Origin of the sequence: Achromobacter sp. Root565, from assembly GCF_001427425.1 — a bacterium.
Classification (GTDB): domain Bacteria; phylum Pseudomonadota; class Gammaproteobacteria; order Burkholderiales; family Burkholderiaceae_B; genus Achromobacter; species Achromobacter spanius_D.
The window spans coordinates 565250-621452 of sequence record NZ_LMGO01000005.1 but is presented as its reverse complement, the minus strand read 5'-3'; the positions used below and the strand labels follow the sequence as shown (position 1 = coordinate 621452).

Below are 56203 nucleotides of genomic sequence, written 5' to 3'. Positions count from 1 at the left end.
AGTGGCGTGCCCGACTTTTCAATTCGATGCGGTAACCGGCGGGAAAGCCCGCGCGCAACGCATTCGCGATGAAATCGAGCGCCTGGATATAGGCTGCCGCCGATTCCTGCCGGATGGTGACGGACACCGTGGCAAGTACGTCGTTGGCGGCGCAGTCCACGTGTTCGTGTGTCAGGCGCGTGCATGCTGGCGCAAGCGCTCCGCTGCCGGTGACCAGCATCGCTGCGGCACGCGCGCTGCCCACGTCGCGCGCCAGCTCCAGAAAGGTCAAGCCAAGCGGCCGCGCATAGCCGGGTTCAAAGCGCAGGATCAGCGTTGCCGCGTAGAGCAGCAGGTCGATGCCGCGGTCGCCGGGATCCAGCGTTGCGCCGGGCTTGAGCGTGTAGGTGTTCTGGCGGAAGGCGTTCTGTGCCACGTCGAAATAGCGCGGCAGATATTGCTCTTCGGACCAGCGCCGTAGCGCATGGATGATGGCGCCGCGCTGCTCCGCCAGCGATTCCTGGCCCGCGTTCAGCGCCAGCACGCGCGCAAAGACGGCGATCAGCCAGGGGTAATCGAACTCGGGAAACAGGCGTTCGTTCAGAAGATGGCTGCACAGCAGGCTGATGTGCAGGCGGCCGGTAGGCTGGCTGCCGTTCAGCACTTCGTGGTCCACGTATTGCGCCACGCGCTCGCGCAGGCCTTGCTGCTTGGCCTCGTCGGTGTGGTCCACCAGTGTCAGGCGCAGCCGGCCTTCGGTGGTCGGGAATTGCGCACGAAAGCGGAAATGGTGGTCCAGGTGCGGTTTGCCGGCAAGCCGGGCGATGCGTTCAAGCACGGCCTCGCGCAGCACGGGCGCCAGCGATTGGTGGATGGCTTCGGGACTGAGCGGGCCGTTGCGGCCTTCGGCGCGCAGGCCGTCCTCGTCGTCGGGCTCCCAGCTGGGCATGACGTCGAACATGATGCGCGAGGGCTCGTACTCCAGCAGGATTTCGCTGTGAATGCCGGCCTGCAGCGGCGTGCGGGCCACGATCGCGTCGATGTCATCGCGCGCTTTCAGCTTGTCGAACCAGCCATGAATGGCGGCAAGCGTTTCATCCTGGATCTGCTGGGCGGTCTTGTGATGCAGGCCAATGGCGCGGGAGTCGTGGGACATCGTGATTCGTGAGGGTTGCAACAGTTGCGCCGAATGCTACACGATGGGGCGCCAGGCCAGCGTCAGTGCCGCGACGCGAAATCGCCGATGGCGGCCGCGGGCGACAGCGCGAATGACGCCTTCATGTCGCGCACTTCCTCGACTGGCGTGCGGCCGAAGAAGCGCTTGAATTCGCGGCTGAACTGCGACGCGCTTTCGTAGCCGACGCGGGCCGAGGCCGACGCGGCCGTCAGCCCGTCGCGGATCATCATGAGCCTGGCGTGATGCAGCCGCGTGGACTTGATGTACTGGATGGGCGAGGTCTGCGTCACCGCCTTGAAATTGACGTGAAACGCCGGGACGCTCATGCCGGCCTCTTGCGCCAGATGCGTGACGTCCAGCGGCTGGGAATAGTCCGTATGGATGCGGCGCAGCGCACGCGCGACGCGGCCGAAGCGTCCCGGGTGCGCCAGCGCGGCGCGCAGCGCGCCGCCTTGCTCGCCGCTCAGGACGCGAAAGCAGATCTCGCGCACCAGCGCCGGGCCGAGGATCTCGGCATCGAGTGGATGGCACAACGCACGCAAGAGGCGCACGGTGGCGTCGGCCAGCTCAACGGACAGCGGGGTCGAAGCGATGCCGAGCGGCGCGTCGCCGTTTTGGGTGTCTGCGCCGGTGCCTGCGGCGGCTTCGGAGCCATCGCCTGAGCGGTTGTCGATCGCCACCACCAGATCGGCCACGGTGGCCAGATCCATCCGTATCGACACCGCGAGCATGGGTTCTTCCTTGCTTGCCTGCGTTTCCGTGGAAAAGGGCAGGGGCACGGACAGCACCAGAAAGTGCTGCGCGTCGTAGACGTAGGTTTCGTCGCCCAGAAAGCCGAGCTTGCGGCCCTGGCAGACGATCACGATGCCGGGCTCGTAAAGCACCGGCGTGCGGCCAAGCGGCCGGTCAGAGCGCATGAAGCGCACGCCGTCCAGCGCGGACAGGCTGTAGCCCTCGTTGGGCGCCAGGCGGTCGATGAGCGCAATCATTTCGCGCGACAGCGGATTGGACGGCAGCGTCATGGGGCATCCGTGGTTCGGTTCCGGTGGGGGACATTCTACCGGCGTCAACCGGGGCGGAACAGGGTGCGCGATAGGAATGGGCAAGGGTGCGATAGACGCAGGTATTCGCGCGCGGCGCCGCAATCCTTAGCATTTCAGTCACGTAAACGACTTGGAGAAACAACCATGACTTCGACTCAGAACCGGCAATCCAAAGTGGTGCTGATCACCGGCGCCAGCAGCGGCATCGGCGAGGCCTCGGCGCGGCTTCTGGCCGCGCAGGGCCACCGTGTGTATGTGGGGGCGCGCCGCACGGACCGGCTGGAAACACTGGTGCAAGAGATTCGGGCAAACGGCGGCACGGCAGCGTTTCGCGCGCTGGACGTCACTTCGGCCGAGGACATGCGGGACTTCGTACGCGGCGCCGAGGCGGCCTACGGGCAGGTGGACGTGATCGTCAACAACGCGGGCGTGATGCCGCTGTCGCCGCTGAATTCGCTGAAGGTGGACGAGTGGGATCGGATGATCGACGTGAACATCCGCGGCGTGCTGCACGGCATCGCCGCCGTGTTGCCGGGCATGGAGCGCCAGGGACACGGACAGGTGATCAACGTGTCTTCCATCGGCGGACTCGCCGTGTCGCCGACGGCGGCGGTGTACTGCGCGACCAAGTTCGCGGTCCGTGCGATCTCGGATGGCTTGCGCCAGGAGACCGACAAGATTCGCGTGACCGTGTTGTGCCCCGGCGTCGTCGAATCGGAACTGGCCGACACCATCACCGACGACACCGCGCGCGTGGCGATGCAGTCGTTCCGCCGCGTGGCCCTGCACCCGGACGCCATTGCCCGCGCCATTGCCTACGCCATCGAACAGCCTGACGACGTGGACGTCAGCGAAGTGGTGGTGCGCCCGACGGCCAGTCCGTATTGAACGATCAATCCAAAGGAATCACTCATGACTGCGACAACTTCTAAAGACCAACCCTTTTCCGGCCAGACCGCCATTGTGACCGGCGCCGCCAGCGGCATCGGCCTGGCCACCACGGAACTCCTGCACGCGCAGGGCGCCCGCGTCGTGGCGGTGGACCGGGATGACGCTGTGTGCGCGCTGGCGCGGCCCGGCGTCGAGCCCCTGGTGGCCGACATCTCGCGGGAAGACAGCGCCGAGCTTGCAGTCAAGACCGCGATGGACCGCTTCGGCAGGCTGGACATCCTGGTGAACAACGCGGGCGTCATCATCAACAAGCCGGTGATCGACATGACGCTGGACGACTGGAACGGCATCCTTGCCGTAAACGCCACCGGCGCCTTCCTGTTTTCGCGCGAAGCGATGCGCGTCATGGCGCCGGCGGGCCGCGGCGCGATCGTCAACATCGGTTCGTATGCGTGCTACCAGGCCTTTCCGACCATTGCGGCCTATGCCGCGTCGAAGGGCGCGCTGGCGCAGTTGACCCGCGCCCTGTCGCTGGAGGCCATCGAGCACGGCATCCGCGTGAACGCCGTGGGATCGGGCGACGTGGTCACCAACATCACCAACCACATCCATGCGGACGGTCCCGGCTTCCTGGCCGAGCATGGCAAGAACGCGCCGATCCGGCGGGCGGCCGAACCGCGCGAGATTGCGGAGGTCATTGCGTTTCTGGCGTCGGAGAAAGCCAGCTACATCGTGGGCGCGGTGGTGATGGCCGACGGCGGCATGAGCGTGGCGCTGCGCTAGGCGCGGCACCAGTTCGGTCAGCGTGGCGGAAAGATCGCCGCGCGCCACAGGTCCAGGAAGTGGCGCTTTTTCAGCGGGTCCAGGTACACCAGCAGGCCGACGCCCAATGCCACGGGTCGCACGCCGGCCGCTGGCACGACCGATGCGCTGACCGGCCGCATGCCGGACTCGCGCGCCAGCGCATCCTGCCCCCGCGCCGACAGCAGATAGTCCAGGAACAGCGCGCCCAGGTCGCCGCGCGGCGCCTGTTTCGGAATGATGGCCGAGCGCGACAGCATCAGCGTGTAGTCCTGCGGGTAGATGATGGCGAGCGGCGCGCCGTTGTCGATGCGGTGCCGGGTATAGGACTCCAGCAGGTTGTAGGCCAGCGTCACGTCGCCGCTTTCCAGCTTGTCCAGCGCGTGTTCGGTGGACTCGTGGATGGACACGCCGTTGCGGCCGAAGGCGCCAAGCAGCGCGCCCGCCATGCTGTCCAGCCGCGTGTCCTGCGTGGCCGCCAGATAGCCGATGCCGCTGCCCTGCACGTCGTAGGTGGAGATGCGGCCGGCGAGGGGCTGGTCGGGCGCCTGCAGCAGCGACAGCAGTTCGCGGCGGGTGTGCGGCACGCGCGCGGCATCGAGCTTGTGCGTGTTGTAGACCATCACGATGGGGTCGGTGCCGATGCTGAAGACCTCATCGCGCCAGTTCGCCCAGCCGGGCAGTGCGCGCGTCTGCGGCGATATGTGCACGCGCGCATAGCCGTCGTTGACCAGTTTGGTCTGCAGGTCCATGGCGCTGCTGATGACGATGTCGGGGCCCGACGGAACGCCAGGTGCCTTCGCGGCGCGGGTCACGGTGTCGCTATAGAGTTCCTGCGTCGACAGCTCGGTGTATTCCAGCCGCACGGACGGATTGAGCCTGCTGAAGTCCTCCAGCACGCCGCGAAACACCTGCACGCTGTTGGACGCGTGCACGATCAGCACGTTGCTGCTGTCGGCGGGACCCAGCGTGAGGCCGCTGCTGCTCACTTCGGCAGCGTGGCTGACCGGTGCCAGCGTCAGCGCGGCGATCACGGTCAGGCCGCGCAGAAAGGACAGGGCGTCACGCATGATCGGCACGGGTGGGCAAGGGAGTGGCGGGCAGGGTGATGACGGCATCCAGGCCGCCGCCCACGCGGTTGCTCAGGCTGAGCGTGCCGCCGTGAATGTCGACGACGCGCTTGATGATGGACAGGCCCAGCCCGGCGCCGGGCGAGCGGGGATCGGGGCCGCGCGCAAACCGTTCGAAGGCCGTGTTGGCCAGCGCCGGCGGAATTCCCGGCCCCTGGTCGGACACCGTGACACGCCAGCCGCCGTCGTGCGGATCCAGCCGCACGTCGATGTGGCCGTCGTCGTTGGCGCCGTGGCGCAAGGCGTTGTCGATGAGGTTCTTGAAGGCTTCGCGCAGCATCAGGTTGTCGCCCAGCACGCGCGGCGGCTTGCTGCTGTTGGCGGATGGCAGATGCAGGCGGACATCAGGCTGCGGGTCGGCCTGCGGGACGGTGTCGTACACGGCCTGGCTCAGCAGTTCGGCCACGTCGACGGGCTGGAACTGCCGGACATTGCTTCGGTGGATGACGCTGGCGTCGCTAAGAAGCTGATTGACCAGCCGCGACAGCTTTTCGGCATTGCGCAGCACGGCCAGAAGGCTGCGCCGCTGCTCGGCCGGATCGTCCTCGTCCAGCGCGACTTCCATCTGCGCATGCAGCGCGGCCAGCGGGGTGCGCAACTGGTGCGCGGCCTCGGCGATGAACAGGCGCAGCGTGTCCAGGTTTTCCGATAGCCGGCCCATGAAGCCGTCCAGCGAGTGAACCAGCATGTCCAGTTCCTCGGGCACCGGCGCGGCGATGGGATGCAGGTCCGACGCGGTGCGGCCAGCCAGCTCGCGCTCGACCCGCTGGATGGGCGACAGCGACCGCTGCAATCCCCAATAGGCCAGCGCCAGCGCTGCCGCCGTAAAGCCGATGAGCGCCAGCGTGCCTTGCCACAGGATGCGCTCGGCCAGCGCGTTGCGCGCCTCGCGTGTCTGGGCGACCTGGATGATCGCGGTTTCGGTCTCTTGCGGGCCCGCCACCTTGCGTTCCATCCACGCGATGCGCACCGGTTCGCCCTGGTACTCGGCGGCGTAGAGTTGCGGCGTGCTGGCGTCGGCATTGCCGCGCGCGGGTGGCGCGGGCAGGTCGCCGTATCCGGAGATCAGCGCGCCGCGCGCCGAGGCCACCCGGTAGAACACACGGTCGCGCGGCGCCTGTTCCAGCAGTGCAAGCGCCGCATAGGGCATGTCCATCTGCCACTCGCCCTGCACGAGCTGCAGGCTGTCGGCCATGGACAGCACGGAAGCGCGCAGCAGTTGGTCGTAAGTGGTGTCGGCGGTCTGGTGCGCATAGCCGCGCACCAGCAGGTAGATCGCGCCCAGCCCGACTGCGAACAGCGCGCCGAGCACGGTCAGCAGCCGGCGGCGCACGGAAATACGGCGGGGCTGCTCGGAACGCGGCCGGTTCATGGCGCTGCGAGCCGCTACGGATGCGGCGGGGCCGCGGGCTCGCCGTCCGCGCCTTCCGCTGCCGTCAGCAGGTAGCCGGTGCCGCGCTGCGTCTCGATGCGAAGGGGCGAGCCTTCCAGCTTGCGGCGTAGCCGGGCGATGTAGACCTCGATGGCGTTGGGCGCGGCGTCGTCGTCAAACGCAAACAGCTTGTTCGCGATTTCCGACTTGCTGACGGCGCGGTTCATGCCGGCCAGCAGGATCTCCAGCAGGCTGAACTCGCGCTTGGGCAGGTCGATGCGCCGGCCGGCCAGCGTCACCTGCCGCGCCGCACTGTCGATGACCAGTTCACCAAAGCGCAGGGTGCCCGTGGCCTGCGGGCTGGGCCGGCGCAGCAGCGCGCGGCACCGGGCTTCCAGCTCGCGGAAATCGAAGGGCTTGGCCAGATAGTCGTCGGCGCCGGTATCCAGCGCGTGCACGCGGTCCTCGATGTCGATGCGCGCGGTCAGCGCCAGGACGGGCGTCTTGCTGCCGCGGTCGCGCAGCCGGTGCAGGATGTCGAACCCCGACATACGGGGCAGGCCGATGTCCAGGATGACGAGATCGAAGGTCTCGTATTGCAGGACACCATCGGCGTTCAGGCCATCGTTCTGGCTGTCGACCGCGTGGCCGAGACGACGCAGCCGGCGCACGAGTGCGTCGGACAAATCCTCATCGTCTTCGATTACCAGGATGCGCATAGCGCCGATTGTCGCATGAGGGGGAGCCCCCACGCCGCGCGCGCTTCGCACGCTAGCTGCCCCCGAGGGGGCGCTTTTCCCTTGGGGCGGCCCGGCGGGAAAAGGAGTTCCCAAGCGACGAATGTGTCTCCGCGGCCAACAAAAACGACAGGTTCCAGACAGCTTTTCTTCCTAGTCTTGCGCTCCTGCTTCCCCAGCCGGAGGCGGGCACACATAACAACGACTAGCTGGAGATAACCCTCATGCTTCTGACCCTGCTTGGCTTCGGCATGGTGATCACGTTCATGACGCTGATCATGACCAAGCGCCTGTCGCCGCTTGTCGCCCTCATCCTTGTCCCCATTATTTTTGCGCTGCTCGGCGGGTTTGGCGCGGGCATCGACAAGATGATGCTGGACGGCATCCGCAAGATCGCGCCGACCGGCGTGATGCTGATGTTCGCCATCCTGTACTTCGGCGTGATGATCGATGCGGGCCTGTTCGACCCCATCGTCGGCCGCATCCTGCGCGCGGTGAAGGGCGATCCGCTGAAGATCGTGGTGGGCACGACGGTGCTGGCGCTGGTGATCTCGCTGGACGGCGACGGCTCCACCACCTACATGATCGTCGTGGCGTCGATGCTGCCGCTGTACCGTCGCCTGAAGATGAATGCGCTGTCCATGACCTGCCTGGCGATGCTGGCGAGCGGCGTTATGAACCTGACGCCGTGGGGCGGACCGACGGCGCGCGCGGCCAGCGCCCTGCACGTGGACGCGGGCGACATCTTTGTGCCGCTGGTGCCGGTGATGGGCGTGTCCATCGTTGCGATCCTTATCCTGGCGTTCTTCCTGGGCCTGCGCGAGCGCCGCCGCCTGGGCGTGCTGGCGCTGCCGGAAGGCGCGTCGCTGCATGCCGGCTACGACGAGGACGGTCCGAAGAATCTGCCCGAGATCGAGGTCGACCACGACCTGCGCCGTCCCAAGCTGCTGTGGGTGAATGCGGGCCTGACGTTGGCGCTGATGGTGAGCCTGGTGCTGGGCGTGCTGCCGCTGCCCGTGCTGTTCATGATCGCGTTCGCGATTGCGCTGATCATCAACTACCCGAATCTGGCCGAGCAGCGCCGCCGCGTGGCGCAGCATGCGGGCAACGTGCTGTCGGTGGTGTCGCTGATCTTCGCGGCGGGCATCTTCACCGGCATCCTGTCGGGCACCGGCATGGTCGAAGCCATGTCGCGCAGTCTGCTCGCCGTCATTCCCGACGCGCTGGGACCGTATCTGGCGGGTATCACCGCGCTGGTCAGCCTGCCGTTCACGTTCTTCATGTCGAACGACGCCTTCTACTTCGGCGTGCTGCCCATCCTGAGCGAAGCCGCGCAAGGTTACGGGATCACGCCCGTCGAGATGGCGCGCGCCTCGCTGATCGGCCAGCCCGTCCACCTGCTCAGCCCGCTTGTGCCGTCCACCTACCTGCTCGTCGGCCTGGCCGGCGTGGAGTTCGGCGACCACCAGCGCTATGCGCTCAAGTGGGCCACGATGGTCTGCATGGTGATGCTGGTCGCCGCCCTGGCGTTCGGCCTGTTCCCCCTGGTCGGCGCGGCCGCCTGATTCCCCGCGGCGCCTGCCGCACGACTTTGAAAGGAAGAACCATGGCTTTGCGCATCGCCTACGTCACCAGCGGCATGGGCCATACCGGCACCGCGATCTGCCAGGCGCTGCATCGCGCCGGCCATCGCGTAGTCGCCGGCTGCGGTCCGCGCTCGTCCCGCAAGGACCACTGGCTGAAGGAACAGAAGTCGCTCGGCTACGACTTCATCGCCTCGGAAGGCGACGCCACGGACTGGTCGTCGACCGAGGCCGCCTTCGCCAAGGTCCGGCGCGAGGTCGGCGAGATCGACGTGCTGGTCAACAATGCGGGCTCCATGCTGGACATGCGCTTTCGGCAGATGAGTCACGCCGACTGGTCGGCCGTCCTGCGCAGCAACCTGGATACGCTCTTCAACAGCACCAAGCAGGTCGTCGACAGCATGGCGGACCGGGGCTGGGGGCGGATCATCAACATCGGGTCGGTCGCGGCCGAGAAAGGCCAGATCGGCCAGATCAACTTCGCGACCGCCAAGGGCGCGGTCATCGGCTTCACGCGCTCGCTTGCGCAGGAAGTCGCGGCGCGCGGCGTGACGGTGAACCTGGTGTCGCCGGGCTTCATCGCCGACGATACCGTCCGCGCCTTCCCGCCCGCGCTGCTGGACCGCATCGTCGAAAGCGTGCCGGTCGGCAGGCTGGGCACCGCGCAGGACCTGGCCGGGCTGTGCGTGTGGCTGGCGTCTGACGAGGCCGCGTTTGTCACCGGCGCCAACTACGCCATCAACGGCGGCGTGTACATGAGCTGATGCAGGGGCGTCAGACGGCGCGGCTTTTCAGGAAGTCGGCGATGGAGGTCGCGGTGCGCTTGCTGTCGGCCAGCCATTCCACGCGCCATTCGGTGATGCGCTCGTCGGTGTAGTGTTCAAAGACGCCTGGCGTGGGCTCGTTGATGGACTCCAACTGTCGCACCAATACCAGCGGTTGTTCCGCACCCGGCGTGTCTTGCGAAAAGGCCGCGGCGTCTTCAAAGGTGTCAAAGGCGTAGTAGTAATCGTCGCCGTCGTGCAGGTCCTCACCGCCCGCATGCGGGTGCACCCACACGCGATATTCCAGGACGTCGTCGTAGAAATAGCCGCCGCCCGACTTGGTCATGGCGGGGTATTCGCCCACCTGATCGGGATCGATGGCGACGGGGTGAGCGGATGAAATGCCGGGTGTCATGATGCTGCGGGCTCCGATTGATCTGCCTGGGGCAGGTAAGCAGGGCCGACACCTTATCGCAGTTTCGACCGCTGCGCCGTTGTCAGCGAAACACCGACCAGGCCAGCGTCGCCGAAAACACGCCCAGCACGATTGAGGCGCCGCGCTGCATCTTTGCCGGATCGATCCACTTCATCCGTTCACCGCCCAGCGTCGCGCCGAACAGCACCCAGGCCAGACCAATGGGCACCAGCAACACTGCAAAGACGCCCATCGCCGTCAGATACGCCGGGACGCTCTGGAAGGCCAGGGCGGGAAAGATGGCGCTGGCGAACAGGATGCCCTTCGGGTTGAGCAGCGTGGCGACGAACAGCGTGCGCATGCCGATCAGCTGCTGGGCCGCCGAGGGCACGGCGGTGGCAGCGCGCCACATGCGCCACGCGAGCCAGGCGATATACAGGCTGCTGGACGCCCGCACCACGGCCGGCAACCACGGCACCACCTGCGCGGCTTCGCCCAGGAATCGGCCCCACACCGTGATCGACACCAGATAGCCCGCCAGTTCGGCCAGGGTCAGGCGCGCGGACTTGCGAAAGCCTTGGCGCAGGCCGGCGGCGGCCAGCAGCGTATTGGTCGGACCCGGCATGGCCAGGATGACTGCGACGCCTGCGACAAACAGACTGGCGGTCGTGACGGTGAACATGGTGCATGGGATCGATGGCGGGAAGGGCCGTCTTGTAGCACGGCCCCGTTACCGCATGCAATCGCAGCCCTGCGTCAGGGCGCGGCCAAAGGCGGCCGGTCAGGTGCACTGCCAAAGATGCCCGCTGACGCGGCAGGCCGCGCACCAGAAGCTGTAGTTGCAGCCGCCGCTACCCCACAGCCATTCGCCGCCGTCTTCTTGCGGCAGGCCCGAGTCCAGCTGCATGGCCAGGGGCATGTCCTCGCCGCAATCGGGACACGCCGGATAGGTGGCGGATTGCACCCAGCTCGGTGCGCCGCCGACCCGGCTGAGGTTCTGGCGGCCATTGGATTCGCCCCAGTCCTGCCAATGCCAGCGCGCCGGCGCCTTGAACAGCGTCACGTCGGCCGCCAGTAGCGGAGTCGCGACGAAGTCCGGCGACAAAGGGGCATCGCGCTCCTGGCTGGGATGCGTCCGCGGCACGCCGTCCTCGCCGTGGCAAAAGAAGAGGGCGCCGTCGGTTTCCCAACCCTGGCACGACAGGCAGGTGGCGAATTCAATCGCGCTATTGCCATCGATGCCGGCCGCGGCGGGATCTTGAATGGCGAGCAGCCGGTGCAGGGGGCCGTGGCACAGGCCGCATTGGCTCGCCAACGTGCCGCCCATGCGCGCCTGCAAGCCGCCCGTTGATTCGGCGTTCCAGGTCGGGTGCGCGCGATGCACCTCGCGCCGCCACGCCGGTTGTTGCGCCAGCATCGATTTTCGTTGCGCGGCGTTAAAGCCGATGTGCAGCGGCTGTTCGCCGTGCAGGGCGCGCAGGCCGCCTTCGTGTTCCGTATAGCCCGCCTGCTGCAACCACGCTGCGGCATCGGAGTGGCCGGCCTCGGGGAACAGGCGGCGCCAGGCCGCGTACACCGCCTGCGGTCGGCGCGAACGCAGCAATGCGACGGCGCGCGCGCGGCCTGGACTGCCTTCGGACAGGTCGTCGTCCAGCCGGTGCAGCCAGTCGTACAGCGTGGCGTCGTCAAGGGCGCGCCATGCGTGGTCGGCCGCGTATTCCGGACCGCCGTCGTCGTCTTGCACGGCGGTGAGCAGCCGCTCCCATTCCGGGGCAAAGGCTTCGGGATGCTGCACCGCTGCGGAGTCCAGGATCCCCCGCGCCAGTTCGGAATCCGCGCCGCGCCGCCAGACGTCGCGAACCGTGGCTACGTAGGCCTCGTCGTCCATCAGGTCCAGCGCAGCGTCGATGAAGGTGGCGTGGTTCGGCGGCCTGTGGAGCGCCTGCAGAACCAGATCGGCCAGCGCCGCCGGCGCATCCCGCCGCAATTGCAGCGTCTGCGCCATGGGGTCGTTGTTCTTCCAGCCCAGGCGTTCGTAAGCGTCAAGGATCTCGGTGGCGGTTTTCATCGGCCCGTCCAGAATTGATCGAGCCGGGAGGATATCCGATGGCGTCGCTTGCCGCGGACCGGTGACGTGGGCGGGGGACGGTCCGCGCCGGGGCCGCGCTAGCGTGCCAGCTTCGTCGATACGTCCGTATGCGTGCCACGGTCCAGATCCGCGCCAAGCGACCTGTCCCATGCAGGCAGCGTCTGCAGTTCCTCGCTGACTTCACCCGCTTCGATGCGACGCGCAATGTCGTCCAGCAATTGCGTGCGCGTGGCGAATCCCCGGCCCTGCAGGTCTCGTGCAAACAGCCGGTAACGCAGATTGGGTTCAGCGCCCTTCATCACGCCCAGATTCAGGATCTGGCCTTGCTCGTTGCGCAGCAGCAGATGGCCGGGGCGGGCATAGATACGGTAAATGCGCCAAGGCGACGAAATCGCGGTGTGACGGGGATGTGTGACGCACCCGGGGTCGCTACTACCGCCGGACGGCAGTGGCGTCGAAGGAAGGCGTTTGATGCACGCGTTGGCGAATCGGGCAATGGATCTTCTGATGGCGCTCACGCAGCGCCTGCCGTCATCGCGGAAAAATCAATCGGGCAGGGGACTGGCGGCAGGGGCTGGCGCTGAATGACCACGGGTTGTTCCTCATATGGCGATACGGCGAGGCGACGCGCGTTCAAGCACCACGCGCCCAGCATACGCGCTTTAGGCGGCCGGCTTACGCGCTGAGGTGATTTGGTTACGCATTAAGCACAAAGCGCGTTGACTTCCCCCCGCAGGCCGCCCATAGTGGTCTAGAAGCTTTTCGAGCATCGTGATTTTCGTCCGGTCTTGCACCCTCCGAGGGGCGCCTAATTGTTCGCGATCCTTTCCTTGACTGGCCTCATTTCGCGGGCCCGCCCGCATTTAAAGGAAAGCGTCATGGAAACCGGAATTGTGAAGTGGTTCAACGATGCCAAGGGGTTTGGCTTCATCATGCCCGAGGACGGTGGCAAGGACATCTTTGCGCACTTTTCGGAGATCGTCAGCGACGGCCATAAAGTGCTTCTTGAAAATCAGCGTGTCAGCTATGTGACCGCGCAAGGCGCCAAGGGCCCTCACGCGACGCAGATTCGCGCATTGTGATCGGCGGCCGCACGGCCTATCGGTCAGATACTGGAGGTCCCATGTTTCATAACAATATGGTTTACAAGGGCTACCGGCTTACCGCGAGTGTGTCCCGGGTTGCAATCGGGAACGCGCGCCGACCGGCTTTTACCGCAACGGTCGCCGTGGAATTGGCGGGCGATCAGGACCGGCTCGGCGAGCCGCATGCCGTGCCGCTGTTCGACTCCGGCGGGTGTGTTGCCACGCCCGGCATGGCAGTCGACGCCGCGATCACGCATGGCCGTTTGATGGTGGATGCGCATTCCCGGGCAGTGTGACGGCGCTGTGCGAGCCGCGGGGTAGCGCGAATCGCTGCCCATGCACGGTGCAAAAACCAGACAGGGCCGTCCTCGTTACGGGGGCGGCCCATTTTCATGTTGGGCAGCGCGGGTTCAGTGTGGCGATGGCGGGTAAAGACGTCTGAAAGGGCTTTCCGATCAGCACGCCCGCTGCCGTACAACATTACGGTAAGCCGCCTCAGGCCTTCAAGCCCAAGCGCCGCGCCAGCTTGTGCAGGTTGCTCGGATCCACATCCAGCGCTCGCGCAGCCACCGCCCAATTGCCCTGGTTGGCGTCAAGCGCCCGCCGGATGACCTGACGCTGGCAGGCGTCGACCGCGTCGCGCAGCGACTGCACCGGCACGCTTGCATCGGGGACGTCGGCGGCATCGTCTTCCAGCGACGCCGGCATATCGCCGTCGGACAGGTCCAGCAGCTTGGCGCCCAGCGTGACGATCTCGTTGCGGGTGGCGCCGTGGCTGACCGCCTTGATGGCCGCGCGGCTGAGGACGTGTTCCAGTTCGCGCACGTTGCCCGGCCAGCGATAGCGCCGCATCATTTCCTCGGCCTCGGGTGATAGCCGCAGGCTGCGCAGGCCGAGCCGCGCACGGTTCAGTTCCAGGTAGCGGCCGGCCAGCAGCAGGATGTCGTTGCCGCGGTCGCGCAGGGGCGGGATGGGAATCGGGTAGACCGATAGCCGGTGATAGAGGTCGGCGCGGAAGTCGCCCGCACGCACCAGATCGCGCAGGCTGCGGTTGGTGGCCGCCACGATGCGCACGTCCACCGTGCGCGGGCGGTCGTCGCCCAGCCGCTGGATCTCGCCGTTCTGCAAAGTGCGCAGCAGCTTGGCCTGCACCAGCAGCGGCAGTTCGCCGACTTCGTCCAGGAACAGGGTGCCGCCATTGGCGGCTTCGAAGCGGCCGGGGCGGTCGGCAACGGCGCCGGAGAACGCGCCCTTCGCGTGGCCGAACAACTCGCTTTCAGCCAGCGATTCGGGCAGCGCGGCACAGTTCACGTGCACCAGCGGCCGGTCGCGGCGGCGCGACAACCCGTGCACGCGATGCGCGAACAGCTCCTTGCCCACGCCGGTCTCGCCCAGCAGCAGGATGGGCAGCTCCGAATCGGCCACGACGTCGATCTCGTGCAGCAGCCGGGCGATGGAGTCGCTCTGGCCCAGGATCTCGCTGCTGGCGGGGGCGGCGCTGTCCGCCGGCGCCTGCCCGCGCGCCACACGCAGGGCGCGAATCTCGGCCTCCAGGCGAGTGGTGCGCAGCGCGGCTTCGAGCAGCACGATGTAGTCGCGCAGGTCGGCTTGCGCCTCCATGTCGAACGTGCCGACCTCCAGCGCGTCCAGCGTCAGCACGCCCCAGGTCTTGCCCTCGATGTGCAGGCTGGTGCCCATGCAGTCGTGCACCGGCAGCGGTTCGCCCGCCATGCCATTGATGAGTCCGTCGTAGGGATCGGGCAGGGTGCTGTCGTGATGAAAGCAGGTGACGCCGCGCCGGCCCAGGATGGCCGCCAGCCGCGGGTGCTGCTGCACGGCGAAGCGGCGGCCCAGCGCATCCTGGGTCAGACCGTCTACCGCGATGGGGCGAAGGTGGTCTTCTTCAAGCTGCAAGAGCGCGACAGCGCCGCAGCGGAAATGGGTGCGAAGACTGGAGACCAGGCGCTGAAGACGGATGGCGGGCGGCAGGTCGGCGACCAGGTCCGCAAGCAGGAGATTTTGCATGGGTGAATTCTACCGTTGCAAGGTGAATAGAACCCTCCTGTTAAATGGTGATATTTACCCGTTAAATCGCATGTGGTTGATATATCGCAAGTTTTTCCTGGCACGGTTTTCGCAAGTAGGGAAGCACCGTCATGATCAATGGAGAGACGCGATGAGCATGGTTGAGCAATCCCTGGGCCAGTTGGCCCGCAGCATTCCCGGCGCCACGCAGGTGTTTCACGAGTTCGAACTGGACTTCTGCTGTGGCGGCAAAAAGAGCCTGGCCGAGGCGGCCGCCCAGCGTTCGCTGGACCCCGCCCAGATCGAGGCCCGCCTGGTGGCCCTGGCGCAGAATCCCTCGCAGGAAATTGACTGGGGGCTGGCGTCCCCGGCCGAACTGGTCGAGCACATCCTGGCGCGCTATCACGAGGTGCACCGCCAGCAGTTTCCAGAACTCATCCGCCTGGCGCTGAAGGTCGAACAGGTGCATGCCGACAGCCCGGACTGCCCGACGGGCCTGGCCGACCACCTGCGCACCATGCAGCAGGAACTGGAAAGCCACATGCAGAAAGAAGAACAGGTGCTGTTCCCCATGCTGGCCCGCGGTCACGGCGCCATGGCGACCATGCCGATCATGGTGATGCGCATGGAACACGACGACCACGGCGTCGCGCTCGAACGCCTGATGGCCCTGACCAACAACGTGACGCTGCCGCGCGCCGCCTGCAATACCTGGCGCGCGCTATACCTGGGCATTCGCCAGTTCAAGGAAGACCTGATGGCGCACATCCACCTGGAGAACAACATCCTCTTTGAAAACGCAGGCGCGCGCGCCTCGGCCTGACGGGCACGCGCGGCAAGGAAGGGCGGGGCCTGCCGGCCCCGCGGCATCAGCAGGGAAGAGGTCCGTATGAATATCGACAAATTCAAGCAGCAGCACGTGGATATCCTGGAAGGCATCGCGTCGTTGCGCAAGCTGGCCCTGGCGGGCGTGGCGCGCAACGCCGCCGAGATCGCCCGGGGCATCGTGGCCATGAGCGCCACAATCAAGCTGCATCTGGCGGTCGAAGACCGCGCGCTGTACCCGGCCGTGGCGCGCAGCGCCGACGCCGAACTGGCGCGCAAGGGGCGGGAGTTCCAGGAAGAGATGGACGCTATCGCCGCCGCCTACGAAGGCTTTGCCAAGCGCTGGAACAACGCCCGCAGCCTTGAGCTGGACGAGCGCGGTTTCCGGAACGACGCCAATACCGTGCTGCGCCGCGTCCACGAACGCATGCAGCGCGAAAACCACGATCTTTATCCGCGCATCGAAGCCATGTAGCGCGGGGCGGCCTTAGCGGTCTTCGGGCGCAATGCCCGCAAGCGCGCGCCGCAAGGCCGCATGCGCGTCCCGGTCCACCGGCCGATGCTTGCGTTCGGCGCTGGCGGGATACTTGCCCAGGAAGTTGCCGCCCTTGCGGTCCATGGCCGGGCGCACCGGCCGGGGCGCGAAGCCGCCGCCGCAGTTCGGGCAGACGTTGCCCAGCACGTCTTCCACGCAATCGGCGCAGAAGGTGCACTCAAAGCTGCATATCCGGGCCAGCGGGGACGCCGGCGGCAGGGCGGTGTCGCAGTGTTCGCAGGTGGGGCGCAAGGCAAGCATGGAAGGCTCCAACATCGGGAAGAGACCGGTGCGTCAGCGTACCCGTTTCGCCGCCTGCCGCGCCAGCCCCGAACCGGACACAAAAGGAATGAAAAGCGCCATCTCCGTTGCAGGTAACCGGCGTCCGCCGCCTGTACACTCGGAACACCTTACAGGGCGACAGGGGTACTTGATGGCCGGAAGCAGTTTCTTCGCGTTGTTCGACGATATCGCCACCATCCTGGATGACGTTTCCGTCATGACGAAGGTGGCGGCCAAGAAGACGGCGGGCGTGCTGGGCGACGACCTGGCGCTTAATGCCCAGCAGGTCAGCGGTGTGCCGGTCAACCGCGAGCTTCCCGTGGTCTGGGCAGTGGCCAAGGGCTCCTTCATCAACAAGCTGATCCTGGTGCCCGCTGCGCTGCTCATCAGCGCGTTCGCGCCCTGGGCCATCACGCCGCTCCTGATGCTGGGCGGCGCGTTCCTCTGCTACGAGGGCGTCGAAAAGCTGGCGCACAAGTACCTGTCGCATGGCGAATCCCCCGAAGGCCACCATGCGGCGCGCGCCGAGGCGCTGCAGAACCAGTCGGTCGACATGGTGGCGTTCGAAAAGACCAAGATCAAGGGCGCGGTGCGCACCGACTTCATCCTGTCGGCGGAAATCATCGTCATCAGCCTGGGCGCGGTGGCGGGCGCCGATTTCACGCGGCAGGTCGCGGTGCTTTCCATCATTGCCATCGGAATGACGGTGGGCGTCTACGGCCTGGTTGCCGGCATCGTCAAGCTGGATGATCTGGGTTTGTACCTGAGCCAGAAATCCTCGCGCGCGATGGCCTGGCTGGGTGAGCGCATCGTGGCCGCGGCGCCTTATCTGATGAAGACGTTGTCGGTGGTGGGCACGGCCGCGATGTTCATGGTCGGCGGCGCCATCCTGACCCACGGCATCCCGCCGGTGCATGCGGCCGTCGAACACGCCGCCGCCGCGGTCGGCGGGGGCGGCGTCGTTCACGCGCTGGTGTCCACGCTGCTCAATGCCTTGTTCGGCATCGTCGCCGGCGCGGTGGTGCTGGGCGCAGTGAGCGGCATCAAGCGCCTGTTCAAGAAGGGCTGACGCTCCGCTACTGCTGCGGCGCGGCGCTGGCCGGCGAGCCCATTGCCTGGAACAACGCCGCCGTTTCCGTCATGCGGGCGTTGGCGTATTCCAGTTCGCGCAGGCGCGCTGCCACGTAATGCTGTTCGGATGCGTACTGGGTGTACGGCGCCAGCGCGCCCAGCCGCACGCGGCTGGCCGTGTTCCGGTAGGACTGCTCCGCCGCGCGGCGTGAGCCTTCCGCCGAGGCCAGCGCCTGCCCGCCGGCATCCAGCCGTGACAGCGTGTCGGCCACGTCGCGGAACGCGGTCAGCACGGTCTGCTTGTACTGCAACACGGCGGCCTCGTAACGCTCCTTGGCGGCGCTGCGCTCGGCAAGCAACTGCCCGCCGTGGAAGATCGGCTGCGTCAGCGACGCGCCGATGGCCCAGATGGAGCCGGCGCCCGACAAGGCATCTGCCCACGCAAACCCGCCCTTGCCCATGGAGGCCGTCAGCGACAGGCTCGGAAATAGCTGCGCGGTCGCCAGGCCCACGTCGGCCGCGGCCGCCACCAGCGCCGCCTCGGCAACCTGGACGTCCGGCCGGGAAGCCAGGAGTTCCGACGGCACCACCACCGGCACCGCCTCGGGCACGGCGATCGTGCTGAAGGCCAGATCCGGCGGCGCCTGATCGGGACTGCGGCCCAGCAGCACGGCCAGCGCGTGACGCGTCGCATGCCACCGCGCGCGCAGCCCGGGCAGGGAGGCCTCCAGCGTGGCGGCATCCTGGTCCGCATCCAGCGCGTCGTTCTGCGACGCCGCGCCCAGTTCGTACCGGCGCTGCGTATCGCGCGCGACCTGTCGCAACAGCACCACCTGCTTTTCCGTCAGCGCCACCTGTTCGGCCAGCGAGGCCGAGGTGATCGCACCCGTGACGATGTTGGCTGCCAGCGAACGCCGCGCGGCTTCGAGCTGGTAGGCCTGCTGTTCGACCTGCGCCGCGAGCGACGTGTTGGCAAAGCGCGCCGCGCCGAAGAGGTCCAGGTTGTAGCTGGCCTGCACCTGACCCGTGAAGACATTGAAGAGCGCGGTGGGCTGCGGCAGGTTGGGCATCGTCAGCGCACGGTTGCGCGTGGCGCTGACGCCTGCATCCACCGTGGGCAGCAGCGACGAATTGACCTGTCCGCGCAATTGCTCGCGCGCGCCGGCCAGATTGCGTTCGGCCGCGGCCAGGTCCGGGCTGTTGGCCAGGCCTTCTTCGACCAGCGTATTCAGCGCGTCGGACTGGTAACGCGTCCACCATTGCGGCACCGGGTGCGCGCCGCGCTCGAAGCGCTGCGCCACGCCTTGCGCGGCGGCGCCGGCAGCAGGTGCGGCCTCGACGCCGTACTGCGCGGGTTCGGCCACCGCGGGCGGCCTGCTGTCGGGCGCGAAGGCGCAGGCGCCCAGCGCCAGCACCAGCGCAAGCGCGGCAAATCGCAGGCATGCGGAAGGGATGGGATGTCGCATCGTCAGGCTCCTCGTTCCACCGTGTCGCCCGCGTTGGCGCCGGGCGGCACGCCTTCGGGTTCGTCGCGTTCGTTGTGCTTCACGCGGAACCATGCCGCGTACAGGGCCGGCAGGAAGAACAGCGTCAGCACCGTGGCGCTGGTGATGCCGCCCATCAGGGCCGTCGCCATGGGACCAAAGAAGTTGCTGCGCAACAGCGGAATCAGCGCCAGCACGGCGGCAGCGGCCGTCAGCGTGATCGGCCGGAAACGCCGGACCGTGGCGCCGACGATGGCGTCCACGCGCTTGTGGCCCGCGCTGATGTCCTGTTCGATCTGGTCCACCAGGATGACCGAGTTGCGCATGATGATGCCGAACATCGCGATCACCCCCAGCATCGCGACAAAACCGAAGGGCTTGCCGAACAGCAGCAGGGCGGCGACCACGCCGATCAGCCCCAGGGGCGCGGTCAGCACCACCATCAGCACGCGGGCGAAGCTTTGCAGCTGCACCATCAGCAGCGTCAGCACGGCCACCGCCATCAGCGGCATCTGCGCATTGATGGACGTCTGGCCCTTGGCGCTTTCCTCTACTGGTCCGCCCACTTCGATGCGGAAACCGACCGGCAGCTCGGCGCGCAGCGTGTTCAGCTTCTTGTCGATGGCGCGCGTGACGTCGATGCCTTGCGCGCCGCCAACCACGTCGGCCTGGACGGTGATCGTGGGCTGGCGGTCGCGTTCCCAGATGACGCCGTACTCCAGGTCGTACTTCACCTGGCCGATGCTGCCCAGCGGCACGGGACCGTTCGCCGTCGGCATCGCCAGCGTGGCGAGCCGGGCGGGGTCGACCCGCTCTTCTCGCGGGGCGCGCAGGCTGACGTTGATGAGCTTGTCGCGCTCGCGGTATTGCGTCACGGTGTAGCCCGACAGCGTCATTGCCAGGAAGTCGGAGATGTCGCTGGAGCTGATGCCCAGCTCGCGCGCCTTCTGCTGGTCGACTTCGAAGCGCACGGAGCGCTCTGAAGGCTCGTCCCAGTCGAACTGCACGTTGGCCGAGCGCTTGTCGGCGCGCACTTCGGCTGCCACCTTCTCGGCCACCGCGCGGACGTCCGGGATCTTGTCGCCGCTGACGCGGAATTGCACCTGATAGCCCACCGGCGGTCCGTTCTCCAGCCGCGACAGGCGGCTGCGGATGGCGGGGAAGTCGCTGCGCAGCATCGGCTCCATCCACTGCGCAAGCTTTTCGCGATCTTCCACCGAATGGGTTGTGATCACGAGCTGCGCGAAGTTGGGCGTGGCCAGCTGTTGATCCAGCGGCAGGTAGAAGCGCGGGGCGCCCGTGCCGACGAAGCTGACCGAATGTGCGATCTCGGGCCGGCCCTCGATCGCCTTTTCCAGGCGCTCGACCTGGCGCAGCGTCGCGGCAAAGGATGCGCCTTCCTGCAGGCGCACGTCGACCAGCAGTTCGCTGCGGTCGGAGCTGGGGAAGAACTGCTGCGGCACGAACTTGAAGCCCGCCATGGCCACGGCAAACACCACCACGGTGCCTGCCAGCACCAGGAAGCGCCGGTCCACGCACCACGCCACCCAGCCGCGCAGGCGCCGGTAGAAGCGGGTGTTGTAGATGTCGTGCTCGTGGTCGTGCGGCAGATGCGCCTCGCGCTTGCGCTCGGGCAAGAGGCGATAGCCCAGCAATGGAATCAGCACCACGGCCGCGAACCACGAGGTGATCAGTGCGATGGCGGACACCTGGAAAATGGAGCGCGTGTATTCGCCCGTGCTCGACTTGGCCAGCGCAATGGGCAGAAAGCCCGCCACGGTGACCAGGGTGCCGGTCAGCATCGGAAACGCCGTGCTGGTGTAGGCGAACGCGGCGGCGCGCGTCCGGTTCCAGCCTTGTTCCAGCTTCACCGACATCATCTCGACCGCAATAATGGCGTCGTCCACCAGCAGGCCCAGCGCCAGCACCAGCGTGCCAAGCGACACCTTGTGCAGGCCGATGCCGAACATCTCCATGAACAGCGCCGTGATGGCCAGCACCACGGGGATGGAGATCACCACCACCATCCCGGTGCGCAGGCCCAGGGACACCAGACTGACGGCCAGTACGATCGCCACGGCTTCCGCGACGGAGCGCAGGAAGTCGTCGACCGAATGCGATACGGCCGTGGGCATGCTGGAGACTTCCTTCAGCGTGAGGCCCGCGGGCAGTTGCGCCTGCAATTCCTTGAACTTCGCGTCCAGCGATTTGCCCAGGCGCACCACGTCCTGGTTCGGCTGCATGGTGATGCCGATGCCCAGCACGGTTTCCCCGCTGAACCGCATCTGCTGCGCGGGCGGATCGTCGTAACCGCGATGAATGGTGGCGATGTCGCCCAGCCGGATCGACTTGTCGTTCACGCGGATCAGCGTGTCCGCCAGCGCCCGGTTGTTGGGAAACTGCCCCGAAGGCCGCACGAAGATGCGGTCGTCGGCGGTGGTGAGCGTGCCCGCGCCCTGCACGGCGTTCTGGCTGTTGATCGCCTGCGCGATCTGTTGAGGCGAGACGCCCAGCCGGGTGAGCTGCGTGTTCGTGATCTCGATATAGATGTGTTCGGGCTGGTCCCCGAAGTAATCCACCTTGGCCACGCCTGGCACGCGCAGCAGCACCGTGCGCAGTTTGTCCGCGTAGTCGTGCAGTTGCGCCGGCGAGAAGCCGTCGCCCTGCAGGGTGTAGATGTTGGTGTAGACGTCGCCGAACTCGTCATTGAAGAACGGGCCCTGCACGCCTTGCGGCAGCGTGGCCCGCATGTCGCCCACCTTCTTGCGCACCTGATACCACTGGTCGGCCACCGTATTGGCGGGCGCCGAATCCTTCATCGTGTAGAAGATCAAGGATTCGCCGGGGCGCGAGTAGCTGCGCAGGAAGTCCGTGTTGGCGGTTTCCTGGAGCTTCTTGGCGATGCGGTCGGTGACCTGTTCCTGGACCTGCTGCGCGGTGGCGCCAGGCCACAGGGTCTGGATGACCATGACGCGGAAGGTGAAGGGCGGATCCTCGGACTGCGCCAGCCGCGAATACGACAGCACGCCAAACAGCGTGACGAGCGTGATGATGAAGATCACCAGTGGCTGATGCCGCAACGCCCAGGCCGACAGGTTGAACCTGCCTTCCTCGTGGCGATGGGCGTCTTGACCGGCGTTCTGGCCAGCGACTTTGCCGCCTTCCTCGCCCACTTCCTGACCGGGGGCGCTCATGACGCGAAGTCCTCGGGATGCAGCGGCGGCACCGGGCGCACTTTCTCGCCCGCCGACACCGTGTGCACGCCTTGCCACACCACGCGCTCGCCAGGCTGCAGGCCTTGCGACAGCGTGACGGTGCGCGCGTCGTAGCGCAGCACCTGCACCCGGCGCAGCTCCAGCGTGTCGGCGTCGGGTTTGACGATCCACACCGCCGGCTCTCGGCCTTCATGGAACAGGGCAGTGGCCGGCACGGTAAAGGTGGTCTGCCCGTTGGCCGACCGGTTGTCGAAGCTGATGTTGGCGGTCATGCCCAGCCGGACCTCGGGCGAGGGCGATTCCAGCGTGAGCTTGGCGCGGTAGGTGCGGCTTTGCGGGTCGGCGGCCGGCGCAATCTCGCGCAGCACCGCCGTGAAGGTCTGGCCGGGCAACGGGCCGAGCGTGACGCTGGCGCGCTGGCCGATCGCCAATCCCGCCAGCACGCTTTCAGGTACGTCGCACAGCGCGTCGATGTCGCCCGACCAGGCAAGCTGGTAGACGGGCGTGCCCGCCGCTACGTTCTGGCCGGTGTCGGCCTGTTCGGCCGTGATGACCCCCGCGTGGTCGGCCGTGAGGGTGGTGTAGTTGAGCTGGTCGGCCGCGAGCGCCGACTGCTGCGCGGCCTGGTCCCGCTGCGCAAGCGCGGAGGCATAGGCGTTGCGGGTTTGTTCAAGCTGCGTCGCGGCAATCAGGTTTTCACGTGCCTGGGCGCGGTCGCGCTCCAGTTGCTGGCGGGCGTAGTCAAACTGGTGCTGCGCCGCGGACAGCGCCGCGCGCGCGGCGGCCGCGTTCTTGGCCGCGTCGGCCGGATCCAGCTTGGCGAGGACCTGGCCGGGCGCAACGGTGTCGCCCAGCCGCACTTTGCGCTCGATGATCTTGCCGCCCACGCGGAACGACAGCGGCGTGCTGTAGCGCGCCTGCACCTCGCCGGGCAACGTCCAGGCGGGCAGGGCTTCGTCCGCCTGCGCGGGCATGGCGACCACGGACCGCGGCGCGGCGGGGGGCGCCTCGTCGCGGCCGCAACCGGCCACGGCGGCAGCCAGCGCAAGCACGGCAGACATCGCCATCAGGCGTGTCCGGCGGCGGGGCAGGGAAATGGGAAGAAGCGGCGCTGCATCCGCAGCGGCGTGGCGCGCGGTGGAACGCGCGGCCGGGCCAGGACAATTCACGAAACACCTCGCGGCGCGGAAAAGGGCAGAAAAGGGCGAGTCGAACTCGATACGGACTGGATTCTAATACAGTCATGTATCTGGATTCAATGTTGAATCTGAAACTAGCGCCGATGCTAAACTCCGGCCATGTCAAAAGTCCGCCTAACCCGAGAGCAGAGCCGTGACCAGACGCGTCAGCGCCTGCTCGACGCCGCGCAGTCGATTTTTCTGTCCAAGGGTTTCGTGGCGGCCAGCGTCGAAGACATCGTCGAACAGGCGGGCTACACGCGCGGCGCGTTCTATTCCAATTTCGGCAGCAAGTCCGAACTCTTCCTGCAGTTGCTCAAGCGCGACCATGAAAACGTCATGGCCGACATGCGCGCCATCTTCGAAGCCGGCGAGACCCGGCAGCAGATGGAAGCGCGCGTGCTCGAGTACTACAGCACGCACTATCGCGAGAACGACTGTTTCCTGCTGTGGATGGAAGGCAAGCTGCAGGCCGCGCGCGATCCGGACTTCCGCGTGGGGTTCATCGCCTGTCTGCGCGAGCTGCGCGCCGCCACCACCGAATACATCCGCCAGTTCTCGGCCCACGTCGGCACGCCGTTGCCGCTGCCGGCCGAGCAGCTTGCGCTGGGCCTGCTGGCGCTGTCGGACGGCATGCAGTTCAGCTATGCCTTCGATCCGCAGGCCGTCACGCCCGAGATGACCGAGGCCGTGCTGGCCGGGTTCTTTCGCCGGGTGGTCTTCGGTGACGCCAAGCTGGACTGAGGCCGCGGCGCCGGTCTGAATATTTCCGATTTCTGACTCAGGTGATTGTCAGCTTGGGTGCGCCCGTGATAGTAATACCGGCGGCGCACCGGTCGTGCTGAGGGGGCCAGCGCCACGTTCCGCGACCCTCGGGCGCAAGGAGTGCATCCATGACTTCGGAATCCCGACCCGGCACGACCATCCATCGACCCGTCTTCTTTTCAGCGGCCCTCTTCACTGTGCTGCTCGTCGCCTTCGCCATCATTGCGCCCAAGGCCGCGCAGGACGTCTTCGGCGCGATGCAGGCATGGATCATCAGCAACGCCAGCTGGTTCTACATCCTGGTCGTCGCGATCATCCTGATCTCGGTCGCTTTTCTGGCGATCAGCCGGTACGGCGACATCAAACTGGGCCCGGACCACAGCGAGCCCGATTACCGCAATTTCACCTGGTTCGCGATGCTGTTTTCGGCGGGCATGGGCATCGGGCTGATGTTTTTCGGCGTGGCCGAGCCCGTCATGCACTTCGTGTCGCCGCCCGTGGGCGAGGGCGGCACGGTCGAAGCGGCGCGTGAGTCCATGAAGATCACCTTCTTCCATTGGGGCCTGCACGCATGGGCGATCTACGCGGCGGTGGCGTTGACGCTCGCGTTCTTTAGTTTCCGGCATGGCCTGCCGCTGACCCTGCGGTCCGCGCTGTATCCGCTGATCGGCAACCGTATCCATGGCCCGATCGGCCACGCCGTCGACATCTTCGCCATCATCGGCACCGTGCTGGGCGTGGCCACGTCGCTGGGCCTGGGCGTGGCGCAGATGAACAGCGGCTTGAATCACCTGTTCGGCATTCCCGTCGGCGTCGTGCCGCAGATCATCCTGATCGTCATCACCTGCGGCCTGGCGACCATGTCGGTGGCGAGCGGGCTGGACAAGGGCATCCGCATCCTGTCGGAAGCCAACATGGTGCTGGCCGTGATCCTGCTGCTGTTCGTGCTGATCGCCGGCCCCACGGTGTTCCTGTTTCAGACGTTTGTGCAGAACACCGGCGCTTACCTGTCCGACATCGTCAACAAGACCTTCAACCTGTACGCCTATGAGCCGACCGACTGGCTGGGCGGCTGGACGCTGTTCTATTGGGGCTGGTGGATCGCGTGGTCGCCGTTCGTGGGCCTGTTCATCGCCCGCATCTCACGCGGCCGCACCATCCGCGAATTCGTCTGCGGCGTGCTGCTGGTGCCGGCTGGTTTCACGCTGTTCTGGATGACGGTGTTTGGCGATACGGCCATTTACTACATCCTGGTGGGCGGCGACCAGGGCCTGGCGCAGGCGGTGGACAAGGACAGTTCCCTGGCGCTCTTCGCGTTTCTAGAGTTATTGCCCTGGAGCAGCGTGATATCGGTCTTTGCCATCGCGATGGTGGCGGTGTTCTTCGTCACGTCTGCCGACTCGGGGGCGCTGGTCGTGGACCTGCTGGCCTCGGGCGGCGCGGACCGCACGCCGGTGTGGCAGCGGATATTCTGGTCGCTGTCCATGGGCGCGGTGGCCATTGCGCTGCTGCTGGCCGACGGCCTGACCGCGCTGCAGACGGCCACCATCGCCAGTGCGCTGCCGTTCTCGATCATCCTGTTGCTGTCGCTGTGGGGGCTGTTCAAGGCGCTCAAGCTCGATGCGACCAAGCGCGGCATCCGCTACCAGTCCCTGACGCTCTCGCGGCCGGCGCGCGGCGGCCAGTCCTGGGAACGACGCCTGCGCAACATGGTCATGATGCCGCGCCGCGCCCATGTGCTGCGCTTCATCTCCGATGTGGCGCGGCCGGCCCTGGAAGACGTGGCCGATGAACTGCGCAAGCAGGGCTATGCCGTAGAGGTGCGCGACGATGAAAACGAAGGCGGGGTGATCCTGGAAGTCTCCCACGGCGACCATCTGGACTTTTCCTACGCCGTCCAGCCGCAGGCCTTCGTGCGTCCCAGCCTGACGCCCGACGAGGCGGCCGACGAAGACGAGCGCAAGTATTTCCGTGCCGAAGTCCATCTGCGCGAAGGCGGCCAGGACTACGACATCATGGGCTGGAGCCGCGACGCAGTAATCGGCGACATCCTGGATCAATACGAGCGGCATCGTCATTACCTGCACATGGTGCGCGGGTAAGCCGCCCGCGCTGCCCGCCGGCTCCGTTTTCCCCTTTGGCCACGCGCTTCGCGTGGCTTTTTTTCGCCCATAGGCCGCCGCTATCCCCTTCATTGCTTTCGCTGCTTTGACGAATCATCGCGATTCGTGGATTATCCAAGCAAATTCTTGTTTAAATAAAAAGTGAGCGAAAGATGAAGGCGAAGGCAGGAGCATGGGCGGTTGTCGCTCTGGCAGTGGCGGCGGCGCTGGTCGGCGGGGCGATGTACTGGAAATCCAGTGGGGCGGCGCAAGGCGGCGGGTGGACCATGCCGCCGGCCAAAGTCGCCGTGGCGGCCGCGGTGCAGGCGGATTTCCCGGTTGTACTCGCCGGCATTGGCTCGTTGGAGGCCACGCGCCAGGTGATGGTGCCCGCGGAGGTTGACGGGCGGGTGGCGCAGATCCTCTTCACGCCGGGCGAGTCCGTGAAGGCCGGGCAGTTGCTCGTGCAACTGAACGACGCGCCCGAGCAGGGCGAGCTGGCGCGGCTGCAGGCGCAGGCGCGCAACGCGCGAGCCTTGCTGGACCGCACGCGCCGGCTGGTGCCGCTGCAGGCTGCGACGCGCGAACAACTCGATCAGGCGCAGGCCGATCATGAGCAGGCCGCCGCCGACGTGCGGCGCATCCAGGCGCTGATCGAGCAGAAGCGCATCAAGGCGCCGTTCGACGGGGTGCTGGGCGTGCGCCGCGTGAACCTGGGCCAGTTTGCCCGCGCCGGCGATCCGCTGGTGTCGCTGACGGATGCGTCCTCCATGTTCGCCAATCTCACGCTGCCCGAGCAGGCGCTGGGCGCGCTGCGCGTGGGTCAGCCGGTGGCAGTGACCGTGGACGCCCACGCCGGCCGTGCGTTCCCGGGCAAGGTCACGACCGTGGAGCCGCAGGTCGACCCGGGCACGCGCACGGTTCGCGTGCAGGCGCTGCTGGCCAATCCGGACGGCGCGCTGTCGGCCGGCATGTATGCGCAGGGCAGGATCAGCCTGCCCGATCGTCTAAACGTCATCACCGTGCCGGAGACGGCCGTGAGCTACAGCGCCTATGGCGATTCGGTCTATGTCGTGGCCGCGCCCGATGCCGGCACGGACGGTGCGGCGCCCACCGTCCGGCAAGCCTATGTGAAGACCGGCGAACGCCTGCGGGGCCGCGTGGTGGTGACCGAGGGGATCAAGGCCGGCGACCAGGTCGTCACGTCGGGCCAGTTGCGGCTGCACAACGGGGCTGCCGTCGAGATCCTGCCGGACGACACCGTGGCGCTGACCGCGCCGGGGCAGACCGTGGCGCAAGCCCGATAAGGCACGGAGGCTCCCATGAAGTTCACCGATCTTTTCGTGCGCCGTCCCGTGCTGGCGCTGGTGGTCAGCACGCTCATCCTGCTGCTGGGCATCAAGGCGCTGAGCGGGTTGCCCGTCCGCCAGTATCCGCTGACCGAAAGCACCACCATCACCATCACCACGCAATATCCCGGCGCCTCGCCCGACCTGATGCAGGGCTTCGTGACGCAGCCCATCGCGCAGTCCGTGGCCACGGTCGAAGGCATTGATTACCTGTCGTCCTCGTCCACGCAGGGCCGCAGCGTGATCACCGTGCGGATGAAGCTGAACGCCGATTCCAACAAGGCCATGACCGAGGTGATGGCCAAGGTCAACGAGGTCAAGTACCGCCTGCCGCAGGACGTCTACGATCCGGTCCTGGTCAAGTCCGCGGGCGAGGCCACGGCCGTCGCCTACGTGGGCTTTTCCAGCACGAACCTCTCGTTGGCCGCGCTGACCGACTATCTGTCTCGCGTGGTGCAGCCGCAGCTCTCGTCCATCGACGGCGTGGCCAGCGTCGAGCTGTACGGCGGGCAGAAGCTGGCGATGCGGGTGTGGCTGGACCCCGACCGCATGGCGGCGCGCGGCATTTCCGCCGGCGAGCTGGCCGACGCGCTGCGCCAGAACAATGTGCAGGCGGCGCCCGGCCAGGCCAAGGGCCTGTATGTGGTGTCCAACATTCAGGTCAACACCGACCTCGTCAACGTGGCCGAATTCCGCGACCTGGTCGTCAAGCACGACGGCGGCGCCGTCGTCCGGCTGGGCGACGTGGCCACGGTGGAACTGGGCGCGGCGTCCACGGATTCGAGCGGCCTGATGGACGGCGAACCGGCCGTCTACTTCGGCCTGAACGCCACGCCGGTCGGCAATCCGCTGGTCATCGTGAAACGCCTGAACGAACAGTTGCCCAACATCAAGCAGAACCTGCCGCCCGGCACCAGCGTGCAGGTGCCGTTCGAACTGGCCCGATTCATCAGCGCGTCCATCGACGGCGTGACGCAGACGCTGCTGGAGGCCATCGTCATCGTGGTGGCGGTGATCTTCCTGTGCCTGGGCTCGCTGCGGGCGGTGCTGATTCCGGTGGTCACCATACCGCTGTCCATGCTGGGCGGCGCGGCGATCATGGCCCTGTTCGGCTTCAGTGTGAACCTCCTGACGTTGCTGGCGATGGTGCTGGCCATCGGCCTGGTGGTGGATGACGCCATCGTGGTGGTCGAAAACGTGCACCGCCACATCGAGGAGGGCAAGTCGCCCGTGCGCGCGGCGTTGATCGGCGCGCGCGAGGTCGCGGGGCCGGTGATTGCCATGACCATCACGCTGGCGGCGGTCTACGCGCCGATCGGGCTGATGGGCGGGCTGACCGGCTCGCTCTTCAAGGAGTTCGCGTTCACGTTGGCGGGGGCGGTGGTGGTGTCCGGCGTAATCGCGCTGACGCTGTCGCCGGTAATGAGCTCGTTTCTCTTGAACGGCCGGGTGGCAGACGGGTGGATGGCGCGCAAGGCGGAACACTTCTTTGGCCGGCTGGGCGACGCCTATGGCCGCGTGCTGGACGTGTCGCTGCATCATCGCTGGATCACCGGCGTGCTGGCGGTGGCCGTGCTGGCCAGCCTGCCATTCCTGTACAACGCCGCGCAGCAGGAGCTGGCGCCCGTCGAGGACCAGTCCACGGTGCTGACCGCCATCAAGTCGCCGCAGCAGGCAAACATCGATTACGTGGAAAAGTTCGGCAAGAAGTGGGACGACGTCATGAAGACGCTGCCCGAACAGAAAGGGCGCTGGCTGATCAATGGGTCGGACGGTGTGTCCAACAGCATCGGCGGCGTGGACTTCGTGGACTGGCAGGATCGCACGCGCTCGGCCGACGAGATCCAGGCCGACATGCAGGCCATGGCAAACCGCGTGGAAGGCAGCAACATCTTTGCGTTCCAGTTGCCGTCCTTGCCCGGCTCCACCGGCGGGCTGCCCGTGCAGATGGTGCTGATGAGCGCGTCCGACTATGCCGTGGTCTTCGACGCCATGGAGAGCCTGAAGAAGGCCGCGCGCGAAAGCGGCCTCTTCATGGTGGTCGATAGCGACCTGGACTACAACAATCCGGTTGTGCAACTGAAGGTGGACCGCAGCAAGGCCAATAGCCTGGGCGTCACCATGAAGGCCATCGGCGACACGCTGGCGGTGCTGGTGGGCGAGAACTATGTCAACCGTTTCGGCATGGACGGGCGTTCGTATGACGTCATTCCGCAGAGCCTGCGCGAACAGCGCATCTCGCCGCAGGCGCTGGCGCAGTACCACGTGAAAAGCGCCTCGGGCGCGCAGGTGCCGCTGTCCAACCTGGTGACGGTGTCGATGGGCGTCGAGCCGAACAAGCTCACGCAGTTCAACCAGTTGAACGCCGCCACGTTCCAGGCCATTCCCATGCCGGGCGTCACGATGGGCGATGCGGTGCGGTTCCTGACACGCGAGGCGCAGTCGCTGCCTGCGGGCTTCAGCTACGACTGGCAGTCCGACGCGCGTCAGTTCACGCAGGAAGGCTCGGCGCTGATGATCACCTTCATTTTCGCCATCATCGTCATCTACCTGGTGCTGGCCGCGCAGTACGAAAGCCTGCGCGATCCGTTCATCATCCTGGTGAGCGTGCCCATGTCGATCTGCGGCGCGCTGATTCCGCTGGCGCTGGGCATGGCCACCGTCAACATCTACACGCAGATCGGGCTGGTGACGCTGATCGGGTTGATCAGCAAGCACGGGATCCTGATGGTGGAGTTTGCCAACGAAATGCAGGTCAGCCACGGCCTGGACCGGCGGGCCGCCATGGAGCAGGCCGCGCGCATTCGCCTGCGTCCCATCCTGATGACCACGGCCGCCATGGTCATGGGCCTGATCCCGCTGCTGTTCGCCACCGGCGCCGGCGCGCACAGCCGCTACAGCCTGGGGCTGGTCATCGTGGTGGGCCTGCTGGTGGGCACGCTGTTCACGCTGTTCGTGCTGCCCACCGTCTACACCGTGTTTGCCCGCGATCACCGGGCGGCCAACGACACGCCGCGCGCCCGCGAACTGGCGCAGGCCGACGCCGAGGACGCGCGCGCCGCGGCCTCGCATTGAGGAATCGAACATGAATACGCTACACCCCTCCATCCGGCTGCGCCGCAGCGCCGTCGTGCTGCTGGCGGCCCTGGCCGTGGCCGGTTGCGCAGTGGGGCCGGATTACCAACAGCCGAACCCCGCGCCCGTTGTCTTGGCCAGCCCCGAGCAGACGCTGTTTTCCACCGACCAGGTCCAGCGCGATTGGTGGAAGCAGTTGCAGGACCCGCAGCTCGATCGCCTGATCGGCATGGCGCTCGCCCGCAATTTGGACATTCTCATCGCCCAGGCACGCCTTGCCGAATCGCGCGCGGTGCTGGACGAAAGGGAGCTGGACAAGCTGCCCGCCGTGACGCTGGGCGGCGGTTACGCGCGCAGCCTGTCGCAGGCGAACCCGGGCGCAGCCGGCGAGCGAAATCTGGCCGAAAGCTATCGCGCGGGCTTTGACGCGACCTGGGAGCTGGATCTGTTTGGCCGGCTGCGCCGCGCGGCCGAGGGCGCCGCCGCCCGCAGCGAAGCGCAGGCGGCCGATCTGGCGCAGGCGCGCATCGTGGTGGCGGCCGAGGTGGCGCGCAACTATTTCGAGCTGCGCGGCGCCGAGCAGCGGCTGGCCGTGGCGCGGGCCAACCTCGCCAGCCAAGAGGACAGCCTGCGCGTGACCCAGGCCATGGTGTCGGCCGGCCGCGGCGACGAAGGCGACCTGGCCAGCGCGCGGGCGGAACTGGAGACGGTGCAGGCCAGCATCCCCGTGCAGGAGACTGCGCGCCGGCTGGCGCTGTACAGGATCGCGGTGCTGGCGGCCCTGCGGCCGGTGGAACTGGGCGCGCTGGATGCCGCCACGCCGCTCGCGCCGCTGACGGCGCGGCTGCCCATCGGCGACGTGGGCGCCCTGTTGTCGCGGCGTCCGGACGTGCTGGCCGCCGAACGCAACCTGGCCGCCGCCAATGCCGACGTGGGCGTGGCCACGGCCGAGCTCTATCCGCGCATCGACCTGGGCGGATTCCTGGGATTCGTTGCGCTGCGCGGCGCGGATTTCGGGTCGGCAGCCAGCCGCGGATTCAGCGTGGCGGCCGACGCCGGCTGGCCCGCCTTCCACCTGCCCTCGGCGCTTGCCCGCAAGCGCGGGGCCGAGGCGCGCCTGGAAGGCGAAGCGGCGCGCTACGAACAGGCGGTGCTGCGGGCGGTGCAGGAGGTGGAGGAGGCCCTGGCCGAGTACGGGCAGACGCAGCAGCGCCTGGGCAATCTGGCGCAGGCGGCCGCCCACAGCGGACGGGCCGCGGAACTGGCCCGGTTGCGCTACCGCGAAGGCAGCACCCCGTATTTGACCGTGCTGGACGCGCAGCGTACGCTTTTGCGCGCCCAGGACGCCGTGGCCGTGGCCGAAGCCGAGTCCTACACGCGCCTCATTGCGCTGTACAAGGCGCTGGGGGGCGGCTGGCAGGCCCGGCCCGCCGCTGCGGTGGCGGCGGTTTTCCCCGCGCCGGCTGACCCCGGCGAGCCGTCCATGGCACCATAGGAACCTTCTTGCGGAGCATCGATACCCCTCATGTCTGACAGCCTGTCCCATCCGGCGGCCGCGATGCCGCACCAGCCTGCGGATCGCGTGCTCATGACCCTGAAGACGCGCGGGCCGCAATCCATCGCGGTCATCGCGCGCGCCATGGACGTGACGGCCGAGGCGGTGCGCCAGCAGATGACGCGCCTGCATGCCGACGGGCTGGTCGACTTTGAGAGCCGCAGCGCGGGTCGCGGCCGGCCCACCCAGATCTGGTTCCTGACCGAGGCCGGGCACGGGCGCTTCCCGGACACGCACGCCGAGATGACGGTGCAGATGATCGCCGCGGTGCGCCAGGTGTTCGGCGACGACGGCATCGACAAGCTGGTGCAGGTGCGCGAAGGCGCCATGCTCAATGTCTATCAGCAGGCCATGCAGGACGCGCCAGACTTGAAGGCGCGGCTCGAGCGCCTGGTCGACGTGCGCTGCGCCGAGGGCTACATGGCGGAACTGCGCGAGGACGGTGCGGATTTCATCTTCATCGAGAACCATTGCCCGATCTGTTTCGCGGCCAAGGCCTGTATGGGCTTTTGCCGCAGCGAGCTGGAACTGTTCCGCAAGGTGCTGGGCGCGGGCGTGCAGGTCGACCGCGAAGAACACATCCTGGCCGGCGCGCGGCGCTGCGCGTACCGCGTCAGTGAACGGGTCAGCGAGCGGCCATGACGCTCAAGCAGCTCGAAGCCTTCTACTGGGCCGCCACCTGCGCCAGTTTTGCCGTGGCGGCCGAGCGGCTGCATCTGTCCGTGTCCTCGCTGTCCAAGCGCATCACGGAGCTGGAAGAGGGGCTGGGCCAGCCGCTCTTTGACCGCAGCGGCCACAAGGCCGTGCTGACCGACGCGGGCCAGCGCCTCGTGCCGCAGGCGCGCAGCCTGCTCGCCGCGGCTGACCAGGTCCGCGCTTCCATGACTGAAACGCCCGGCCTGCGCGGCCGCTGCCGCTTCGGCGTGGGCGAGCTGACCGCGCTGACCTGGCTGCCGGGATTGATCCGAGCCGTGCGCGCCGCCTACCCCGAGCTGGTGCTGGAACCGTACGTGGACATCGGCCAGGTGCTGGAGCAGCGTGTCGCGGACGGCGAACTGGACTTCGCGGTGATCGCCGGCCGGTCTTCCCGCGCCGGCATCGCGTCCTCGCCCATCGGCGAGGCGCAATTCGCCTGGGTCGCCGCGCCCTCCGTGCTGCAACCTTCGGAGACCGGCATGACGATGGCGTTGCTGGCCCGGCTGCCGCTCGTGACCCTGCCCGAAGGCGCGGGCACCACGCGCATCATCGACGACTGGCTTGGCGGACGCGAAGCTGCCGGGGAGCGCCTGTGCTGCAACAACTGGGGCGCCATCGTCGGGCTGCTGATCGAGGGCACGGGCGTTGGGCTGCTGCCCAGCCATTGGGCCGAAAAGCTCCAGGCAGAAGGCAGCCTGCGCGTTCTGCACGGCGAGCCCGAACTGGCCGCCTTGCCCTATGCGTTCCAGTACCGGCGCGACGACGCCCGGCCGCTGGTCGCCATGTTGCGCGACACGGTCGCCGCGTCGGCCGATTTCTCGGCCCCTTGCCGTCTGCCCTGAGCCATTCGTCCGCAAGGCGGCCGCCACGGGCGTATAGTGGGCGGCGCGCCATCCGCCGGTCTATACAATCGCCGCGCGCCTGGCGCAGAATCCAACAACAACGTGCGCGCGAGGGGGATGGGCCCGGCGATGCGGCACGACCCGGGGTCTGTTGCTCCCTGCCAGGCGGTGCGACCGCGCACGAGACGACAGATCTTCCGGAATCGACGGAGATCTTTCATGCGTAAACTTTGCCTCGCCATGGCCATGGCGGGAATGCTGGTCACCGGATTGGCGCAAGCCCAGTCCACCCTGCGTATCGGGCTGCAGGACGACCCGGACGTGCTGGACCCGGCGCGCGCCCGCACCTTTGTCGGCCGCATCGTGTTCGCCTCGCTGTGCGACAGGCTGGTCGACATCACCCCCGACCTGAAGATCGTGCCGCAGCTCGCGCAATCCTGGTCCGTCGGCCCGGACAACAAGACGCTGACCTTCAAGCTGCGCACGGATGCCGTGTTCCATGACGGCACCCCCATCAACGCCGCCGCCGTCAAGGCCAACCTCGACCGCGCCCGCACGCTGCCCGACAGCAACCGCAAGAGCGAACTGGCCACCGTTGCCAGCATCGACGCGCCCGACGACCACACCGTGGTGCTGAACCTGTCGGAGCCGGATGCCTCGCTGCTGTCGCAACTGTCCGACCGCGCGGGCATGATGATTTCGCCCGCCAGCTTCGACAAGGATCCTGGCGGCAAGCCGGTGTGCTCGGGCCCGTACCAATTCAAGGAGCGCGTGCAGAACGATCGCATCGTGCTCGAGAAATTCCCCAAGTACTGGGACGCGGCCAACTACCATTTCGACCGCCTCGTCTACACGCCGATTCCGGACAACACCGTGCGCCTGAACAACCTGCGCGCCGGCGACCTGGACATCATCGAACGCGTGGCGCCCAGCGACGCCAAGGCCGTCAAGGACGAGGCCAACCTGCGTCTGGCGCCGGTCACCGGCCTGGGCTTCCAGTCCATTTCTGTGAACCTGGCCAACGGCGCGCGCGCCGACCATCCGCTCGCCAAGGACAAGCGCGTCCGCCAGGCGCTGGATCTGGCCATCGACCGCGACGTCCTGAACCAGGTGATCGGCGAAGGCATGTTCCAGCCCGCCCACCAGCCGTTCCCGCCCGCCAGCTTTGCCTACAACAAGTCCTTCGACCGCCCGGGCCGCGATCCCAAAAAGGCGCAGGCCCTGCTGAAGGAAGCCGGCTACGACCGCGTAAAGGTCGAAATCACCTTCGGCAACAACACCACCATGCAACAGGTCTTCGAACTGGTGCAGGCCATGGGCGCCGAAGCGGGCTTTGACATCTCCCTGCGCCCGGTCGAGTTCGCCTCGCTGCAATCCTCGCTGGCGCGCGGCGACTTCCAGATCGGCCAGAGCGGCTGGTCTGGCCGGGTCGATCCCAGCGGCAACATCCACCAGTACCTGAGCTGCAAGGGCAACCTGAACGACGGCAAATTCTGCGACCCCGCCGTCGACAAACTGCTCAACGACGCCCGCGCCGAGGCCGACACCACCAAGCGCCGCGCCATGTACGACCAAGTGCTCGCCGCGATGCAGGACCAGCGTCCGATCATCTACCTGTTCTACCTGCCGTGGACGTTCGGCGTGCAAAGCAAGGTGGAAGGCTTCGTCCCGTACCCCGACGGCTTGATCCGCCTAAAAGGCGTATCAAAGAAGTAGACCCACCCCCTACCCGCTAGCGCGGGCCCCCTCAAGGGGGCGACACCTGCGGACCGGCGGAGCCGGATCCGCAGTGTCCCGGATGGCGTCACTTGCTGTTGTGAGGCGGTTACCCGTATGCGCAGGTGTCTGACACCCTCTGAGATGCTGTGCAGAGGTGCCGACCGTCTCTCCAGGGTGTCAGACACCGGCCAATAGCAACGCGGTCGGCCAATCCATGGGTGTCAGACACCCGAACCAGTCCTACAAAACACCCGGGTGTCAGACACCCAAATCGGTCTTACCTCCCAACACCAGGACCCACCATGTTTACGACTCGCCCGGAAATCCTCGGCACCTTCGGTGTCGTGACGTCCACCCATTGGCTGGCCAGTTCGGCCGGCATGTCGCTGCTGGAGCGCGGCGGCAATGCGTTCGATGCCTGCGTTGCCTCGGCGTTCGTGCTGCAGGTGGTCGAGCCCCATCTGGTCGGCCCGGCTGGCGAAGTGCCAGCCGTGTTCTATTCGGCCCGCACCGGCAAGGTCGAGGTCCTGTGCGGGCAGGGCACCACGCCCGCCGCCGCCACGCTGGAACGCTACCGCGCCGAAGGCCTGAAGCTCATTCCCGGCAACGGCTTGCTCGCGACCGTGATCCCCGGCGCGTTCGACGCCTGGATGCTGCTGCTGCGCGACCACGGCACGATGCGCGTGCGCGACGTGCTGGAACCCGCTATTTATTACGCGGAGCACGGCCATGCCCTGATGCCCCGCATTTCCAACACCATCGCCGGCCTGAAGGACTTCTTCGAAACGCACTGGCCGACAACCGCCCAGGTCTACGTGCCAGGCGGGCAGGTGCCGCAGGCCCGCAAGCTGTTCCGCAATCCGGCGCTGGCCCGCACCTGGACCCGGGTGCTGCAAGCCGCCGAAGGCGCCGGCGCCGACCGCGAGCGCCAGATCGAGGCCGCGCGCGACGCGTTCTACCGCGGCTTCATCGCCGAAGAGATCGACCGCTTCGCCCGCAACACCGACGTCATGGATGAAAGCGGCACGACCCATCGCGGCGTCATCACGGCTGACGATCTGGCCGGTTGGTCCGCCAGCTACGACGAACCGCTGACCTACGACTATCACGGCTACACCGTCGCCAAGGCCGGCGCCTGGAGCCAGGGCCCGGTCTTCCTGCAGACGCTCGCCATCCTGAAAGACATGGACCTGGCGGGCGTCAGCCCCACCAGCGCCGAGTTCATCCACCGGGTCACCGAGGCCATGAAGCTCGCCTTTGCCGACCGCGAAGCCTATTACGGCGACCCGGCCTTCATCGACGTGCCGCTGGCCCATCTGCTGTCCGACGCGTACAACGCCGAACGCCGCCAACTGATCGGAGAGGGCGCGTCGCACGACCTGCTGCCCGGGCAGGTGCCCGGCTTCGAGGCGCAGGTCGCGCGTGTCATGGACACCCTGGAGCGCCTGTCTCCCGTCACCGCGCCCGGCAGCGCCACGAACGAACCGACGCTTGCCGACATGCGCGCGTCGGCCAAGCGCGGCGACACCACGCACGTGGATGTGATCGACCGCTGGGGCAACATGATCTCGGCCACGCCGTCGGGCGGCTGGTTTCAGTCGTCGCCGGTCATTCCCGAACTGGGTTTCGGCCTGAACACCCGCGCCCAGATGTTCTGGCTGGAAGAAGGCCTGCCCGGCACGCTGGCGCCGGGCAAGCGCCCGCGCACCACGCTGACCCCGTCGCTCGCGCTGCGCGACGGCAAGCCCTACCTGGCCTTCGGCACGCCGGGCGGAGACCAGCAGGAGCAATGGCAGTTGCTGTTCTTCCTGCGTCACGTGCACCACGGCCTGAACCTGCAGGAAGCGATCGACCTGCCCATGTCGCACACCATGCATTTCCCGACGTCCTTCTACCCGCGCGACCGCAAACCGGGCCACCTGGCGCTGGAAACCAGCTTCGGCCCCGAGGTCATCGCGGCGCTGCGCCAGCGCGGTCACCAGATCGAAGAACTGCCCGAATGGTCGGTCGGCCGGCTGACCGCGGCCTCGCGCGATCCGGACGGACTGCTGCACGCGGCGGCCACGCCGCGCCTGATGCAGGCGTACGCCGTCGGCCGTTGAGCGGCCGTCGAACGGACGGCGCACGCTTTCTTACAAAGCGTGCGCCGTGCGGCGTCTTGCAGCGGTTTACCCGCATAGGGTATGTTTGTCGCATGACGCCATCCGAGCAGAGCCCGGCAACAGCGGCTCGACCCCTCACGGGAACAGAACCCTTATTCATCGTCCTCAATAAAGGATCGGGGCGCGGCGACGCGCAGGTCCTGCAGGACACCATCCGGACTATCCTCGACGAGGCCGGGCGGCGCTACGAACTCATGCCCGTCGACGACCCGTCGCGGCTGACGGAAGTGGCCCGCAAGGCCGTCAAGCGCGCCCAGGACGAGCAGGGCGTCGTCATCGCCGCGGGCGGCGACGGCACGCTCAACGCCGTCGCGGGCACGGTGCTGGGGCAAGGCGTGCCTTTCGGCATCCTGCCGCAGGGCACCTTCAACTACTTCGGCCGCACCTACGGCATCTCGCAAGAAACCGACGTGGCGCTGCGCGGTTTCCTGCAAGGCAGCATCCGCCCTGTGCAGGTCGGCTTGCTGAACGGCCGCCTGTTCCTCGTCAACGCCAGCCTCGGCCTGTATCCGCAATTACTCGAAGACCGCGAGGCCTACAAGCAGCGCTACGGGCGCAGGCGCTGGGTCGCGCTGTGGTCGGGCCTGGTCACGCTCTGGCGCCAACCGCGCCAGCTCGGCCTGGAACTCGAATTCGAGGGCAAGTCGCGCAGCCTGCGGTCGCCGACGCTGGTCGTGGGCAACAACAAACTGCAGTTGGAACACATCGGCATCGAGAACGACGAGCTTGACCGCAACCGGCTTATCGCCATGGCGGCGCGGCCCGTGGGCACGCTGGCCCTCTATGGCCTGCTGGTGCGCGGCCTGCTCAGCCGGATGGGCGAAGCCGAGAACGTGATCAGCTTCGCCTTCGACAAGCTCACGGTAGGCGTGCGCGGGCGTCGCCGGGTCAAGGTCGCGATGGACGGCGAAATCTTCTGGATGGACACGCCGCTCGAGTTCAAGGTGGCAAGCGATCGCCTGCCCCTGGTGGTGCCGGCGGACCCCGAGCTCCTGGACCGCTCATGACGCGGATCCTGCATCTGTCGGACACCCATTTCGGCACTGAGCGCAAGGCGGTCGTCGAAGCCGTGCTGGACCTGGCGCGGCAGTTGTCGCCCGATCTGGTGGTGCTCAGCGGCGACATCACCCAGCGCGCACGCCGCAGCCAGTTCGCCGCTGCCCGCCGGTTCATCGAGCGCCTCGCGCTGCCCGTGCTGGCGGTGCCCGGCAATCACGACATTCCGCTGTACAACGTATTCGCACGCGCCCTCAATCCCTACGGCAACTACAAGCGCGCGCTGGGGCCGATCCTCGAACCCGTGTTCGAGAACGACGGCGTGCTTGCCATCGGGGTGAACACCACCCGGCCAAAACGCCATAAGGACGGCGAGATCTCCGACGCACAGATCGCCCGTGTCGGCCAGCGGTTGCGGCAGGCCCGGCCGGGCCAGTTGCGGATCGTCGTCGCGCATCACCCCGTGCGCGCCAAGGTTGAATCGGACCTGTCCAATCTGCTGATCGGCCGCGAGCGTGCGCTTGCGGCCTGGGCGCAGGCGGGCGTCGACCTGGTGCTGGGCGGTCACATACACTTGCCCTACGTGCTGCCGCTGACCGCGCCCACGGGCCCGGCCGGCTGGATCGTCCAGGCGGGAACCACGTGTTCGCACCGCGTGCGGGGCACCGTGCCCAATTCGCTTGGCGTGATCACCCGCTCGCAAGAGGACGGCCAGTCGGTCTGCCACGTCGAGCGGTGGGACTATGCAGCAGGCGCGCACGCATTCGCGCCCGTCGACAAAACCCTGGTTTCGCTGTAACCGTGCGCGGCGGCGCCGCGCACGTTCCTTTTTGATGGCGCTTTCATGACCGATGTCTACGCGGCATGGGCTGCGGCCCATGCCCTCTCTTTGTTTGTCGCGTTGCCGCTGGCTGCTGGCGGCGTGGCGCTACTGTTCATGCGTTGCCACGGCCGGCTGTCCGGCAACGGCCGCGCGGTACTGTTCGCCGCGACGGCGGGCGTGTCCTTTGCGGTGTTCCTGGCGCTGGCGCTGGCCGTCGAACGGCGCGGGACCGTCGTGGCGTTCGACAGCGCGCTCGCCAACGCGCTCAGCATGTCCATGTCGACGTCGATGCTCTGGCTGCTGTCCTGGATCACGTACCTGGGCGACCGCAGCCTGCTCACGGTCGTCGCCGTGCTGATGACGCTAGCGCTGCTGTGGCGCGGGTCATGGCAGCTCGCGCTCTTTTGCGCCGTCGCGACCGGCCTGAACGGCGCGCTCAACTGGCTGTTCAAGCACACATTCGAACGCGTACGCCCCGACCACGACCACGGCTACGCCATGGCAACCGGCTGGAGCTTCCCCAGCGGCCACTCGTCCGCGGCGATGGCTGTGTACGGCACGGCCTGCTACCTGATGTGGCGATTCGCGCCGCCCGGCTGGCGCCTGCCGTGCGTGGCGTTCATGGCCGCGCTCATCATGGCCATCGGCCTGAGCCGCATCCTCTTGCAGGTGCATTTCGCCAGCGACGTCGCCGCCGGGTTCGCGGTCAGCCTCGGGTGGCTGGTCCTGTGCGTGGCGGCCGTCGAGCGGCTGCACGTCTCAGGCAGGACGGTTCAGCGCGTCCAGTAGGCGCGCCTCGACGCCGGCAACGGCGCCCGCCTGCAGCGGCGCGCAGGTGTAGCGCCCGCCCGCGCACGCAATGGCCCGGTCAAGCTGCCGCATCCGGTCGGCGGGCGGCGGGTCCAGATCGATGATCAGCTTGCCGGCAATGGGCGCCGTGACCTGCCCGTCGCTGAAGCGTTCCAGCGTGCGATCGATCTCGCGTTCCCCGGGCAGGGCCAGCACGATGGTGTCGGACTCGGCCAAGGCTTCGCGCGCCGAGGTCGCCAGCGTCGCGTTGCCGCGAAAATCCTCGCAGCGGTCCGCTTCGATGTCGTAAAGCGTCAACGCAATGTCGGGATCGGCGGCCAGCAGCCGCCGCGCCGCACGCGTGCCGATCCTGCCCATGCCGACGATGCTGACGCGCGGACTCATGGCTTGGGCACCGACCACGTGCTCACGATATGGGCGACCGGCTCGTCCGAGCCTTCGCCCGTCAGCACGACTTCTCCCGCGGACAGACGGCCCACCTTGAGCAGGCGGGCGTGGGCATGGATGGCGCCCGCGGGGCTCTTGCGCAAAAAATTGATGGTCAGGCTGGCCGTGACCGCGTGGGCCTGCCCGGTCGCGCCCACCACGGCTGCATACATGGCCAGATCGGCCAGTCCCATCAGCATTGGCCCGGCAACGATGCCGCCCAGCCGCTGGTGCGTGTCCCGGGCGGGCAGCACGGCGTGCGCCGTGCCGTGGCCGATGTGCAGGATATCGATCCCCAACAGCATCGAGAACGGGTGCTGGTCGGCCAGCAGCACGTGAAAGTCGGCAAGGCTGATCAGCGGCGCGCGCGCATCGGCGGCGAGGGCGGTTGCGGTCATCGTTGTTCCAGGGCGTGGCAATAGTTGTCCAGCAGCGCGTCGGCCTGCTGGCCCAGGGACTTGAGGCGGCGGGTATGCACCAGCAGCAACAGTCCCATCAGATAAGTGAACACGTTCATCTGCTCGGCCTGAACGAACTCGTCGCGCCAGCCCTTCGTGCGTGCCAGCGCCTGTCCGATCAGATCGATGCATTGCCGCAACCGGCTATTGAGCTTTTCGTCCATGTCCCGACCCAGCCCGCGCGGGCCAAGTCCCTGGAACAGATACATTCCCAGCGAAAAATCCGTGCGCCGCTGCGCGTAATACTCGAAGAACGCCCGGATTACGCCGCGTGCGGCCGACTGCGGCGCCTCGGCCTCGCCCGCCTGCGCCAGATGCGCGAGCAGCCGCTGCAGCGATCCATCCAGCAGTTCCCCATACAGCGCTTCCTTGCCCGCGAACCAGGGATAGATGGCGCCGGTCGTGCAACCGGCTTCCTTCGCGATGGCCCGGATCGTCGTGTTTTCCAGACCATCCTGCTCGAACACGCGCTGCGCGGCGTCCAGGATGATCTGCCTGCGCAGTGCGCTCAGACGTTCGTTGCGGTCGGCACGGGGGGAGGGCGTGGACATGGTGCTCGGCGGCGATTCGATGCCACCGATCATATCGACGATTTTTATTAATAACAATGTTATTCACCCTGCACGTGATTACGATGATCTTCAGTGCCGGCATCATCCCGGCCGCTCCGGTTTAGCGCCGCACGGCAGCCGGAGCCGCGAAGAAAGTAGCGTGACGAATGGGTTTCGGAATTGCCCGGAAAATTGGGGGCAGGGCCGAAAGTCGCATGGTTGCGCGCTCGGGCAGTTCGGTAAGGGTAAGCCCTAGCGATACGCGGCAAGCATCAGCGGGATGTTGCAACTTCCCAACAAGCCTGTCGCAAACCTGCACTTTTCTGATGCCGACCATAGCCAGTCCCCCCGATTTTTGATGCAATAGCGTCAACTTCCCTTCGCGGAGTTAGGGGGGCGGCAGGCTGGTTTGCTGGATTGCTGCTCTTGTCACTCAAATCAACGGAGATTTCTTAAATGAAAAAGACTCTGCTCGCTGCCGCCCTGCTCGCCGGTTTCGCCGGTGTCGCCCAGGCAGAAACGTCTGTCACCCTGTACGGTATCATCGACACGGGTATCGGCTACAACAAGATCAGCGGCGCCGATAACGACGCTCTGAACGGCAGCCGCTTCGGCATGATCAACGGCGTCCAAAACGGTTCGCGCTGGGGTCTGCGTGGTTCGGAAGATCTGGGTGACGGCCTGCGCGCTGTTTTCCAACTGGAATCGGGCTTTGACTCGGGTAACGGCCGTTCGGCTCAAGGTGGCCGTCTGTTCGGTCGTCAAGCCACCGTCGGTCTGGCCAGCGACAGCTGGGGCCAACTGGACTTCGGTCGCCAAACCAACATCGCTTCGAAGTACTTCGGTTCGATCGATCCGTTCGGCGCTGGCTTCGGTCAAGCTAACATCGGCGCCTCGCTGAGCGCGGCCAACACCAACCGCTACGACAACATGGTTCTGTATCAGACCCCGTCGTTCAGCGGCTTCCAGTTCGGCGTTGGCTACTCGTTCAATGCTGACGACACGAACACCGCTCAAACCGGCTGGCGCACTGCGAACAACACGCGCGCTATCACGACCGGTCTGCGCTACGTGAATGGCCCCCTGAACGTGGCCTTCTCGTACGACCAGCTGAATGCTTCGAACAACCTGCCGACGGCTCAGACCGACGCTACCCCGCGCATGTATGCTCTGGGCGCTTCGTATGACTTCGAAGTCGTGAAGCTGGCTCTGGCCTACGCTCGCACGACCGACGGCTGGTTCGCTGGCCAAGGCCTGCAAAGCAGCGCCGGCAACATCGGCTTCAGCAGCAACGTGTTCTCGGATGGCTTCAAGGCTAACTCGTACATGGTTGGTCTGTCGGCTCCCATCGGTGGCGCCAGCAACCTGTTCGGTTCGTGGCAAATGGTTGACCCCAGCGACGGTCGTCTGAGCGGTCTGGAAGATACCGACAAGACGATGCAAATCTTCTCGTTGGGCTACACCTACGACCTGTCCAAGCGCACCAACCTGTACGCCTACGGTTCGTACGCCAAGAACTACGCCTTCATCGACGACGTCAAGTCGACCGCTGTCGGCGTCGGTGTCCGTCACCGCTTCTAATCCAATGCAGGGCGCAAGCCCTGTGTGGATTTAAAGCAAAGTCGAACGGGCCTCGGCCCGTTCGCATAAGCCACCCTTTCGGGGGTGGTTTTTTTTCGTCTGCTGACTGAATTCAGGCATACTACGACTTCGTGTCGTTCGAGCCGCACATGCTCGACATGCACCGACGAAAGCTGCGATTGTTCCATTTGAGGAATGCAGTCTTTCGCCTGCTATTCAAGCTACAGAGTTCAGCCGGAAGTAACCGCGCGAATGCTACAATCCTAAGGTTTGCGCATTTGACGGACGCCTGAATGAACCTGCAACAGTATTTTCCCGTCCTGCTGTTTATCGTAGTGGCCACCCTTATCGGGTTCGCGCTTCTAACGGCCGGCTCCCTCCTTGGCCCGCGGCGTCCTTACGCTGAGAAGCTCTCGCCTTACGAGTGCGGCTTCGAAGCGTTTGAAGATGCACGCATGAAGTTTGACGTGCGCTACTACCTCGTGGCGATCCTGTTCATTCTTTTCGACCTGGAAATCGCGTTCCTGTTCCCGTGGGCCATCGCCCAGGGCACCGTCGGACTCGTCGGTTTCTGGACGGTCATGGTTTTCCTTGCCGTGTTGACCGTCGGCTTCATCTACGAATGGAAAAAGGGCGCGCTGGATTGGGAGTGACCTTCGGGTTCATTTCACAGCACGTTATCAGAGACGAATATGGCTATAGACGGCATTCTCAAGCAAGGGTTCATCACCACCAGCGCCGACAAGTTCCTGAACTGGGCGAAGACCGGTTCGATGTGGCCCATGACCTTCGGTCTGGCCTGTTGCGCGGTTGAGATGATGCACGCGGGCGCAGCCCGCTATGACCTGGACCAATTCGGCATCATCTTCCGGCCCAGTCCGCGCCAGTCCGATCTTATGATCGTTGCCGGCACGCTGTGCAACAAGATGGCGCCCGCGCTGCGCAAGGTCTACGACCAGATGCCCGAGCCGCGCTGGGTGGTTTCTATGGGCTCCTGTGCCAATGGCGGCGGCTACTACCACTACTCGTATTCGGTGGTGCGTGGCTGTGATCGCATCGTACCGGTAGACGTCTACGTGCCGGGCTGCCCGCCCACGGCCGAGGCGCTGGTCTACGGCTTGCTGCAAATGCAGAACAAGATCCGTCTGACCAACACGATTGCGCGCTGATGCTTCGTGCGGTTCGACGGCAGGCCTCAGCCGCCGCGAACCTGCGAAACCAGCGTATCGGTTCACCTAAGCGTACAAGATGATGACCAGGCTCGAATCCCTGAAAAACAATTTGCAGACCACCCTCGGTGCGGACATCGCGCTGACCGAGGCGCTGGGCGAGCTGACGCTCGAAGTGCCCGCGGAGCAGTGGTTCTCCGTCTGCAACAAGCTGCGCACCGAAGCCGGCCTGCGCTTTGAAACCTGTATCGACCTCTGCGGCGTCGACTACCTGACCTGGGGCAACGGCACGCGCCAACTGCCCGAGGAAACCAACGTCCGCATCCACCGCGCGCGTTATGCCGTGGTGGCGCACTTGCTCTCCCTCGAGAACAACTGCCGGCTGCGCGTGCGCACCTGGGCGCCCGACGACGAGTTCCCGATGGTCGCCTCGCTGATGGAATGCTGGCCCACGGTCGGCTGGTTCGAACGCGAAGCCTTCGACCTGTACGGCATCGTCTTCGAAGGCCACCCGGACCTGCGCCGCATCCTCACCGACTACGGTTTCATCGGCCATCCGTTCCGCAAGGACTTCCCGCTGTCGGGCACCGTCGAAATGCGCTACGACCCCGAGCAACGGCGCGTCATTTACCAGCCGGTCACGATCGATCCGCGCGAGATCACCCCGCGCGTGGTGCGCGAAGACACCTACGGCATGGGGCGTTGAATCATGGCAGACATCAAGAACTACACCCTGAACTTCGGTCCTCAACACCCGGCCGCGCACGGCGTGCTGCGCCTGGTGCTCGAGCTTGACGGCGAAGTCATCCAGCGCGCCGATCCGCACATCGGCCTGCTGCACCGCGCCACCGAAAAGCTGGCCGAGCACAAGACCTACATCCAGGCGCTGCCCTACATGGACCGCCTGGACTACGTGTCCATGATGTGCAACGAGCACGCCTACGTCATGGCCATCGAAAAGCTGCTGGGCGTCGAAGCCCCGCTGCGCGCGCAGTACATCCGCGTGATGTTCGATGAAATTACCCGCCTCCTGAACCACCTGATGTCGCTGGGCTCGCACGCCCTCGACGTGGGCGCCATGGCGGTATTCCTGTACGCCTTCCGTGAACGCGAAGACCTGATGGACTGCTACGAAGCCGTCTCGGGCGCGCGCATGCACGCGGCCTACTACCGTCCGGGCGGCGTCTATCGCGACCTGCCGGATTCCATGCCGCAGTATGGCGACTCCAGCAAGTTCCGTGGCGACAAGGAAATGCGCGTCATGAACGACGCACGTTCGGGCTCGCTGCTGGACTTCATCGAAGACTTCACCAACCGCTTCCCCGCCTGCGTCGACGAGTACGAAACGCTGCTCACCGACAACCGTATCTGGAAGCAGCGTCTGGTGGGCATCGGCGTGGTCGATCCCGATCGCGCCAAGGCGCTGGGCTTCACCGGCCCGATGCTGCGTGGCTCGGGCGTCGCCTGGGATCTGCGCAAGATGCAGCCCTACGAAGTCTATGACCTGCTTGATTTCGACATCCCCGTGGGTGTCAACGGCGACTGCTACGACCGCTATCTGGTCCGCATCGCCGAGATGCGCCAAAGCAATCGCATCATCCGCCAGTGCGTGGAATGGCTGCGCAACAATCCCGGCCCGGTCATGATCGAGAATCACAAGATCGCCCCGCCGTCGCGTACCGCCATGAAGACCAACATGGAAGAGCTGATCCATCACTTCAAGCTCTTCACTGAAGGTTTCCACGTGCCCCCGGGCGAAGCGTATGCCTCGGTCGAGCATCCGAAGGGCGAATTCGGCATCTATCTGGTGTCCGACGGCGCCAACAAGCCTTACCGCCTGAAGATTCGGGCGCCCGGCTTTGTCCACCTGCAAGCGCTGGATGAAATGTCGCGCGGCCACATGATCGCCGACGCCGTCACCATCATTGGCACGCAGGACATCGTTTTCGGCGAGATCGATCGCTGATCCGCCCAGACAGTCACGAGCACGCCCGCATAACCCGGATTCAAACTATGCTGCTTTCCGAACAGGCCTACCAGAAAATCGACCGTGAACTGGCCAAGTTCCCGGCCGACCAGCGGCAGTCCGCCATCATGGCCTCGCTTGCCATCGCGCAAGAAGAGAAGGGCTGGTTGGCTACCGAAGTCATCGAAGACGTGGCCAAGTACATTGGCGTTCCGCCCATCGCGGTCCAGGAAGTCGCCACGTTCTACAACATGTTCGACGTCAAACCCGTCGGCAAGAACAAGATCGCCGTCTGCACGAACCTGCCCTGTGCCTTGCGCGACGGCGACCGTGCCGGCGACTACCTCAAGCGCAAGCTGGGCGTCGACTACCGCCAGACCACCGAAGACGGCCAGTTCACGCTGGTCGAAGGCGAGTGCATGGGCGCCTGCGGCGACTCCCCCGTGCTGATCGTGAACAACAAGCATATGTGCGTGCGCATGACCGACGAGAAGCTGGACGCGCTGGTCGCGGCCCTCAAGCAGCAAGGAGAGTCGGCATGAACGCGCCTGACCTGTACAAACAGTTCGCGCAGGGGCTGGATCCCGATCCCCTGAACGACCTGTCCAACTCGATGGCCCTGCACGGCCGCCACCTGCAGCCGCAGATCATGGCCGACGTCGACGGCGCCAACTGGCGCCTGGCCGACTACGTCAAGCGCGGCGGCTACGAAGCCCTGAAGAAGATCCTGACCACCGGCATGAAGCCGGAAGACGTGATCGCCGAAGTCAAGGCGTCGGGTCTGCGCGGCCGTGGCGGCGCGGGCTTTCCGACCGGCCTGAAGTGGAGCTTCATGCCGCGCGCCTTTCCGGGCCAGAAATACCTCGTCTGCAACTCCGACGAAGGCGAGCCCGGCACGTTCAAGGACCGCGACATCCTGCGTTTCAATCCGCACATCGTGATTGAAGGCATGGCGATCGCGGCCTACGCCATGGGCATCAGCGTCGGCTACAACTACATCCACGGCGAAATCTTCGAAGTCTACGAGCGCTTCGAAGAGGCCCTCGAAGAGGCGCGTGCCGCCGGCTTCCTGGGCGACCGCCTGTTCGGTTCCGACTTCAGCTTCCAGCTTCACGCTTTCCACGGTTACGGCGCCTACATCTGCGGCGAAGAAACCGCGCTGCTGGAATCGCTGGAAGGCAAGAAGGGCCAGCCGCGCTTCAAGCCGCCGTTCCCGGCCAGCTTCGGCCTGTACGGCAAGCCCACCACCATCAACAACACGGAAACGTTCGCGGCGGTGCCGTGGATCATCCGCAACGGCGGCCAGGCCTACCTGGAAGTCGGCAAGCCGAACAACGGCGGCACCAAGCTGTTCTCGATCACCGGCGACGTCGAGCGTCCCGGCAACTACGAGATCCCGCTGGGCACCCCGTTCTCGACCCTGCTGGAACTGGCGGGCGGCATGCGCGGCGGCAAGAAGCTGAAGGCGGTCATCCCCGGCGGCTCCAGCGCTCCGGTCCTGCCCGCCGACATCATGATGGAATGCACGATGGACTATGACTCCATCGCCAAGGCGGGCTCGATGCTGGGCTCGGGCGCGGTGATCGTCATGGACGAGACGCGCTGCATGGTGAAGTCGCTGCTGCGACTGTCGTACTTCTATTTCGAGGAAAGCTGCGGCCAGTGCACGCCGTGCCGCGAAGGCACCGGCTGGCTCTACCGCATGGTGCACCGCATCGAAAACGGTCAAGGCCGTCCGGAAGATCTGGAGCTGCTGGATAACGTGGCCCTCAACATCATGGGCCGCACCATCTGCGCCCTCGGTGACGCCGCCGCCATGCCCGTCCGTGGCTTCCTCAAGCATTTTCGCGACGAATTCGCGCACCACATCGAGCACAAGTCTTGTGTGGTCCCGCAATATCTGTAGGTCTCAGGAACAGCAATGGTTGAACTAACCGTCGACGGCAACAAGGTCGAAGTGCCCGAAGGCAGCATGGTCATGCATGCCGCCCAGAAAGTCGGGCTTTACGTGCCGCATTTCTGCTACCACAAGAAACTGTCCATCGCGGCCAACTGCCGGATGTGCCTGGTTGAAGTGGAAAAAGCGCCCAAGGCGCTGCCCGCCTGCGCCACGCCCGTGACCAACGGCATGGTCGTCCACACCTGCTCTGAGAAGGCTCGCGCCGCTCAGAAGTCGGTGATGGAATTCTTGCTCATCAATCACCCCCTCGACTGCCCGATCTGCGATCAGGGCGGCGAATGCCAGTTGCAGGATCTGGCCGTGGGCTACGGCGGTTCTTCCTCGCGTTACCAGGAAGAAAAGCGCGTCGTGTTCCACAAGGACCTGGGCCCGCTGGTTTCCGCCGAGGAAATGTCCCGCTGCATCCACTGCACCCGCTGCGTGCGCTTCGGCCAGGAAATCGCCGGCGTCATGGAACTGGGCATGCTGGGCCGTGGCGAACACTCCGAAATCACCACCTTCGTGGGCCGCTCGATCGAGTCCGAACTGTCGGGCAACATGATCGACATCTGTCCGGTGGGCGCGCTGACCTCCAAGCCCTTCCGCTACAGCGCGCGTACCTGGGAACTGGCTCGCCGCCGTTCGGTCAGCCCGCACGACAGCTTGGGCGCCAACCTGGTCGTCCAGGTCAAGGGCGACCGCGTGATGCGCGTGGTCCCGTTCGAAGACGAAGCCGTCAACGAATGCTGGATCAGCGACCGCGACCGCTTCTCGTACGAAGGTCTGAACAGCGACGACCGCCTGTCCGCCCCGATGATCAAGGGCACCGACGGCAAGTGGCAGGAAGCCTCGTGGGCCGACGCCCTGCAGGCCGTGGCCCAAGGCCTGTCGCGCGTGCGTGACAGCTTCGGCGCTGGCCAGATCGGCGCGCTGGCGTCCGAATACGCCACCACCGAGGAATACGCGCTGCTGGGCCGCCTGGTCCGCTCGCTGGGTTCCGAGAACATCGACTTCCGTCTGCGCCAGACCGACCCGGCCTTCGACGCCGCGCTGACCGGCGCGCCGTGGCTGGGCATGCCCATCGCCGAACTCGACAACCTGGACCGCGTCCTCGTCGTCGGCTCGTTCCTGCGCAAGGATCATCCGCTGATGGCTCAGCGCCTGCGCCAGGCCGCCAAGCGCGGCACGCAGATCCTGATGGTCGACAGCGCCGCCGACGATCCCCTGATGCCCGTCACCGCGCGCATCACCGTGGCCCCCTCGGAATTGGCGCGCGCGCTGGCCGAAGTGGCCGTCGCGCTGGCCCAGGCCAAGGAACAGGCCGTGCCGGCCGAATTCGCCTCGGTCACGCCGGGCGAAAACGCCAAGCTCATCGCCGCCAGCCTCGCCTCGGGCGCCAACACCGCCGTCCTGATGGGCAACCTGGCTGTCGCCAGCGCCCAGGCCACCACGCTGGCCGCCAACGGCCGCGCCGTGGCTGACCTGACCGGCGGCAAGTTCGGCTTCCTGACGTCGGGCGGCAACACGGTCGGCGGTTATCTCGCCGGCGCCATCCCGGGCAAGGGCGGCAAGACCGCCGCGGCCATGCTCGCCGAACCGCTCAAGGCCTACATCGTCCTGCACGCCGAACCGCTGCTCGACGCCGACAACGGCCAGCAAGCCATCGCCGCGCTGCGCGGCGCGCAGTTCGCCGTCGCGCTCACGCCTTACCGTTCGGCCGCAGCCGAATGGGCCGACGTGATGCTGCCGGTGTCGCCGTTCACGGAAACCTCGGGCACGTTCGTCAACGCCCAAGGCCTGGCTCAGAGTTTCAAGGGCACGGTCGCGCCGTTCGGCCAGACCCGTCCGGGCTGGAAGGTCCTGCGCGTGCTGGGCAACGTCCTGCACCTGGCTGGCTTCGACGACGAGACCTCCGAGTCCGTGCGCGACGCCGTGCTGGCAAGCGGCGTCGAAGGCCGCCTGTCCAACGACGTCAAGGCTCCGCTGGGCCTCGGCCAGGCCATCACCGGCCTGGAACGCGTCGCTGATGTGCCGATCTACCGCACCGACGCCATGGTGCGCCGCTCGGAACCGCTGCAGGCCTCGCCGGCTTCGAAGAAGCCCGCCGCCGCCATGAACGGCCGCACCCTCACCAGCCTGGGCCTGACGGCCGGGGTCAAGGTGCGCGTGTCGGCCGGGCAGGGCGTCGTCGAACTGGAAACCGTGCAGGATGATGCCGTGGCCGATCGCGCCGTGCGCATTTCCGCCGCCTTCGAAACTACCGCTGCCCTGGGTGGCGCATTTGGTCAAATCAGCGTGGAGCGTGCCTGATGGAATGGCTCAATGTTCTTGAAAGCCACGGTCAGGCATTGCTGGGTCCGACGGTCTGGATGGTCCTCTGGACCCTCGTCAAGATCGTCATCATTGCGGTGCCCATCATCCTGTGCGTGGCCTACCTGACGTACTGGGAACGCAAGATGATCGGCGCCATGCACGTGCGCATGGGTCCGAACCGCGTCGGTTTCAAGGGGCTGCTGCAGCCGTTTGCCGACGTGTTCAAGCTGCTGACCAAGGAAGTCGTGGTCCCCAGCCAAGCCAACAAGGTGCTGTTCATCGTGGCCCCCGTGGTCACGCTGATGCCCGCGCTGGCGGCCTGGGCCGTCGTGCCGTTCGGCCCCGATGTCGTGCTGGCGAACGTCAACGCCGGCCTGCTGTACATCATGGCCATCACGTCCATCGGCGTGTACGGCGTGATCGTCGCCGGCTGGGCGTCCAACTCCAAGTACGCGTTCCTGGGCGCGCTGCGCGCCTCGGCCCAGATGCTGTCGTATGAACTGGCCATCGGCTTCGTGCTGGTGACGGTGCTGCTGGTGTCGGGCAGCCTGAACATGTCCGAGATCGTCAACGTGCAGAACCGCGGCTGGTTTGCCGAAAAGGGCCTGACGTTCATGTCGTGGAACTGGCTGCCGCTGTTGCCGCTGTTCGTGATCTACGTGATCTCGGCCGTCGCCGAAACCAACCGTCACCCGTTTGACGTCGTGGAAGGCGAATCCGAAATCGTGGCCGGCCACATGGTCGAATACTCGGGCATGGCATTCGCGCTGTTCTTCCTGGGCGAATACGCCAACATGATCCTGCTGTCGTGCATGGCATCGATCATGTTCCTGGGCGGCTGGGCTTCCCCGATCGATATCGCGCCGCTGACCTGGATTCCGGGTTGGATCTGGCTGGGTCTCAAGACGTTCTTCGTGGTCTCGTTGTTTGTTTGGTTCCGGGCTTCGTTCCCGCGCTACCGCTATGACCAGATCATGCGTTTGGGTTGGAAAATCTTCATCCCGCTGACCGGCGTCTGGCTGGTCGTGGTGGCGATCTGGATGCAGACGCCCTGGAACATTTGGCGCTAAGCGCCAAGCAGAGGCAGGATATGGAAGCGATCAAGGATTTCTTCGGCAGTCTGATGCTGACCGAGTTGCTCAAGGGCATGCGCCTGACGGGCAAGTATTTTTTCAAGCGCAAGGTCACCTTGCGTTACCCCCAGGAAAAGACCCCTGCGTCGCCGCGTTTCCGCGGCCTGCACGCCCTGCGCCGCTACCCCAACGGGGAAGAGCGTTGCATCGCGTGCAAGCTGTGCGAAGCCGTGTGCCCGGCGCTGGCGATCACGATCGAGTCGGACCAGCGCGACGACGGCACCCGCCGCACGACGCGCTACGACATCGATCTGACCAAATGCATTTTCTGCGGCTTCTGTGAGGAAAGCTGCCCCGTGGACTCCATCGTGGAAACGCACATCCACGAATACCACGGCGAAAAGCGCGGCGACCTGTATTTCACCAAAGACATGCTGCTCGCCGTGGGCGACCGCTACGAAGCCGACATCGCCCGCCGCCGGGCCGAAGACGCGCCTTACCGCTGAAGCCCAGGGTCTGATCCATGACTTTTACCACTGTCCTTTTCTACATACTGGCCGCCGTGCTGGTGATCGCGGCGTTCCGCGTGATCACCGCGCGCAGTGCGGTCACCGCCGTTTTGCACCTGATCCTGGCGTTCGCCAACGCGGCCATGCTCTGGATGCTGCTGGGCGCCGAGTTCCTCGCGCTGCTGCTGGTGCTGGTGTACGTGGGCGCCGTGATGGTGCTTTTCCTCTTCGTCGTGATGATGCTCGACATCCGGATGGACACCCTGCGCCAGGGCATGAAGACCTATCTGCCGCTCGGCCTGGTCATCGGCCTGGTGCTCGTGCTGGAAGTGTCCTTCGTGCTGGGCTCCATCTGGTACGGTTCCGGTCCCCAGGCGCAGCTGCCCAGCGACTACAACAACGCCCGCGCGCTCGGCGAAGCGATGTACACGCAGTACATCTACGCGGTTGAAGTTGGCGCCGCGCTGCTGCTGGTCGGCATGGTTGCCGCGATTGCGCTGACCCTGCGCCGCCGCCGCGACGTCAAGTACAACGACCCGGTCGCCGCTGTCCGCGTGCGTTCGAAGGACCGCTTCCGCATGGTGAGCATGCCCGCCCAGAGCGAGCGCGCCCAGGCCAAGCGTGACGCCTCGAACGGTGCCGCGCCCCAAGGAGAAAAACAATGACGCTGACGCTGGCCCACTATCTGATCCTTGGCGCGATCCTGTTCGCGATCGGGATCTTCGGCATCTTCCTGAACCGCCGCAACCTGATCATTCTCCTGATGTCCATCGAGCTCGTGCTCCTGGCCGTCAACATGAACTTCGTGGCGTTCTCCAGCTGGTTCGGCGACACCGCCGGCCAGGTGTTCGTGTTCTTCATCCTGACCGTGGCCGCCGCTGAAGCGGCGATCGGCCTGGCCATTTTGGTGCTGCTGTTCCGCAACCTGAACACGATCAACGTTGACGAACTCGATCGCCTGAAGGGCTGACGGGGTATTGGAAGAAAATGTCTAGCTCACCCAATCTCTACCTGCTCATCGCGCTGGCGCCGCTGGCCGGAGCAATTCTCGCGGGCCTCTTCGGCACCGGGTTCCTCGGCCGGCCCATCGGCCGCCGCGCCTCGCACGTCATTACCATCCTGGGCGTGCTCATCTCCGCCATCGGTTCGGTGGTGGTGCTGGGCGACGTGCTGAACGGCCTGCGTTTCGACGGCGCCGTCTACACCTGGAGCCTCATCGGTCAGACCAAGCTGGAAATCGGCTTCCTGATCGATCCGCTGTCGGCCATGATGATGGTCGTCGTGACTTCCGTGTCGCTGATGGTGCACATCTACACCATCGGCTACATGGCTGACGATCCCGGCTATCAGCGCTTCTTCTCGTACATCTCGCTGTTCACGTTCTCCATGCTGATGCTGGTGATGTCGAACAACATGGTGCAGCTGTTCTTCGGCTGGGAAGCGGTGGGTCTGGTGTCGTACCTGCTGATCGGTTTCTGGTACACCCGTCCGACGGCGATCTTCGCCAACATGAAGGCGTTCCTGATCAACCGCGTCGGCGACTTCGGTTTCGTGCTCGGCATCGGCCTGCTGTTCGCCTACGCCGGCACCATGCACTACGGTGAAGTCTTCGCGCAGGCCGACAAGCTGGCCGGCATGAAGCTGCCGGGCTCGGACTGGATGCTGCTGACCGTGGCGTGTATCTGCCTGTTCATCGGCGCCATGGGTAAATCGGCCCAGGTCCCGCTGCACGCCTGGCTGCCCGACTCGATGGAAGGCCCGACCCCGATCTCCGCGCTGATCCACGCCGCCACCATGGTGACGGCCGGCATCTTCATGGTTGCGCGTTTCTCGCCGCTGTTCGAACTGTCGGACACCGCACTGTCGTTCATCATCGTGATCGGCGCCATCGGCGCGCTGTTCCTGGGCATCCTGGGCATCATCCAGAACGACATCAAGCGCGTCATCGCGTACTCCACGCTGTCGCAGCTGGGTTACATGACCGTGGCGCTGGGTGCGTCGGCCTACTCGGTCGCGATCTTCCACCTGATGACGCACGCTTTCTTCAAGGCGCTGCTGTTCCTGGGCGCGGGTTCGGTCATCATCGGCATGCACCACGACCAGGACATCCGCAATATGGGCGGCCTGCGCAAGTACATGCCCATCACCTGGATCACCTTCCTGCTGGGTACGCTGGCACTCGTCGGCACGCCGTTCTTCTCGGGTTTCTACTCGAAGGAAAACATCATCGAAGCCGCCGGCCAGGCCAATGTCTGGGGCGCGAGCTTTGCCTACTATGCCGTGCTGATCGGCGTGTTCGTCACGTCGCTGTACTCGTTCCGCGTGTACTTCCTGGTCTTCCACGGCAAGGAACGCTTCGACACCAGCGATCATGGCCACGGCCACGATGCGCACGGTCACGGTCATGACGACCATGGCCACGACGACCACGGCCACGGCCATCACGGCGGAAAGCCGCACGAGTCGCCCTGGGTGGTCACGCTGCCGCTGATCCTGCTGGCGATTCCGTCGGTGTTCGTCGGCGCGTGGGCGGTCGATCCCATGCTGTTCGGCAAGTTCTTCGACGGCGTCATCAAGGTCCTGCCGCAGCAGCATCCCGCGATGCACGTGCTGAGCGAGGAATGGCACGGCTGGGTCGCCTACGGCCTGCACGCCTTCCAGACCCTGCCGTTCTGGCTGGTCGTGGCTGGCTTCGTCATCTCCTGGTACTGCTACCTGATCAACCCGAAGGTGCCGGCCGCCATCAAGGCCAACCTGTCGGGCGTGAACAAGATCCTCGAGAACAAGTACTACGTCGACTGGGTCAACGAGCAGATCATCGCGCGCGGTTTGCGCTGCCTGGGCCGCGGCCTGTGGCAGACGGGTGATCGCGGCATCATCGACGGCATCCTGATCAACGGCAGCGCCCGTGTCGTGGGCTGGGTGGCAGCCATCAGCCGTCACCTGCAGTCCGGCTTCATTTATCACTACGCGTTCGCGATGATCATCGGCGTCATGGCGCTGGTGACTTTCTTTGTGCTGATTCCCCAATGATGGCAAGCGAGATGGCATCCAACACTTTTCCCTGGCTCACGCTTGCGATCTTTGTCCCGATCGTATTCGGCCTGCTGGTGCTGGCGGTGGGCCGTGACGACCGTCCCGGCCTGACGCGCGGCCTGTCGCTCGTCGGCTCGATCGCCGGCTTCCTGGTCACGATTCCGCTCTACACCGGTTTTGATTCCTCCACGGCCGCCATGCAGTTCGTGGAGAAGGCCTCCTGGATCGAGGCTTTCAACGTCAATTACCACCTGGGCATCGACGGCATCTCGATGTGGTTCGTGCTCCTGACCGCGTTCATCACCATCATCGTGGTGCTGGCCGGCTGGGAAGTGATCACCAGCCGCGTCGCGCAATACATGGCCGCCTTCCTGATCCTCTCGGGTCTGATGGTCGGCGTGTTCTGCGCGCTGGACGGCATGCTGTTCTACGTGTTCTTCGAAGCCACGCTGATTCCGATGTACATCATCATCGGCGTCTGGGGTGGCGCGAACCGCGTGTATGCGGCCTTCAAGTTCTTCCTCTACACCCTGATGGGTTCGCTGCTGACGCTGGTCGCGTTCGTCTACCTCTGGCATGCCTCGGGCGGTTCGTTCGACATCCTGAC

The 56203-nt window shown here is 66.1% G+C and carries 52 protein-coding genes (2 of these 52 cut by a window edge); 35 read left to right on the top strand and 17 right to left on the bottom strand.

Going from position 1 to position 56203, the window contains the following annotated elements:
• Both ASD71_RS19480 and ASD71_RS19475 read right to left on the bottom strand, forming a co-directional pair.
• Positions 1-1135, bottom strand: the 5' portion of a protein-coding gene (locus tag ASD71_RS19480) for a DUF6138 family protein (protein ID WP_056568390.1). Its footprint begins 554 nt before the window's first position; 1135 of the gene's 1689 nt are visible here — the first part of the coding sequence; its start codon is at positions 1133-1135; its stop codon lies off the left edge, out of view.
• A gap of 62 nt (positions 1136-1197) precedes the next feature.
• A complete protein-coding gene (locus ASD71_RS19475) occupies positions 1198-2178 on the bottom strand; it encodes an AraC family transcriptional regulator (protein WP_056568388.1) in 981 nt (326 codons plus the stop codon).
• A 165-nt stretch (positions 2179-2343) separates the two neighbouring features.
• On the opposite strand from ASD71_RS19475, the gene ASD71_RS19470 reads away from it, so the two are divergent.
• Together ASD71_RS19470 and ASD71_RS19465 are read left to right on the top strand one after the other, a co-directional pair.
• Positions 2344-3087 (top strand): SDR family oxidoreductase, encoded by a 744-nt coding sequence (locus ASD71_RS19470; protein ID WP_056568385.1) that lies wholly within the window; start codon positions 2344-2346, stop codon positions 3085-3087.
• Between the two features lie 24 nt (positions 3088-3111).
• The gene (locus ASD71_RS19465; protein ID WP_056568382.1) at positions 3112-3873 is read left to right on the top strand and encodes an SDR family NAD(P)-dependent oxidoreductase; all 762 of its coding nucleotides are present in this window, start codon (positions 3112-3114) and stop codon (positions 3871-3873) included.
• Positions 3874-3890: 17 nt separating this feature from the next.
• Here ASD71_RS19465 and ASD71_RS19460 read toward each other — a convergent pair whose 3' ends face one another.
• The 3 genes from ASD71_RS19460 to ASD71_RS19450 are packed head-to-tail and all read right to left on the bottom strand — an operon-like array spanning position 3891 to position 7112.
• Positions 3891-4961, bottom strand: a complete 1071-nt coding sequence (locus ASD71_RS19460; RefSeq protein ID WP_056568379.1) for an ABC transporter substrate-binding protein — start codon at positions 4959-4961, stop codon at positions 3891-3893.
• The gene (locus ASD71_RS19455) at positions 4954-6393 is read right to left on the bottom strand and encodes a sensor histidine kinase (protein WP_056568376.1); all 1440 of its coding nucleotides are present in this window, start codon (positions 6391-6393) and stop codon (positions 4954-4956) included. The genes ASD71_RS19460 and ASD71_RS19455 overlap by 8 nt, the downstream gene beginning before the upstream one ends.
• A gap of 14 nt (positions 6394-6407) precedes the next feature.
• Positions 6408-7112: a response regulator transcription factor gene (locus ASD71_RS19450; RefSeq protein ID WP_056568372.1), complete on the bottom strand. Its 705-nt coding sequence runs from the start codon at positions 7110-7112 to the stop codon at positions 6408-6410.
• Positions 7113-7354: 242 nt separating this feature from the next.
• Here ASD71_RS19450 and ASD71_RS19445 point away from each other — a divergent pair, with 242 nt between their 5' ends.
• Together ASD71_RS19445 and ASD71_RS19440 are read left to right on the top strand one after the other, a co-directional pair.
• A complete protein-coding gene (locus ASD71_RS19445; RefSeq protein ID WP_056568369.1) occupies positions 7355-8695 on the top strand; it encodes a CitMHS family transporter in 1341 nt (446 codons plus the stop codon).
• Between the two features lie 41 nt (positions 8696-8736).
• Positions 8737-9477 carry an SDR family oxidoreductase gene (locus ASD71_RS19440; RefSeq protein ID WP_056568366.1) on the top strand — a complete coding sequence of 247 codons (741 nt, stop codon included), beginning with the start codon at positions 8737-8739 and terminating at the stop codon, positions 9475-9477.
• A gap of 10 nt (positions 9478-9487) precedes the next feature.
• Here the strand turns inward: ASD71_RS19440 and ASD71_RS19435 are convergent, their stop codons facing one another.
• The 4 genes from ASD71_RS19435 to ASD71_RS19420 all read right to left on the bottom strand — a co-directional run bounded on the left by ASD71_RS19435 (position 9488) and on the right by ASD71_RS19420 (position 12499).
• Entirely contained in the window at positions 9488-9892 is a 405-nt protein-coding gene (locus ASD71_RS19435) for a hypothetical protein (protein ID WP_056568364.1), read from the bottom strand.
• A gap of 82 nt (positions 9893-9974) precedes the next feature.
• On the bottom strand, positions 9975-10574 hold the full coding sequence (locus ASD71_RS19430) for a LysE family translocator (RefSeq protein WP_056568363.1): 600 nt from the start codon (positions 10572-10574) through the stop codon (positions 9975-9977).
• Between the two features lie 99 nt (positions 10575-10673).
• On the bottom strand, positions 10674-11960 hold the full coding sequence (locus ASD71_RS19425; RefSeq protein ID WP_056568361.1) for a hypothetical protein: 1287 nt from the start codon (positions 11958-11960) through the stop codon (positions 10674-10676).
• A gap of 98 nt (positions 11961-12058) precedes the next feature.
• Complete coding sequence (locus tag ASD71_RS19420; RefSeq protein ID WP_056568359.1) at positions 12059-12499, bottom strand: hypothetical protein; 441 nt, start codon at positions 12497-12499, stop codon at positions 12059-12061.
• Positions 12500-12859: 360 nt separating this feature from the next.
• Between ASD71_RS19420 and ASD71_RS19415 the strand changes: the two genes are divergently transcribed.
• Positions 12860-13063, top strand: coding sequence for a cold-shock protein (locus tag ASD71_RS19415; RefSeq protein ID WP_056568357.1), 204 nt, complete (start codon positions 12860-12862; stop codon positions 13061-13063).
• A gap of 41 nt (positions 13064-13104) precedes the next feature.
• A complete protein-coding gene (locus ASD71_RS19410; RefSeq protein WP_056568355.1) occupies positions 13105-13362 on the top strand; it encodes a hypothetical protein in 258 nt (85 codons plus the stop codon).
• Between the two features lie 199 nt (positions 13363-13561).
• On the opposite strand, the gene norR is transcribed toward ASD71_RS19410, so the two are convergent.
• The gene (gene norR / locus ASD71_RS19405) at positions 13562-15091 is read right to left on the bottom strand and encodes a nitric oxide reductase transcriptional regulator NorR (RefSeq protein ID WP_056568353.1); all 1530 of its coding nucleotides are present in this window, start codon (positions 15089-15091) and stop codon (positions 13562-13564) included.
• A 151-nt stretch (positions 15092-15242) separates the two neighbouring features.
• On the opposite strand from norR, the gene ytfE reads away from it, so the two are divergent.
• Positions 15243-15914 (top strand): iron-sulfur cluster repair protein YtfE, encoded by a 672-nt coding sequence (ytfE, locus tag ASD71_RS19400; protein ID WP_056568352.1) that lies wholly within the window; start codon positions 15243-15245, stop codon positions 15912-15914.
• A gap of 66 nt (positions 15915-15980) precedes the next feature.
• Positions 15981-16391: a hemerythrin domain-containing protein gene (locus ASD71_RS19395; protein WP_056568350.1), complete on the top strand. Its 411-nt coding sequence runs from the start codon at positions 15981-15983 to the stop codon at positions 16389-16391.
• A 12-nt stretch (positions 16392-16403) separates the two neighbouring features.
• Here ASD71_RS19395 and ASD71_RS19390 read toward each other — a convergent pair whose 3' ends face one another.
• The gene (locus ASD71_RS19390; RefSeq protein WP_056568347.1) at positions 16404-16712 is read right to left on the bottom strand and encodes a DUF1272 domain-containing protein; all 309 of its coding nucleotides are present in this window, start codon (positions 16710-16712) and stop codon (positions 16404-16406) included.
• A gap of 172 nt (positions 16713-16884) precedes the next feature.
• Here ASD71_RS19390 and ASD71_RS19385 point away from each other — a divergent pair, with 172 nt between their 5' ends.
• Positions 16885-17802, top strand: a complete 918-nt coding sequence (locus ASD71_RS19385) for a DUF808 domain-containing protein (RefSeq protein ID WP_056568345.1) — start codon at positions 16885-16887, stop codon at positions 17800-17802.
• A 7-nt stretch (positions 17803-17809) separates the two neighbouring features.
• Here the strand turns inward: ASD71_RS19385 and ASD71_RS19380 are convergent, their stop codons facing one another.
• The 3 genes from ASD71_RS19380 to ASD71_RS19370 are packed head-to-tail and all read right to left on the bottom strand — an operon-like array spanning position 17810 to position 23570.
• Positions 17810-19270, bottom strand: coding sequence for an efflux transporter outer membrane subunit (locus ASD71_RS19380; RefSeq protein WP_056568342.1), 1461 nt, complete (start codon positions 19268-19270; stop codon positions 17810-17812).
• A gap of 2 nt (positions 19271-19272) precedes the next feature.
• Positions 19273-22482 carry an efflux RND transporter permease subunit gene (locus ASD71_RS19375; protein WP_056568339.1) on the bottom strand — a complete coding sequence of 1070 codons (3210 nt, stop codon included), beginning with the start codon at positions 22480-22482 and terminating at the stop codon, positions 19273-19275.
• A complete protein-coding gene (locus ASD71_RS19370) occupies positions 22479-23570 on the bottom strand; it encodes an efflux RND transporter periplasmic adaptor subunit (protein WP_056568336.1) in 1092 nt (363 codons plus the stop codon). The genes ASD71_RS19375 and ASD71_RS19370 overlap by 4 nt, the downstream gene beginning before the upstream one ends.
• A gap of 231 nt (positions 23571-23801) precedes the next feature.
• Here ASD71_RS19370 and ASD71_RS19365 point away from each other — a divergent pair, with 231 nt between their 5' ends.
• The 12 genes from ASD71_RS19365 (at position 23802) to ASD71_RS19310 (ending at position 40554) form a co-directional block, all read left to right on the top strand.
• Positions 23802-24425, top strand: coding sequence for a TetR/AcrR family transcriptional regulator (locus tag ASD71_RS19365; protein WP_056568333.1), 624 nt, complete (start codon positions 23802-23804; stop codon positions 24423-24425).
• Positions 24426-24574: 149 nt separating this feature from the next.
• Positions 24575-26548, top strand: a complete 1974-nt coding sequence (locus tag ASD71_RS19360; protein ID WP_056568330.1) for a choline BCCT transporter BetT — start codon at positions 24575-24577, stop codon at positions 26546-26548.
• A gap of 173 nt (positions 26549-26721) precedes the next feature.
• Entirely contained in the window at positions 26722-27855 is a 1134-nt protein-coding gene (locus ASD71_RS19355) for an efflux RND transporter periplasmic adaptor subunit (protein ID WP_056568327.1), read from the top strand.
• Between the two features lie 15 nt (positions 27856-27870).
• Positions 27871-30972 carry a MexW/MexI family multidrug efflux RND transporter permease subunit gene (locus ASD71_RS19350; protein ID WP_056568325.1) on the top strand — a complete coding sequence of 1034 codons (3102 nt, stop codon included), beginning with the start codon at positions 27871-27873 and terminating at the stop codon, positions 30970-30972.
• A gap of 10 nt (positions 30973-30982) precedes the next feature.
• The gene (locus ASD71_RS19345) at positions 30983-32467 is read left to right on the top strand and encodes an efflux transporter outer membrane subunit (protein ID WP_056568323.1); all 1485 of its coding nucleotides are present in this window, start codon (positions 30983-30985) and stop codon (positions 32465-32467) included.
• Positions 32468-32497: 30 nt separating this feature from the next.
• Positions 32498-33169 (top strand): metalloregulator ArsR/SmtB family transcription factor, encoded by a 672-nt coding sequence (locus ASD71_RS19340; RefSeq protein WP_056568321.1) that lies wholly within the window; start codon positions 32498-32500, stop codon positions 33167-33169.
• Positions 33166-34065, top strand: a complete 900-nt coding sequence (locus tag ASD71_RS19335; RefSeq protein WP_056568318.1) for a LysR family transcriptional regulator — start codon at positions 33166-33168, stop codon at positions 34063-34065. Before ASD71_RS19340 ends, ASD71_RS19335 begins: the two co-directional genes overlap by 4 nt.
• A gap of 219 nt (positions 34066-34284) precedes the next feature.
• Positions 34285-35781 (top strand): ABC transporter substrate-binding protein, encoded by a 1497-nt coding sequence (locus tag ASD71_RS19330; RefSeq protein ID WP_056568315.1) that lies wholly within the window; start codon positions 34285-34287, stop codon positions 35779-35781.
• A 305-nt stretch (positions 35782-36086) separates the two neighbouring features.
• Positions 36087-37886, top strand: coding sequence for a gamma-glutamyltransferase family protein (locus tag ASD71_RS19325; RefSeq protein WP_056568312.1), 1800 nt, complete (start codon positions 36087-36089; stop codon positions 37884-37886).
• Between the two features lie 92 nt (positions 37887-37978).
• The gene (locus ASD71_RS19320; protein WP_056568309.1) at positions 37979-38953 is read left to right on the top strand and encodes a diacylglycerol kinase family protein; all 975 of its coding nucleotides are present in this window, start codon (positions 37979-37981) and stop codon (positions 38951-38953) included.
• A complete protein-coding gene (locus tag ASD71_RS19315) occupies positions 38950-39741 on the top strand; it encodes a metallophosphoesterase (RefSeq protein ID WP_056568307.1) in 792 nt (263 codons plus the stop codon). Before ASD71_RS19320 ends, ASD71_RS19315 begins: the two co-directional genes overlap by 4 nt.
• Before the next feature lie 45 nt (positions 39742-39786).
• On the top strand, positions 39787-40554 hold the full coding sequence (locus ASD71_RS19310; protein WP_056568304.1) for a phosphatase PAP2 family protein: 768 nt from the start codon (positions 39787-39789) through the stop codon (positions 40552-40554).
• On the opposite strand, the gene ASD71_RS19305 is transcribed toward ASD71_RS19310, so the two are convergent.
• Genes ASD71_RS19305 through ASD71_RS19295 form a run of 3 tightly spaced genes read right to left on the bottom strand, consistent with a single transcriptional unit; the run spans position 40525 to position 42010 of the window.
• Complete coding sequence (locus ASD71_RS19305) at positions 40525-40959, bottom strand: NAD(P)-binding domain-containing protein (protein WP_056568301.1); 435 nt, start codon at positions 40957-40959, stop codon at positions 40525-40527. The genes ASD71_RS19310 and ASD71_RS19305 overlap by 30 nt on opposite strands.
• The gene (locus tag ASD71_RS19300) at positions 40956-41399 is read right to left on the bottom strand and encodes a PaaI family thioesterase (protein WP_056568297.1); all 444 of its coding nucleotides are present in this window, start codon (positions 41397-41399) and stop codon (positions 40956-40958) included. Before ASD71_RS19300 ends, ASD71_RS19305 begins: the two co-directional genes overlap by 4 nt.
• Complete coding sequence (locus ASD71_RS19295; RefSeq protein WP_056569470.1) at positions 41396-42010, bottom strand: TetR/AcrR family transcriptional regulator; 615 nt, start codon at positions 42008-42010, stop codon at positions 41396-41398. Before ASD71_RS19295 ends, ASD71_RS19300 begins: the two co-directional genes overlap by 4 nt.
• Before the next feature lie 456 nt (positions 42011-42466).
• On the opposite strand from ASD71_RS19295, the gene ASD71_RS19290 reads away from it, so the two are divergent.
• The 14 genes from ASD71_RS19290 to ASD71_RS19225 form a co-directional block, all read left to right on the top strand.
• A complete protein-coding gene (locus tag ASD71_RS19290) occupies positions 42467-43591 on the top strand; it encodes a porin (RefSeq protein ID WP_056568294.1) in 1125 nt (374 codons plus the stop codon).
• A 293-nt stretch (positions 43592-43884) separates the two neighbouring features.
• On the top strand, positions 43885-44244 hold the full coding sequence (locus tag ASD71_RS19285; protein ID WP_006217959.1) for an NADH-quinone oxidoreductase subunit A: 360 nt from the start codon (positions 43885-43887) through the stop codon (positions 44242-44244).
• Between the two features lie 39 nt (positions 44245-44283).
• A complete protein-coding gene (locus ASD71_RS19280) occupies positions 44284-44760 on the top strand; it encodes an NADH-quinone oxidoreductase subunit B family protein (protein ID WP_006217960.1) in 477 nt (158 codons plus the stop codon).
• A 79-nt stretch (positions 44761-44839) separates the two neighbouring features.
• Positions 44840-45466 carry an NADH-quinone oxidoreductase subunit C gene (locus ASD71_RS19275; protein WP_056568292.1) on the top strand — a complete coding sequence of 209 codons (627 nt, stop codon included), beginning with the start codon at positions 44840-44842 and terminating at the stop codon, positions 45464-45466.
• Positions 45467-45469: 3 nt separating this feature from the next.
• Entirely contained in the window at positions 45470-46726 is a 1257-nt protein-coding gene (locus ASD71_RS19270; protein WP_056568290.1) for an NADH-quinone oxidoreductase subunit D, read from the top strand.
• Positions 46727-46773: 47 nt separating this feature from the next.
• Positions 46774-47268, top strand: coding sequence for an NADH-quinone oxidoreductase subunit NuoE (gene nuoE / locus ASD71_RS19265; protein WP_056568287.1), 495 nt, complete (start codon positions 46774-46776; stop codon positions 47266-47268).
• Positions 47265-48632, top strand: a complete 1368-nt coding sequence (gene nuoF / locus ASD71_RS19260; RefSeq protein WP_056568284.1) for an NADH-quinone oxidoreductase subunit NuoF — start codon at positions 47265-47267, stop codon at positions 48630-48632. The genes nuoE and nuoF overlap by 4 nt, the downstream gene beginning before the upstream one ends.
• 15 nt (positions 48633-48647) lie before the next feature.
• Entirely contained in the window at positions 48648-50975 is a 2328-nt protein-coding gene (gene nuoG, locus ASD71_RS19255) for an NADH-quinone oxidoreductase subunit NuoG (protein ID WP_056568281.1), read from the top strand.
• Positions 50975-52048, top strand: a complete 1074-nt coding sequence (gene nuoH / locus ASD71_RS19250) for an NADH-quinone oxidoreductase subunit NuoH (protein ID WP_056568279.1) — start codon at positions 50975-50977, stop codon at positions 52046-52048. The genes nuoG and nuoH overlap by 1 nt, the downstream gene beginning before the upstream one ends.
• Before the next feature lie 20 nt (positions 52049-52068).
• Positions 52069-52557 carry an NADH-quinone oxidoreductase subunit NuoI gene (gene nuoI / locus ASD71_RS19245; protein ID WP_008161196.1) on the top strand — a complete coding sequence of 163 codons (489 nt, stop codon included), beginning with the start codon at positions 52069-52071 and terminating at the stop codon, positions 52555-52557.
• 17 nt (positions 52558-52574) lie between these two features.
• Positions 52575-53225, top strand: coding sequence for an NADH-quinone oxidoreductase subunit J (locus ASD71_RS19240; protein ID WP_056568276.1), 651 nt, complete (start codon positions 52575-52577; stop codon positions 53223-53225).
• The gene (gene nuoK, locus ASD71_RS19235) at positions 53222-53530 is read left to right on the top strand and encodes an NADH-quinone oxidoreductase subunit NuoK (RefSeq protein WP_006217969.1); all 309 of its coding nucleotides are present in this window, start codon (positions 53222-53224) and stop codon (positions 53528-53530) included. Before ASD71_RS19240 ends, nuoK begins: the two co-directional genes overlap by 4 nt.
• Before the next feature lie 17 nt (positions 53531-53547).
• Positions 53548-55593 carry an NADH-quinone oxidoreductase subunit L gene (gene nuoL / locus ASD71_RS19230; protein WP_056568273.1) on the top strand — a complete coding sequence of 682 codons (2046 nt, stop codon included), beginning with the start codon at positions 53548-53550 and terminating at the stop codon, positions 55591-55593.
• On the top strand, positions 55590-56203 hold the 5' portion of the coding sequence (locus ASD71_RS19225) for an NADH-quinone oxidoreductase subunit M (RefSeq protein WP_056568271.1). Its footprint extends 889 nt past the window's final position; 614 of the gene's 1503 nt are visible here — the first part of the coding sequence; the start codon lies at positions 55590-55592; its stop codon lies beyond the right edge, outside the window. The genes nuoL and ASD71_RS19225 overlap by 4 nt, the downstream gene beginning before the upstream one ends.

What these genes read in the sequence shown, in the direction of transcription:
- ASD71_RS19305 (WP_056568301.1), bottom strand. Translation starts at nt 40,959, where the DNA reads ATGAGTCCGCGCGTCAGCATCGTCGGCATGGGCAGGATCGGCACGCGT.
- ASD71_RS19365 (WP_056568333.1), top strand. Translation starts at nt 23,802, where the DNA reads ATGTCAAAAGTCCGCCTAACCCGAGAGCAGAGCCGTGACCAGACGCGT.
- ASD71_RS19390 (WP_056568347.1), bottom strand. Translation starts at nt 16,712, where the DNA reads ATGCTTGCCTTGCGCCCCACCTGCGAACACTGCGACACCGCCCTGCCG.
- ASD71_RS19435 (WP_056568364.1), bottom strand. Translation starts at nt 9,892, where the DNA reads ATGACACCCGGCATTTCATCCGCTCACCCCGTCGCCATCGATCCCGAT.
- nuoK (WP_006217969.1), top strand. Translation starts at nt 53,222, where the DNA reads ATGACGCTGACGCTGGCCCACTATCTGATCCTTGGCGCGATCCTGTTC.
- ASD71_RS19415 (WP_056568357.1), top strand. Translation starts at nt 12,860, where the DNA reads ATGGAAACCGGAATTGTGAAGTGGTTCAACGATGCCAAGGGGTTTGGC.
- nuoG (WP_056568281.1), top strand. Translation starts at nt 48,648, where the DNA reads ATGGTTGAACTAACCGTCGACGGCAACAAGGTCGAAGTGCCCGAAGGC.
- ASD71_RS19440 (WP_056568366.1), top strand. Translation starts at nt 8,737, where the DNA reads ATGGCTTTGCGCATCGCCTACGTCACCAGCGGCATGGGCCATACCGGC.
- ASD71_RS19290 (WP_056568294.1), top strand. Translation starts at nt 42,467, where the DNA reads ATGAAAAAGACTCTGCTCGCTGCCGCCCTGCTCGCCGGTTTCGCCGGT.
- ASD71_RS19325 (WP_056568312.1), top strand. Translation starts at nt 36,087, where the DNA reads ATGTTTACGACTCGCCCGGAAATCCTCGGCACCTTCGGTGTCGTGACG.
- ASD71_RS19240 (WP_056568276.1), top strand. Translation starts at nt 52,575, where the DNA reads ATGACTTTTACCACTGTCCTTTTCTACATACTGGCCGCCGTGCTGGTG.
- ASD71_RS19410 (WP_056568355.1), top strand. Translation starts at nt 13,105, where the DNA reads ATGTTTCATAACAATATGGTTTACAAGGGCTACCGGCTTACCGCGAGT.
- norR (WP_056568353.1), bottom strand. Translation starts at nt 15,091, where the DNA reads ATGCAAAATCTCCTGCTTGCGGACCTGGTCGCCGACCTGCCGCCCGCC.
- ASD71_RS19355 (WP_056568327.1), top strand. Translation starts at nt 26,722, where the DNA reads ATGAAGGCGAAGGCAGGAGCATGGGCGGTTGTCGCTCTGGCAGTGGCG.
- ASD71_RS19330 (WP_056568315.1), top strand. Translation starts at nt 34,285, where the DNA reads ATGCGTAAACTTTGCCTCGCCATGGCCATGGCGGGAATGCTGGTCACC.
- ASD71_RS19275 (WP_056568292.1), top strand. Translation starts at nt 44,840, where the DNA reads ATGATGACCAGGCTCGAATCCCTGAAAAACAATTTGCAGACCACCCTC.
- nuoL (WP_056568273.1), top strand. Translation starts at nt 53,548, where the DNA reads ATGTCTAGCTCACCCAATCTCTACCTGCTCATCGCGCTGGCGCCGCTG.
- ASD71_RS19280 (WP_006217960.1), top strand. Translation starts at nt 44,284, where the DNA reads ATGGCTATAGACGGCATTCTCAAGCAAGGGTTCATCACCACCAGCGCC.
- ASD71_RS19450 (WP_056568372.1), bottom strand. Translation starts at nt 7,112, where the DNA reads ATGCGCATCCTGGTAATCGAAGACGATGAGGATTTGTCCGACGCACTC.
- ASD71_RS19460 (WP_056568379.1), bottom strand. Translation starts at nt 4,961, where the DNA reads ATGCGTGACGCCCTGTCCTTTCTGCGCGGCCTGACCGTGATCGCCGCG.
- ASD71_RS19465 (WP_056568382.1), top strand. Translation starts at nt 3,112, where the DNA reads ATGACTGCGACAACTTCTAAAGACCAACCCTTTTCCGGCCAGACCGCC.
- ASD71_RS19350 (WP_056568325.1), top strand. Translation starts at nt 27,871, where the DNA reads ATGAAGTTCACCGATCTTTTCGTGCGCCGTCCCGTGCTGGCGCTGGTG.
- nuoE (WP_056568287.1), top strand. Translation starts at nt 46,774, where the DNA reads ATGCTGCTTTCCGAACAGGCCTACCAGAAAATCGACCGTGAACTGGCC.
- ASD71_RS19360 (WP_056568330.1), top strand. Translation starts at nt 24,575, where the DNA reads ATGACTTCGGAATCCCGACCCGGCACGACCATCCATCGACCCGTCTTC.
- ASD71_RS19395 (WP_056568350.1), top strand. Translation starts at nt 15,981, where the DNA reads ATGAATATCGACAAATTCAAGCAGCAGCACGTGGATATCCTGGAAGGC.
- ASD71_RS19335 (WP_056568318.1), top strand. Translation starts at nt 33,166, where the DNA reads ATGACGCTCAAGCAGCTCGAAGCCTTCTACTGGGCCGCCACCTGCGCC.
- ASD71_RS19445 (WP_056568369.1), top strand. Translation starts at nt 7,355, where the DNA reads ATGCTTCTGACCCTGCTTGGCTTCGGCATGGTGATCACGTTCATGACG.
- ASD71_RS19310 (WP_056568304.1), top strand. Translation starts at nt 39,787, where the DNA reads ATGACCGATGTCTACGCGGCATGGGCTGCGGCCCATGCCCTCTCTTTG.
- ASD71_RS19475 (WP_056568388.1), bottom strand. Translation starts at nt 2,178, where the DNA reads ATGACGCTGCCGTCCAATCCGCTGTCGCGCGAAATGATTGCGCTCATC.
- ASD71_RS19295 (WP_056569470.1), bottom strand. Translation starts at nt 42,010, where the DNA reads ATGTCCACGCCCTCCCCCCGTGCCGACCGCAACGAACGTCTGAGCGCA.
- ASD71_RS19375 (WP_056568339.1), bottom strand. Translation starts at nt 22,482, where the DNA reads ATGAGCGCCCCCGGTCAGGAAGTGGGCGAGGAAGGCGGCAAAGTCGCT.
- ASD71_RS19285 (WP_006217959.1), top strand. Translation starts at nt 43,885, where the DNA reads ATGAACCTGCAACAGTATTTTCCCGTCCTGCTGTTTATCGTAGTGGCC.
- ASD71_RS19340 (WP_056568321.1), top strand. Translation starts at nt 32,498, where the DNA reads ATGTCTGACAGCCTGTCCCATCCGGCGGCCGCGATGCCGCACCAGCCT.
- ASD71_RS19470 (WP_056568385.1), top strand. Translation starts at nt 2,344, where the DNA reads ATGACTTCGACTCAGAACCGGCAATCCAAAGTGGTGCTGATCACCGGC.
- ASD71_RS19380 (WP_056568342.1), bottom strand. Translation starts at nt 19,270, where the DNA reads ATGCGACATCCCATCCCTTCCGCATGCCTGCGATTTGCCGCGCTTGCG.
- ASD71_RS19425 (WP_056568361.1), bottom strand. Translation starts at nt 11,960, where the DNA reads ATGAAAACCGCCACCGAGATCCTTGACGCTTACGAACGCCTGGGCTGG.
- ASD71_RS19270 (WP_056568290.1), top strand. Translation starts at nt 45,470, where the DNA reads ATGGCAGACATCAAGAACTACACCCTGAACTTCGGTCCTCAACACCCG.
- ASD71_RS19300 (WP_056568297.1), bottom strand. Translation starts at nt 41,399, where the DNA reads ATGACCGCAACCGCCCTCGCCGCCGATGCGCGCGCGCCGCTGATCAGC.
- nuoH (WP_056568279.1), top strand. Translation starts at nt 50,975, where the DNA reads ATGGAATGGCTCAATGTTCTTGAAAGCCACGGTCAGGCATTGCTGGGT.
- nuoI (WP_008161196.1), top strand. Translation starts at nt 52,069, where the DNA reads ATGGAAGCGATCAAGGATTTCTTCGGCAGTCTGATGCTGACCGAGTTG.
- ASD71_RS19455 (WP_056568376.1), bottom strand. Translation starts at nt 6,393, where the DNA reads ATGAACCGGCCGCGTTCCGAGCAGCCCCGCCGTATTTCCGTGCGCCGC.
- ASD71_RS19345 (WP_056568323.1), top strand. Translation starts at nt 30,983, where the DNA reads ATGAATACGCTACACCCCTCCATCCGGCTGCGCCGCAGCGCCGTCGTG.
- ASD71_RS19370 (WP_056568336.1), bottom strand. Translation starts at nt 23,570, where the DNA reads ATGGCGATGTCTGCCGTGCTTGCGCTGGCTGCCGCCGTGGCCGGTTGC.
- ytfE (WP_056568352.1), top strand. Translation starts at nt 15,243, where the DNA reads ATGAGCATGGTTGAGCAATCCCTGGGCCAGTTGGCCCGCAGCATTCCC.
- ASD71_RS19315 (WP_056568307.1), top strand. Translation starts at nt 38,950, where the DNA reads ATGACGCGGATCCTGCATCTGTCGGACACCCATTTCGGCACTGAGCGC.
- ASD71_RS19430 (WP_056568363.1), bottom strand. Translation starts at nt 10,574, where the DNA reads ATGTTCACCGTCACGACCGCCAGTCTGTTTGTCGCAGGCGTCGCAGTC.
- ASD71_RS19320 (WP_056568309.1), top strand. Translation starts at nt 37,979, where the DNA reads ATGACGCCATCCGAGCAGAGCCCGGCAACAGCGGCTCGACCCCTCACG.
- ASD71_RS19385 (WP_056568345.1), top strand. Translation starts at nt 16,885, where the DNA reads ATGGCCGGAAGCAGTTTCTTCGCGTTGTTCGACGATATCGCCACCATC.
- nuoF (WP_056568284.1), top strand. Translation starts at nt 47,265, where the DNA reads ATGAACGCGCCTGACCTGTACAAACAGTTCGCGCAGGGGCTGGATCCC.